This is a genomic window from Azospirillum sp. 11R-A (assembly GCF_049472615.1).
Classification (GTDB): Bacteria; Pseudomonadota; Alphaproteobacteria; order Azospirillales; family Azospirillaceae; genus Azospirillum; species Azospirillum palustre.
In genome coordinates this window covers 170,363-227,070 of sequence record NZ_JBCEBL010000008.1, presented here as the reverse complement: position 1 = coordinate 227,070, position 56,708 = coordinate 170,363, and the positions used below count along the sequence as shown (strand labels likewise).

At 67.3% G+C, this 56,708-nt stretch carries 49 protein-coding genes (1 of these 49 cut by a window edge); 25 read left to right on the top strand and 24 right to left on the bottom strand.

The window, feature by feature from the left end:
* Nucleotides 1–9 precede the first annotated feature (9 nt).
* Nucleotides 10–1,332, top strand: a complete 1,323-nt coding sequence (locus tag VH569_RS14400; protein ID WP_423315956.1) for an amidase — start codon at nt 10–12, stop codon at nt 1,330–1,332.
* A gap of 367 nt (nt 1,333–1,699) precedes the next feature.
* Nucleotides 1,700–2,602 (top strand): hypothetical protein, encoded by a 903-nt coding sequence (locus VH569_RS14395; RefSeq protein WP_423315955.1) that lies wholly within the window; start codon nt 1,700–1,702, stop codon nt 2,600–2,602.
* 42 nt (nt 2,603–2,644) lie between these two features.
* Here VH569_RS14395 and VH569_RS14390 read toward each other — a convergent pair whose 3' ends face one another.
* From VH569_RS14390 to VH569_RS14370, 5 genes are all read right to left on the bottom strand, one after another.
* Nucleotides 2,645–3,985, bottom strand: coding sequence for a sigma-54-dependent transcriptional regulator (locus VH569_RS14390; protein ID WP_423315954.1), 1,341 nt, complete (start codon nt 3,983–3,985; stop codon nt 2,645–2,647).
* Nucleotides 3,958–5,796, bottom strand: a complete 1,839-nt coding sequence (locus VH569_RS14385) for a sensor histidine kinase (protein WP_423315953.1) — start codon at nt 5,794–5,796, stop codon at nt 3,958–3,960. Before VH569_RS14385 ends, VH569_RS14390 begins: the two co-directional genes overlap by 28 nt.
* Nucleotides 5,797–5,922: 126 nt before the next feature.
* The gene (locus VH569_RS14380; protein ID WP_423315952.1) at nt 5,923–7,200 is read right to left on the bottom strand and encodes a dicarboxylate/amino acid:cation symporter; all 1,278 of its coding nucleotides are present in this window, start codon (nt 7,198–7,200) and stop codon (nt 5,923–5,925) included.
* A 131-nt stretch (nt 7,201–7,331) separates the two neighbouring features.
* A complete protein-coding gene (gene aspA / locus VH569_RS14375) occupies nt 7,332–8,747 on the bottom strand; it encodes an aspartate ammonia-lyase (RefSeq protein ID WP_423315951.1) in 1,416 nt (471 codons plus the stop codon).
* Between the two features lie 223 nt (nt 8,748–8,970).
* Nucleotides 8,971–9,660, bottom strand: a complete 690-nt coding sequence (locus VH569_RS14370; RefSeq protein ID WP_423315950.1) for an MOSC domain-containing protein — start codon at nt 9,658–9,660, stop codon at nt 8,971–8,973.
* Nucleotides 9,661–10,241: 581 nt separating this feature from the next.
* Here VH569_RS14370 and VH569_RS14365 point away from each other — a divergent pair.
* Together VH569_RS14365 and otnI are read left to right on the top strand one after the other, a co-directional pair.
* On the top strand, nt 10,242–12,284 hold the full coding sequence (locus tag VH569_RS14365) for a HAMP domain-containing methyl-accepting chemotaxis protein (protein ID WP_423315949.1): 2,043 nt from the start codon (nt 10,242–10,244) through the stop codon (nt 12,282–12,284).
* Nucleotides 12,285–12,380: 96 nt separating this feature from the next.
* A complete protein-coding gene (gene otnI, locus VH569_RS14360; RefSeq protein ID WP_423315948.1) occupies nt 12,381–13,163 on the top strand; it encodes a 2-oxo-tetronate isomerase in 783 nt (260 codons plus the stop codon).
* A gap of 115 nt (nt 13,164–13,278) precedes the next feature.
* Here otnI and VH569_RS14355 read toward each other — a convergent pair whose 3' ends face one another.
* Nucleotides 13,279–13,719: a GNAT family N-acetyltransferase gene (locus VH569_RS14355; RefSeq protein ID WP_423315947.1), complete on the bottom strand. Its 441-nt coding sequence runs from the start codon at nt 13,717–13,719 to the stop codon at nt 13,279–13,281.
* Nucleotides 13,720–13,869: 150 nt separating this feature from the next.
* Nucleotides 13,870–14,889, bottom strand: coding sequence for an NADP-dependent oxidoreductase (locus VH569_RS14350; protein ID WP_423315946.1), 1,020 nt, complete (start codon nt 14,887–14,889; stop codon nt 13,870–13,872).
* Nucleotides 14,890–14,979: 90 nt separating this feature from the next.
* Here VH569_RS14350 and VH569_RS14345 point away from each other — a divergent pair, with 90 nt between their 5' ends.
* Nucleotides 14,980–15,930 carry a LysR substrate-binding domain-containing protein gene (locus VH569_RS14345; protein ID WP_423315945.1) on the top strand — a complete coding sequence of 317 codons (951 nt, stop codon included), beginning with the start codon at nt 14,980–14,982 and terminating at the stop codon, nt 15,928–15,930.
* Here the strand turns inward: VH569_RS14345 and VH569_RS14340 are convergent.
* From VH569_RS14340 to VH569_RS14330, 3 genes are all read right to left on the bottom strand, one after another.
* Nucleotides 15,879–17,132 carry a YbfB/YjiJ family MFS transporter gene (locus VH569_RS14340; protein ID WP_423315944.1) on the bottom strand — a complete coding sequence of 418 codons (1,254 nt, stop codon included), beginning with the start codon at nt 17,130–17,132 and terminating at the stop codon, nt 15,879–15,881. The two genes, VH569_RS14345 and VH569_RS14340, sit on opposite strands and share 52 nt — an antisense overlap.
* An 85-nt stretch (nt 17,133–17,217) precedes the next feature.
* Nucleotides 17,218–17,820 carry a TetR/AcrR family transcriptional regulator gene (locus VH569_RS14335; protein WP_109048774.1) on the bottom strand — a complete coding sequence of 201 codons (603 nt, stop codon included), beginning with the start codon at nt 17,818–17,820 and terminating at the stop codon, nt 17,218–17,220.
* A 177-nt stretch (nt 17,821–17,997) separates the two neighbouring features.
* Nucleotides 17,998–19,368: an FAD-containing oxidoreductase gene (locus VH569_RS14330; RefSeq protein ID WP_423315943.1), complete on the bottom strand. Its 1,371-nt coding sequence runs from the start codon at nt 19,366–19,368 to the stop codon at nt 17,998–18,000.
* Between the two features lie 214 nt (nt 19,369–19,582).
* Between VH569_RS14330 and VH569_RS14325 the strand changes: the two genes are divergently transcribed.
* From VH569_RS14325 to VH569_RS14300, 6 genes are all read left to right on the top strand, one after another.
* Nucleotides 19,583–21,268: a sensor histidine kinase gene (locus VH569_RS14325; RefSeq protein WP_423315942.1), complete on the top strand. Its 1,686-nt coding sequence runs from the start codon at nt 19,583–19,585 to the stop codon at nt 21,266–21,268.
* A 5-nt stretch (nt 21,269–21,273) separates the two neighbouring features.
* Nucleotides 21,274–21,930, top strand: a complete 657-nt coding sequence (locus VH569_RS14320) for a response regulator transcription factor (RefSeq protein WP_423315941.1) — start codon at nt 21,274–21,276, stop codon at nt 21,928–21,930.
* 157 nt (nt 21,931–22,087) lie between these two features.
* Nucleotides 22,088–22,462: a response regulator transcription factor gene (locus tag VH569_RS14315; protein WP_423315940.1), complete on the top strand. Its 375-nt coding sequence runs from the start codon at nt 22,088–22,090 to the stop codon at nt 22,460–22,462.
* Between the two features lie 138 nt (nt 22,463–22,600).
* Nucleotides 22,601–25,234: an ATP-binding protein gene (locus VH569_RS14310; RefSeq protein WP_423315939.1), complete on the top strand. Its 2,634-nt coding sequence runs from the start codon at nt 22,601–22,603 to the stop codon at nt 25,232–25,234.
* A 71-nt stretch (nt 25,235–25,305) separates the two neighbouring features.
* Entirely contained in the window at nt 25,306–26,820 is a 1,515-nt protein-coding gene (locus VH569_RS14305; protein ID WP_423315938.1) for an ATPase domain-containing protein, read from the top strand.
* Between the two features lie 9 nt (nt 26,821–26,829).
* The gene (locus VH569_RS14300; RefSeq protein ID WP_423315937.1) at nt 26,830–28,461 is read left to right on the top strand and encodes a response regulator; all 1,632 of its coding nucleotides are present in this window, start codon (nt 26,830–26,832) and stop codon (nt 28,459–28,461) included.
* Between the two features lie 7 nt (nt 28,462–28,468).
* On the opposite strand, the gene VH569_RS14295 is transcribed toward VH569_RS14300, so the two are convergent.
* The gene (locus VH569_RS14295; RefSeq protein WP_423315936.1) at nt 28,469–29,374 is read right to left on the bottom strand and encodes a LysR substrate-binding domain-containing protein; all 906 of its coding nucleotides are present in this window, start codon (nt 29,372–29,374) and stop codon (nt 28,469–28,471) included.
* Between the two features lie 92 nt (nt 29,375–29,466).
* On the opposite strand from VH569_RS14295, the gene VH569_RS14290 reads away from it, so the two are divergent.
* Nucleotides 29,467–30,357 (top strand): aldo/keto reductase family oxidoreductase, encoded by an 891-nt coding sequence (locus VH569_RS14290; protein WP_423315935.1) that lies wholly within the window; start codon nt 29,467–29,469, stop codon nt 30,355–30,357.
* Between the two features lie 63 nt (nt 30,358–30,420).
* Here VH569_RS14290 and VH569_RS14285 read toward each other — a convergent pair whose 3' ends face one another.
* Nucleotides 30,421–31,617 carry an MFS transporter gene (locus VH569_RS14285; protein ID WP_423315934.1) on the bottom strand — a complete coding sequence of 399 codons (1,197 nt, stop codon included), beginning with the start codon at nt 31,615–31,617 and terminating at the stop codon, nt 30,421–30,423.
* A gap of 153 nt (nt 31,618–31,770) precedes the next feature.
* Here VH569_RS14285 and VH569_RS14280 point away from each other — a divergent pair, with 153 nt between their 5' ends.
* Complete coding sequence (locus VH569_RS14280) at nt 31,771–32,547, top strand: AraC family transcriptional regulator (RefSeq protein ID WP_423315933.1); 777 nt, start codon at nt 31,771–31,773, stop codon at nt 32,545–32,547.
* Nucleotides 32,548–32,559: 12 nt separating this feature from the next.
* Here VH569_RS14280 and VH569_RS14275 read toward each other — a convergent pair whose 3' ends face one another.
* Nucleotides 32,560–33,447, bottom strand: a complete 888-nt coding sequence (locus tag VH569_RS14275) for an SDR family oxidoreductase (RefSeq protein WP_423315932.1) — start codon at nt 33,445–33,447, stop codon at nt 32,560–32,562.
* 103 nt (nt 33,448–33,550) lie between these two features.
* Between VH569_RS14275 and VH569_RS14270 the strand changes: the two genes are divergently transcribed.
* Together VH569_RS14270 and VH569_RS14265 are read left to right on the top strand one after the other, a co-directional pair.
* Entirely contained in the window at nt 33,551–34,408 is an 858-nt protein-coding gene (locus VH569_RS14270; RefSeq protein WP_423315931.1) for a helix-turn-helix transcriptional regulator, read from the top strand.
* A gap of 25 nt (nt 34,409–34,433) precedes the next feature.
* On the top strand, nt 34,434–35,951 hold the full coding sequence (locus VH569_RS14265) for an AMP-binding protein (protein WP_423315930.1): 1,518 nt from the start codon (nt 34,434–34,436) through the stop codon (nt 35,949–35,951).
* A 22-nt stretch (nt 35,952–35,973) separates the two neighbouring features.
* Here the strand turns inward: VH569_RS14265 and VH569_RS14260 are convergent, their stop codons facing one another.
* Together VH569_RS14260 and VH569_RS14255 are read right to left on the bottom strand one after the other, a co-directional pair.
* Complete coding sequence (locus VH569_RS14260) at nt 35,974–36,399, bottom strand: PAS domain-containing protein (RefSeq protein ID WP_098738381.1); 426 nt, start codon at nt 36,397–36,399, stop codon at nt 35,974–35,976.
* Between the two features lie 34 nt (nt 36,400–36,433).
* Nucleotides 36,434–37,354: a PDR/VanB family oxidoreductase gene (locus VH569_RS14255; protein ID WP_423315929.1), complete on the bottom strand. Its 921-nt coding sequence runs from the start codon at nt 37,352–37,354 to the stop codon at nt 36,434–36,436.
* A gap of 242 nt (nt 37,355–37,596) precedes the next feature.
* Between VH569_RS14255 and VH569_RS14250 the strand changes: the two genes are divergently transcribed.
* Entirely contained in the window at nt 37,597–38,232 is a 636-nt protein-coding gene (locus VH569_RS14250; protein ID WP_423315928.1) for an SH3 domain-containing protein, read from the top strand.
* Between the two features lie 63 nt (nt 38,233–38,295).
* Here VH569_RS14250 and VH569_RS14245 read toward each other — a convergent pair whose 3' ends face one another.
* From VH569_RS14245 to VH569_RS14230, 4 genes are all read right to left on the bottom strand, one after another.
* Nucleotides 38,296–39,867 (bottom strand): GMC family oxidoreductase, encoded by a 1,572-nt coding sequence (locus tag VH569_RS14245; RefSeq protein WP_423315927.1) that lies wholly within the window; start codon nt 39,865–39,867, stop codon nt 38,296–38,298.
* Between the two features lie 77 nt (nt 39,868–39,944).
* Entirely contained in the window at nt 39,945–40,499 is a 555-nt protein-coding gene (locus tag VH569_RS14240) for a twin-arginine translocation signal domain-containing protein (protein ID WP_423315926.1), read from the bottom strand.
* Between the two features lie 51 nt (nt 40,500–40,550).
* Nucleotides 40,551–40,946 (bottom strand): VOC family protein, encoded by a 396-nt coding sequence (locus tag VH569_RS14235; protein WP_423315925.1) that lies wholly within the window; start codon nt 40,944–40,946, stop codon nt 40,551–40,553.
* A 33-nt stretch (nt 40,947–40,979) separates the two neighbouring features.
* Nucleotides 40,980–41,372 (bottom strand): c-type cytochrome, encoded by a 393-nt coding sequence (locus VH569_RS14230; RefSeq protein ID WP_423315924.1) that lies wholly within the window; start codon nt 41,370–41,372, stop codon nt 40,980–40,982.
* Between the two features lie 525 nt (nt 41,373–41,897).
* On the opposite strand from VH569_RS14230, the gene VH569_RS14225 reads away from it, so the two are divergent.
* The 7 genes from VH569_RS14225 to VH569_RS14195 all read left to right on the top strand — a co-directional run bounded on the left by VH569_RS14225 (nt 41,898) and on the right by VH569_RS14195 (nt 50,830).
* Nucleotides 41,898–43,562 carry an aromatic/alkene/methane monooxygenase hydroxylase/oxygenase subunit alpha gene (locus tag VH569_RS14225; protein WP_423315923.1) on the top strand — a complete coding sequence of 555 codons (1,665 nt, stop codon included), beginning with the start codon at nt 41,898–41,900 and terminating at the stop codon, nt 43,560–43,562.
* A 118-nt stretch (nt 43,563–43,680) separates the two neighbouring features.
* Entirely contained in the window at nt 43,681–44,739 is a 1,059-nt protein-coding gene (locus VH569_RS14220) for an NADH:ubiquinone reductase (Na(+)-transporting) subunit F (protein ID WP_423315922.1), read from the top strand.
* A 45-nt stretch (nt 44,740–44,784) separates the two neighbouring features.
* Nucleotides 44,785–45,918 carry an aromatic/alkene monooxygenase hydroxylase subunit beta gene (locus VH569_RS14215; protein ID WP_423315921.1) on the top strand — a complete coding sequence of 378 codons (1,134 nt, stop codon included), beginning with the start codon at nt 44,785–44,787 and terminating at the stop codon, nt 45,916–45,918.
* Nucleotides 45,919–45,952: 34 nt separating this feature from the next.
* Nucleotides 45,953–46,309 (top strand): MmoB/DmpM family protein, encoded by a 357-nt coding sequence (locus tag VH569_RS14210; RefSeq protein WP_085086548.1) that lies wholly within the window; start codon nt 45,953–45,955, stop codon nt 46,307–46,309.
* A gap of 116 nt (nt 46,310–46,425) precedes the next feature.
* Nucleotides 46,426–48,066: a molecular chaperone GroEL gene (locus VH569_RS14205; RefSeq protein ID WP_423315920.1), complete on the top strand. Its 1,641-nt coding sequence runs from the start codon at nt 46,426–46,428 to the stop codon at nt 48,064–48,066.
* A 226-nt stretch (nt 48,067–48,292) separates the two neighbouring features.
* The gene (locus tag VH569_RS14200; protein ID WP_423315919.1) at nt 48,293–50,386 is read left to right on the top strand and encodes a sigma-54-dependent Fis family transcriptional regulator; all 2,094 of its coding nucleotides are present in this window, start codon (nt 48,293–48,295) and stop codon (nt 50,384–50,386) included.
* A 63-nt stretch (nt 50,387–50,449) separates the two neighbouring features.
* Nucleotides 50,450–50,830: a ribbon-helix-helix domain-containing protein gene (locus tag VH569_RS14195; protein WP_423315918.1), complete on the top strand. Its 381-nt coding sequence runs from the start codon at nt 50,450–50,452 to the stop codon at nt 50,828–50,830.
* Between the two features lie 27 nt (nt 50,831–50,857).
* Here VH569_RS14195 and VH569_RS14190 read toward each other — a convergent pair whose 3' ends face one another.
* Nucleotides 50,858–51,748 (bottom strand): LysR family transcriptional regulator, encoded by an 891-nt coding sequence (locus VH569_RS14190; RefSeq protein ID WP_376964766.1) that lies wholly within the window; start codon nt 51,746–51,748, stop codon nt 50,858–50,860.
* A 162-nt stretch (nt 51,749–51,910) separates the two neighbouring features.
* On the opposite strand from VH569_RS14190, the gene VH569_RS14185 reads away from it, so the two are divergent.
* Together VH569_RS14185 and dctA are read left to right on the top strand one after the other, a co-directional pair.
* Nucleotides 51,911–53,011 (top strand): 4-oxalomesaconate tautomerase, encoded by a 1,101-nt coding sequence (locus VH569_RS14185; RefSeq protein WP_423315917.1) that lies wholly within the window; start codon nt 51,911–51,913, stop codon nt 53,009–53,011.
* Nucleotides 53,012–53,040: 29 nt separating this feature from the next.
* Entirely contained in the window at nt 53,041–54,420 is a 1,380-nt protein-coding gene (dctA, locus tag VH569_RS14180) for a C4-dicarboxylate transporter DctA (RefSeq protein ID WP_423315916.1), read from the top strand.
* 73 nt (nt 54,421–54,493) lie between these two features.
* On the opposite strand, the gene VH569_RS14175 is transcribed toward dctA, so the two are convergent.
* The 4 genes from VH569_RS14175 to VH569_RS14160 all read right to left on the bottom strand — a co-directional run.
* The gene (locus VH569_RS14175) at nt 54,494–55,156 is read right to left on the bottom strand and encodes an HAD family hydrolase (protein WP_423315915.1); all 663 of its coding nucleotides are present in this window, start codon (nt 55,154–55,156) and stop codon (nt 54,494–54,496) included.
* Nucleotides 55,157–55,199: 43 nt separating this feature from the next.
* Complete coding sequence (locus VH569_RS14170; RefSeq protein WP_423315914.1) at nt 55,200–55,559, bottom strand: type II toxin-antitoxin system RelE/ParE family toxin; 360 nt, start codon at nt 55,557–55,559, stop codon at nt 55,200–55,202.
* Nucleotides 55,556–55,810: a type II toxin-antitoxin system ParD family antitoxin gene (locus VH569_RS14165; protein WP_098738398.1), complete on the bottom strand. Its 255-nt coding sequence runs from the start codon at nt 55,808–55,810 to the stop codon at nt 55,556–55,558. The genes VH569_RS14170 and VH569_RS14165 overlap by 4 nt, the downstream gene beginning before the upstream one ends.
* Before the next feature lie 191 nt (nt 55,811–56,001).
* On the bottom strand, nt 56,002–56,708 hold the 3' portion of the coding sequence (locus tag VH569_RS14160) for an SDR family oxidoreductase (RefSeq protein ID WP_423315913.1). It continues 160 nt past the right edge of the window; 707 of the gene's 867 nt are visible here — the last part of the coding sequence; its start codon lies off the right edge, out of view; it ends in the stop codon at nt 56,002–56,004.

Genomic DNA, 56,708 nt, shown 5'->3' with positions numbered 1-56,708 from the left:
GCACGACCGATGTCCATGCCGTCCGTCCAGCCCGCCCCCCACGCTTCCGCTTGCGACCGGCTGGAAGCGGCGCTTTCCCGGATTGCCGATCCGGAACGGCAGGGTGCCATGGTGTTCACCGAGATCTATGCGGAGGAGGCGCGCTCCGCGGCGGCTGCCAGCGACCGCCGGGGGGCGGCGGGTCGCTCGCTGGGGCCGCTCGACGGGCGGATCGTCTCGGTGAAGGCGCTGTTCGACGTGGCGGGCGATGCCACGGCGGCCGGCTCCGCCATCCTGCGCGGCCGTCCGGCCGCTAGGCGCGATGCCAGGGCGGTGGCCCGGCTGCGCGCCGCGGGGGCGGTCATCGTCGGCCGGACCCACATGACCGAATTCGCCTTTTCCGCGGTCGGCATCAATCCCCATTACGGCAATCCCGGAAATCCGCATGACCGCTCGCGGGTGCCGGGCGGCTCCTCGTCCGGGGCGGCGATCTCGGTGATCGACGGCATGGCGGAGATCGCGCTGGGCAGCGACACCGGCGGGTCGTTGCGCATTCCGGCGGCGCTGTCGGGTGCGGTCGGCTTCAAGCCGTCCGCCGGGCGTCTGCCGTCGGACGGGGCCTTTCCGCTGTCGCCGACGCTGGATGCGATCGGGCCGATTGCCGCCACTGTCGCGGATGCCGCGCTGCTGGACAGCATCCTTTCCGATGGCGACCCGGCACGGCTGACTTCGCTCCCCGTCGCCGGGCAATCCTTCCTGGTGGCGCGCGGGCGGCTGTTCGACGGGATCGAGCCCGCCGTCGCCGCCGCCTTCGAGGCGACGCTCGATCGGTTGCGGGCGGCCGGGGCGCAGGTCGTAGACGGGTCCATCGAGGCGGAACTGGACGCGCTGACAGAACTGGACCGCATCGGCGTCTTCACCGCCATCGAGCTGGCGGCGACCCTCGCCGATCTCGGCATCGTGGCGCTCGACGGCATCGACCCAAAGACCCGCGCGCGGATCGAGGCCGGCGGAAAGGCGCCGGCCGCCGATTATGTCCGCATGCAGAACCGCCGGGCCGCGTTGATCCGCCTGATGGACGAGCGGCTGACCCGCCATCCCGTCCTGCTGCTGCCGACGGTGCCGATGACGGCGCCCACCATCGCCGATGTGCTGGACGATGCGGCCTTCCACCGCGTCAATCTGGCCCTGCTGCGAAACACCCGTGTCGCCAACCTGTTCGACCTGCCGGCCATTTCCCTGCCGGTTCCGGCTGATGGCTTGCCGGTCGGCCTGATGGCGATGGGCCGGCGCGGCAGCGACCGCAGCCTGCTGGGCATCGCCGCCGGGATCGAAGCGGCGCTGCTGGGGTAAGCCTGCGCCAGATGTGCTGTGACCATGATGGGGTCGTGAATTTTCCGCGCAGGAATCACGGCCCCTTGCGTATCACCCATGTGGACGTGCGCCCTGTTCAAAGAGTAGACGTGAATATTTATAAACAACCGATTCCTGACTCCCAAATGACCGCTCATCGTCACAAACGGTGTCAAAGAATGGCGACAGACAGAATCCGGTTCAATTTGCGGAAAACTCGCACTTATTGTCTGCCGGCGGTCGGATGACGACTGCAGACGAGAGCCGACGATCATCATGCGTGATGGTCGGATGCCATCCGCTGGCGCCGGGAATATTGGCGCGAGAATGCCGGGTGGCGATCGGCTGAAATGCTTGGAGACTTCCTATGGCTACCAACTTCGCCACTGATACGCTCAAGTCCGTGACGTCCAAGGCCACTGCGCCGACCTCATCCGTCACGACCACCGACAGCGCAGTCGCCGAGTTCCGGGACCACCAGCTTCAGCACCAGCACGTCCAGGGCGATGCCGCCACCAACGGCACGAATGGGAACACGACGGCCGACACCATTGTCGGGCACAGCGCTCCGACGCTGTCGGACAGCGCCGTCGCCGAATTGAAGACCGCCTACGTCGCGGTCGAAAAGGCCATCGCCGACGCCAAGAGCGGCAGCACGGCGACGGATACGGCGACGACCGACAGCACGGCAAACGATACCTCGACAAGCGATAGCTCGGCGACGGACAAGGCCACCAGCGGCAAGACCACCGACACCACCGACACGGCAACGCATCAGCCGCCGGCCGATCCGCTGGTGAAGGTGCTGGCCGACGCCACCGGCGAAAGCACCGCCACCGTCCAGGGCGTGTTGCAGCAGGTCCGCACCGTGCTGCACCAGGAACATCTGACCGACGCCACCAGCCACACCGGGACGGCCGATGCGACGACGGATACCGGGACCACCTCCACCACGGCGAACGACGACGACAAGCCCGGCACCGGCGACGCGCCGCATTGGCACGACCGCCTGATCGCACAGCATGACGGCTCGACCGATACCGGTACCGGTCAGGCCGCGGCTGATGGCGGCAGCGCCATCTGGCAGCATTTCCTGAACCACTATGCCTCCGGCGACAGCGCGGTCACCGGCAATGCCGAGGTGGTGGCGGCGGTCGACGAGTTCGTCGACACCGTCCAGTCGCTGCACCTCGCCCCCGGCCACGGGCAGATGCATGGCGAGACCCATGGCCATGGCACCGACGGCGTTCCTCTCGACACCGCCGCCTGACCGGCCCTGCGCCCTCCCGGCCGACGGGAGGGCGCAGCCCTTTCACGACAGTCCGTATTTCCTGATCTTGTCGTGCAGCGTGGTCTTGGCGACCTGCAATTCCTCCGCGGCGCGGGCGAGGCTGTGGTCGGTGCGGCGCAGGGTGTCGGCGATCAGGGCGCGCTCGAAGGCCTCCACCGCCTGGGCCAACGGGCGGTTGGCGGCGGGATGGGATGTTGCGAAGGGGGGAAAGCCCTGTTCGATGCCCAGAACGCACCGGTCGGCGACATTGTGCAACTCGCGCACGTTGCCCGGCCAGTCGTAGGCCATCAGGCGGCGCATGCGCTCGGCGTCCGGCGGCGGGACCGGGCGGCCGTGGCGGGCGGCGGCCTGGAGCGTGAACTGCTCGAACAGCAGCGGGATGTCCTCGCGCCGGTCGCGCAAGGGCGGCAGCGGCAGATTGGCGACATTCAGGCGGTAATAGAGGTCGGCGCGGAACTGCCCGCGGTCGGCAAGCTCGCGCAAATCCACCTTGGTCGCGGCGATCACCCGGCAATCGACATGGACGGGGGTGTTGGAGCCCAGACGCTCCAGCGTGCGTTCCTGAAGCACGCGCAGGAACTTGATCTGCACCGGCATCGGCATGCTCTCGATCTCGTCGAGGAACAGGGTGCCGCCGCTGGCATGCTCCACCTTGCCGACGCGCCGTTTGCCGGCTCCGGTGAAGGCCCCGGCCTCGTGGCCGAAGATCTCGCTGTCGATCAGGCTTTCCGGCAGGCCGCCGCAATTGATGGCGACGAAGTTGCCGCCGCGCCGCGGGCTGGCGTCGTGCAGGCAGCGGGCGGCCAGCTCCTTGCCGGAACCGGTTTCACCGTGGATCAGCACGTCGGCCGCCGAACTGGCGAGGTCGCCGATCAGCCGGCGCACCCGCGCCATCTGCGGCGATCCGCCGACCAGCCGCGCCTCGATGCTGTCGCGGTTCTGCAGGCGCGCGCGCAGGTCGCGCACCTCCAGCGTCAGGCGGCGCTTGTCCAGGGCGCGGCGCACCACCTCGACCAGATAGTCAGGGGAGAAAGGCTTCTCGATGAAGTCATGGGCGCCCAGCTTCATCGCCTGCACTGCCATCGACACGTCGCCATGGCCGGTCATCAGCACCACCGGCAGGTCCGGGTCGCTTGCCAGCAGTTCGGCCAGCAGCGCCATCCCATCCATCCCCGGCAGGCGGATGTCGGTGACGACGATGCCGGGAAAGCCCTCGGCCACCAGCCGCCGGGCCTTTTCCGCGCTGTCCACCGCCTCCGTCGGGATGTCTTCCAGCTCCAGCGCCTGCTGGCAGCCGAGGCTGACGTTGGGGTCGTCCTCGACGATGAGGACCTTCAAGGGCGGGACGGCAGTGTCGGACATGAAAAATCTCCGGCCTGGACGGCGGTCGGGTCGGTGGGCAGCGTAGCGGCGGGAAGATCGATGGTGAAGACCGCTCCGCCATCCGGACCGTTCGCCCCGGTCAGGGCGCCGCCGAAGTCACGCACGATCCCGGCCGAGATGGCAAGCCCCAAGCCGAGCCCGCCGCTTCCCTCCTTGGTTCCATCCTTCACCGCCTCCTTGGTGGTGAAGAAGGGCTCGAACAGGCGGGGCAGCACCTCGGCGGGCAGGCCGGGGCCGTTGTCGGCGACCTCGATACGCACCCGGTCGCCCTCCGTCCGGGCGGTCAGCGTCAGCCTGCTCCCCGTCCGACCGGCCAGCGCATCCAGGCCGTTGGCGAGCAGATTGACCAGCACCTGCTCCAGCCGGTTGGGATCGCAAAGTGCTGCGACATCGTCCGGCGCATCGACCTCTACGGCGACACCCGAGCGCCGCAGCCGCTGGTCCAGCAGGAACAAAGCATTGTCGATGGGCCGGCGCACCGCGACCGGGCGGGGCGCGCCGGAGGATTTGCGGGCGAAGGATTTCAGCTGGCTGGTCAAGGCACCCATGCTGTCCACCAGATGGGCGATGCGCTCCAGGTTGCCCTGCGCCGCCTCCAGATTGCCGCGCTGGAGAAACTTGACCGTGTTGCCGGACAGGGTGCGCAACGCCGCCAGCGGCTGGTTCAGCTCGTGCGCCAGCCCGGCGGAGAGCTGGCCGATCACCGCCAGCTTGCCGGCATGGACCAGCTCGTCCTGGGCGGCGCGCAGGTTGCGGGTACGCTCCTCCACCTTGCGTTCAAGCTCATGCAGGTGGCGGCGGCGCTGCACCCACATCAGCAGCAGGATGCCGGGGACGGCGCTGCCCATCGCGGCGAGGGCGGCGCGGGTCCAGGCCATGCCGGTCACCTGATCGACCGGCGACAGCACGGTCATCGTCCAGCCGGTGCCTTGCAGGGGAGCCGTCTGGGCCAGGAACCCGCCGGACACCGGGAAGACCGTCTCCTCCAGCTGTCCATCGGCCGGGCGGGAGAGGCGCACCAGTTCGGCATCGCTGGCGATGCGATCCTGCCGCATCAGACCCAGCGGCGAAAGCGGGCGGGCGTTGTATTGCAGGGTCCGGTCGAAATGGCGGCGGGTCGGCTCGTCCATCGGCCGCAGGGTGGTGAATTTCCAGGAGGGGACCGAGGCGAGAATCACCACGCCGTTCTCGTCGGCGACCAGCACCGGCGCCTCGACCGTCGACCAGGATTGTTCCAGCTGCTCCAGGCTGACCTTCACCACGGCGACGCCGACGATGGCGCCATCCTCGGTCAGCGGCGAGGAGAGGTAATAGCCGGCTTCCCCCCGCGTGGTGCCGACCCCGAAGAAACGCCCCTGGCGGCCGGCGGCGGCCTCGATGAAATAGGGGCGGTAGGACAGATCCTCGTTGATGAAGCTGTCCGGGCGGTTCCAGTTGCTGGCGGCCAGCACCCGGCCCTGGCGGTTCAGCACATAGATCGACAGGGTGCCGGCCCGCTCGTTCAGCCGCTCCAGATAGCGGTTCAGCCCCCAGGCCAGCGGCGCCCGTCCGGCGACGAGGTCGAGGACGTCGCGCTCCAGCCCCAGCGTCGCCGGGAAATAGGCGTATTTGTCGATCTCGCGCTCAAGGCTTTCGGCATAGAGGTCGAGCCGGTGGTGCCCGGTCTCCTGCAACGTGGCGAGGCCCATCCCCTCGCTGACGCGGAAGCCTGCGACGCCGGCAAGCAGGGCCAGACCGGCGAGCGCCGGCAGGAGAAGGCCGATGGTGCGGAGGCGTCTGGCGGCGGGCATGAAAAAGACGGCCATGAAAAAGGCGGGCAGGGACAGGGACCCCCGCATCATAGCAGAAGCCCCCGTTCCATTGCCCGCCTGTCTTCCGGCCCGGCCCGTCAGGATGTCGGCCAGGATGTCAGTCCGTTACTCGGCAGCGGCCGGGGAGGGAAGGGCGGCGCCGGCCTCCTCCTCGTCCTCTTGCCCGCCGATGGCGTTCTCCCACTTGGCGACCACCGTGGTGGCGATGCCGTTGCCCAGCACGTTGGTGGCGGTGCGGCCCATGTCGAGGAAGTGGTCGATGCCCATGATCAGCAGCACGCCGGCCTCCGGCAGGTGGAACATGGGCAGCACCGCGGCCACCACCACCAGCGAGGAGCGTGGAACGCCGGCGATGCCCTTGCTCGACACCATCAGCACCAGCAGCATGACGATCTGCTGTTCCAGCGTCAGCGGGATGCCATAGGCCTGGGCGATGAACAGCGACGCGAAGGCCGTGTAGATCATCGAGCCGTCGAGGTTGAAGGAATAGCCCAGCGGCAGGACGAAGCCGATCACCCGCTCGCGCACGCCGAGCGTCTTCAGCTCCTCCATCACGCGGGGATAGGCGGATTCGCTCGACGCGGTGGAGAAGCCCAGCAGCATCGGCTGGCGCATCGCCTTGACCACGCGGAACACGTCACCCTTCAGAACGACGAAGCCGGCGAAGACCAGCACCGCCCACAGCACCGCCAGCGCCACGTAGAAGCTGCCCATGAACTTGCCGTAGACCAGCAGCACGCCCAGACCCTGGGTGGTCACCACGTTGGCGACGGCGGCGAAGACGCCGATTGGGGCGAAGCGCATCACATAGTCGGTGACCTTCAGCATCACCGGCACGACCTCTTCGATCGAGCGGGCGAGCAGGCCGGCCTTGGTGTCGCGCAGCTGGCCGATGGCGAGACCGACGAAGACCGAGAAGATCAGGATCTGCAGGATCTCGTTGTTCGCCATCGCCTCGAAGAAGTTGCGCGGGAAGACGTGGGTCAGGAAATCCTTCAGGTTCAGGGCGGAGGTCTTCAGGCCAGCGCTGGCCGCCACGTCGGGCAGCGGCACGCCGACATTGGCGCCCGGATGCAGCAGGTTGGCGAAGATCAGCCCGATGAACAGCGACACGAAGGACGCCATCAGGAACCAGCCCACCGCCTTGCCGCCGATGCGGCCGACGGTGCGGGCGTCGCCCATGCCGGCCATGCCCGCGACCAGGGTGGCGAAGATCAGGGGCGCGATGATCATCTTGATCAGCCGCAGGAAGATGTCCGTCACCATCGCGAAATAGCCCGCGATCTCCTTGGCGGTGGCCGCGTCGAACAGGCTGTTGCAGACATAGCCGGTGACGATGCCCAGCAGCATGGCGACGATGATCAGCGTCGTCTGTTTGTTCATGGTCCTGTTACCTCACCTTGGTCCCGCCCGCCTGTCAGCGCCGGCCGGGTTGCGGTCGATGGGAACCGGCCCCCTGGCTCTTCCCCGATATCTGGAAAGGAGCCGGAAACGGGGCCGGGTGGCGGAAAGGGTCAGCCGGCGGTCGCCAGCAGCCGCGGCTGGGTCAGCACCTCCGGCCGCAGAACCTCGGCCAGGGCGGCGGCGGTCATCAGGCCGCGCGCCTCCACCAGTTCGGCGACACCCTTGCCGGTGCGGTGGGCCTCGGCGGCCACCTCGCTGGCGTTGGCGTAGCCGATGTAGGGGTTCAGCGCGGTGACGATGCCGATGGAGTTGCGCACGCCCGCTTCCAGATGGTCGCGGTTGGCGGTGATGCCGTCGACGCAGCGGTCGGCCAGCACCAGGCAGCCCTGGCGCAGGTGGGTGATGCTCTTGAACAGGCTGTGGGCGATGATCGGCTCGAAGGCGTTCAGCTGGAGCTGACCGGCTTCGGCGGCGAAAGTGACGGTCATGTCGTTGCCGATCACCTCGAAGGCGATCTGGTTGACCACCTCCGGGATCACCGGGTTGACCTTGCCCGGCATGATCGACGAGCCGGCCTGACGCGCCGGCAGGTTGATCTCGCCGAAGCCGGCGCGCGGGCCGCTGGACAGCAGGCGCAGGTCGTTGCAGGTCTTGGACAGCTTCACCGCCACCCGCTTCAGCACGCCCGACAGCTGGACGAAGCTGCCGCAATCCTGCGTCGCTTCCACCAGATTGGGGGCGGTGACCACGGGCACGCCGCTGATCTCGGCCAGACGGCGGCAGACCAGGGCGGCGTATTGGGGATGGGCGTTGATGCCGGTGCCGATGGCGGTGGCGCCCAGGTTGATCTCGCGGATCAGCAGGGCGGCCTCCTTCAGCCGCTCCTCATCCTCGGCCAGCATGACGGCGTAGGTCGAGAATTCCTGGCCCAGCGTCATCGGAACGGCATCCTGCAATTGGGTGCGGCCCATCTTCAGGATGTCGCGGAACTCGTCGGCCTTGCGCTGGAAGGCGGCGCGCAGATGGCCCATCGCCTCCACCAGCCGGAAGATGCCGGTGTAGGTCGCCAGCTTCAGCGCCGTCGGATAGACGTCGTTGGTCGACTGGCTCATGTTGACATGCTCGTTGGGGTGCAGGTGGGCGTAGTCGCCCCGGCCATGCCCCAGGATCTCCAGCGCCAGATTGGCGATCACCTCGTTGGCGTTCATGTTGGTCGAGGTCCCGGCGCCGCCCTGGATCACGTCGACGACGAACTGGTCGTGCAGCTTGCCGGCGCGGATTTCGCGGCAGGCGGCGGCGATGGCGTCGGCCCGCTCGGCATTCAGCAGGCCCAGTTCATGGTTGGCGCGGGATGCTGCCATCTTGATCTCGGCGAGCGCGCGGACCAGATCGGGGTAGTGGGAGATCGGCGTGCCGGTGATCGGGAAATTCTCGACAGCGCGCAGGGTGTGGACGCCGTAATAGGCATCGGCCGGGACTTCGCGGTCGCCCAGCAGGTCGTGTTCGGTGCGCGTTGTGGCAGGCATCGTACGTTTCGCTCCCTTGATTGAGACCGTCCCGTCTGCGCGGGACGCAACCAATCAGGAGCAACCGCCATGCCAGCGCGGGCTGACAGGACGTCGCGGCCTAAGCCATTGATCTTTCTGGATAGGATTGCTGGTCAGAACCGCTGATGTTCGGATTTCCGAACGCGGCCCGTGGCTGGGCGTTCGGAAATCCGAACGGGCCGGGCGGGCTGCCCGCGCCGGACTACTCGCCGAGGCGGTTGGACCAGTCCTCCACCCTGCCGCTTTCCACCCGGCGCCGGGCCAGCGTGCGCCAGCCGGTGGCGAGCGGCTCCAGCTCCGCAATGCCGGCGAGCGTGGGGAGGTCGCCGGTGTCGTGGTAGAAGGCGCGCAGGATGCGGGCCAGCGGCCAGTCCGGCAGCGGGCGCTCGATCAGAGCGATCCCGTCGCCGGCGGCGACGATGCCCGGCTCCAGCACGCGATAATACCAGCCGGTCCGGCCGGTGGATTGCACCCGCCGCGCCATGTCCGTCACGCCGAAGCGGTGGTTCAGCTTCCAGCAGGGCTGGCGCCCCTGGCTGACCTGCACCGTCGCCGTGCCGATGCGGAAGATGTCGCCGACGCAGACCGTCTCCTCCGTCAGGCCGAGCGTGGAGAGGTTCTCGCCAAAGGCACCGACGGACTCCAGCAGCGGGCAGGGGGCTGGCAGGCCGCCGCGCCATGCCGCGTAATGGTCGAAGGGGTAATGGTGGATCGCCTTGTCCGGACCGCCATGGTTGCGGCGGTCGGCCTGCTCGTCGCCATCGAGGCCGTCCGGGCCGATGGCGATGGCGGCATCGACCGGATGCTTGCCGATGGCGCTGAGCGTGTCCGGCCGGCCGAACGGAACCGCCTTGCCGGTCAGGACTGCGTTCAGCATGGTGGCCTCGGTCATCGACCCTTCTCCGCTTTCGTGGCTGTCGCCCGGCTGGGGCTTTTTGCAAGACCCCCTTATCGCCGTTCGCCCGGTGCCCGCCAAGCCATCGCAGCGGCAGGCCAGCAATGCGGGAGCTTGCCAAGGCTTTTCATCCTGCGAATTGAACCTCAACCCGAAGAATATTTCTTGCAATCTGCGAGGCAGGAATCCAGTGGGAAGACGCCGTTATGAGACTAAACAGTTTCTTCTGATATATTAGAAGATAGAAAATTCGAATAATTTCCGAGAAATAATAAAGTATGTTCTTCGTTGTTCGACTAATGTAGAAAAAGACGGGCTATCAATAGAGTGCCGAGGCGATGATCCTGAAAAATTTCCGCTTTATATGACTTGGAAAATCGTATTTCTTCTGAATCGCTTCTGACCGCAGCGAACTTCGGCACAGGAGCAACGCCGAACCGTATCGTTCGGTCAGGCCCATGACTGAGAGCCGCACAGCCTTAGAGGATAGTGCTTTAGTACCGGTTATGCGGTGCCAAAGTGGCATATTTGGTGCAGGCACGTCCCGTGTGCGGAATATCAGTGCGTGGGGGAATGAAATGACCGGGTTCACAGGTGCGGCCCCTGCGGGCGGACTGCTGGCGAACATGAAGATCGGACGGAAGATTTCAATCGGCTTCGGGGCCGTGCTGCTGATCATGGTCGGACTTGCGGGGCGAAGCTATTTGTCTTTCAGCAACATCTCCCATCAGTTCGAAACTTACGATCACGGCGTTTCGGTCATGGATGTCGCTTCCAACATCGAAATGGAAGTGCTGGCCATGCGTGGCGCCGTGCGTGAATTCGCATTGAGCGGCAATGCCAGCCGCGAAGCGATGGCCCGTCAGGCCATGGAGAAGCTGCGCGCGAGTTTCGAGACGGCCTATGGGCTCGTCCGCGATCCCGACCTGAAATCCAGGCTGAATCTCGCCAGGAGCCACCTCGGTCAATATATGGACGGCTTCCAGCGGGTCGCGCCGATGCAGCACGAACTGATGGGGTTGGTGACCGAAACCCTGGATCCGCTGGGATTGGATGCCCGCGTCGAACTGGGACATATCCGCGATGAAGCTGCAAAGGCCGGCGACGGTGTTGCCGTCGCCCATGCCTGGGAAAGCATCGAATCCTTGATGATAGGACGGCTGTCCGCCAACAAGATGCTGGCCCGGCACGACGACGAGTCCGCCAGGAAGGCCGATGAGGCTTTCACCGCACTCGCCCAACTCCTCCAACAGCTGTCTGTCGCAGTCGCCGACCGCCCCTATGCAGCGGAGGTGAAGAACCTCCAGGCCACGGTGTCGCGCTACCAGGCCGGCTTTGTCCGGGCGAAGGAACTGAGCGATACCGTCAATGCACTGATCAACGGTGAGATGACGCAGGCTGGCACAGCCGTCACCGAAGAGGCGGAGGCCATCAGCCGAAATGCCCTGGCGGAGACGGACCGCATCCGCCGGGCCACCCTGGCCGACATCGCCGGCACGGAAATGCTGGTCGTTCTGCTCTCGGCCAGCGGACTCCTGGCCGGCCTGCTCTGCGCCGGCCTGATCAGCCGTGCGATCACCCGGCCGGTGATCGCCATGACCGGGACGATGCGGGAACTGGCCACCGGCAATCTGGACATCGCCGTCCCCGGCGCCGGACAGAAGGACGAGATCGGCGCCATGGCCGCCGCGGTGACGGTGTTCAAGGAGAATGCGGTCACGGCCCGGCGGCTGGAGGCGGAACAGAAGGCCGAGCAGCAGCGCAAGGAGGTCCGGACGGCGACGGTGGACCGTCTGGTCGCCGAGTTCGAGGGGACCGTCGCCGGCATCCTGCGCACGGTGTCCTCCGCCTCCACCGAACTGGACAGCACCGCGCACCAGATGAATGAGACGGCCGAGCAGACCAACCGTCAGTCGACCGCATCGGCCGGTGCGGCGGAGCAAACCTCCGCCAACGTGCAGACGGTCGCCACCGCGGCCGAGGAAATGGTGGCGTCGCTACAGGAGATCGCGCGGCAGGTCACCCGGTCTTCGTCCATTGCCAACGACGCCGTCACCCAGTCCGCGCACACCGACGCGACCGTGCAGGGGCTGGCCGATTCCGCCCGGAAAATCAGCGACGTGGTCGCCCTGATCTCCACCATCGCTGGGCAGACCAACCTGCTGGCCCTGAACGCCACCATCGAGGCGGCCCGCGCCGGCGAGCATGGCAAGGGCTTTGCCGTCGTCGCTGCCGAGGTGAAGAGCCTTGCTGAGCAGACCGCCCGCGCCACCGACGAGATCACCGGGCAGATCGGCGCCATTCAGGCCGCCACCGGTGGGGTGGTCGAGGCGATCCGGGTGAATTCCGGCATGATCCGCCAGATGAACGAGATCACCGCCGCCATCGCCTCCGCGGTGGAGGAGCAGAATGCGGCGACCGGGGAGATCACCCGCAGCGTCACCGAGGCCGCGGCCGGGACGGAGGAGGTTGCCCGCAACATCCAGCAGGTGATGGAAGCAACGGGGCATACCGGGGCCGCCGCCGCCCAGGTGCTGAGCGCGGCGGAGGATCTGTCGTACCAGTCGGAAATGCTGCGGGCGAACCTTGAGAGCTTCCTGGCGGACATCCGGGCAGCCTGATCGGGCCTTCCGCAGAAAGCCGGCGGTTGCCCGGAGGTTGCCGTATGATGCAGGCTCCGGACACCGCCAAGCAGCCTGTGGGAGTTCACCGCCGCCATGCCCGCCTTCGCCGCGAACCTGACGATGATGTTCACGGAGTGGCCGTTCCTGGACCGCTTCGCCGCCGCCGCCGATGCCGGGTTCCGGGCGGTCGAATATCTCTTTCCCTACGAGCATGCGCCGGACGCGGTGGCGCAGCGGCTGGAGCGCAACGGCCTGACCCAGGCGCTGTTCAACATGCCGCCCGGTGACTGGGCGGCCGGGGAGCGCGGGCTTGCCGCCCTGCCGGACCGGTTCGACGAGTTCCGTGCTGCGGTTGCCAGGGCGCTGGACTATGCCGGGGCGACCGGCTGCCGGCGTCTCCACATGATGGCCGGGCTGGCCGACTCCGCCGATCCGGCGGCGCTCGACGCCTATCGGCGGGCCGTCCGCCATGCCGGAGAGGCGCTGGCGGACTGCGGGATCGAGCTGCTGCTGGAGCCGATCAACGGTCGCGACATGCCCGGTTATTTCCTGAACGATTTCGGCCTCGCCGAACGGCTGATCGCCGAGGCCGGGCTGCCCAACGTCCGGCTCCAGTTCGACCTCTACCACCGGCAGATCCTGCATGGCGACGTGACCATGGCGCTGCGCCGGCTGATGCCGCTGGTCGGACATGTGCAGGTCGCCTCCGTCCCGTCGCGCAACGAACCGGACGGGGAGGAGCTGAACTGGCCCTTCCTGTTCGGCGAGTTGGACCGGCTCGGCTACGGCGGCTTCGTCGGCTGCGAATACCGGCCGCGCGCCGCCACGCTCGACGGGCTCGGCTGGTTCGCCCCGTATCGCGCAGCGGCCCGCTGACGGTCCCGCGGGCTTATAGTCTGTCTGATGCCTATTGAAGCATCAGACAGACTATAAACTTTTGATTTTCCGTGTGATTCACGCTTCAAGCGATTCCGCTTGAACCGATCACACTCTAGCCCAGCTTGTGCACGAAGTGGTGGCAGGCGATCTGGTAGCGCTTGCCCATATAGACGCGATGGGCGCTGCTGCGCTCCGGACCGACGGCGGAGTCGAGATGCAACGCCTTGCAGTCCAGCCGTTCGGCCTCCGCCTTCACCCAGTCGAGGATGAGGGCGGCATATCCCCGGCCGCGATAGTCCGGCAGCGTCGCCATGTCGACGATGTAGAGAGACTTCCCCAACCACAGCGACTGTTGCAGGCGGAAGCCCACGACACAGGCCGCCGGGCCGCCCGCTTCGGGAATGATGCCGACGAGGCGGTAGCCGTTCGGCCGCAGCTCCGTGTCGATGATGCGGATCATCTCCGCCGCATCGTATTTCGGCCACAGCACCTGCAGGGCCGGCACGGCCGCTTCGGTGTGTCCTTCGGAAATCTCAACAATCTCTGACTGCACGTCTGGTCCTCTCGGTGTCCGCATTCTCATAGCTGCTGCGGTCACAGAATGGTGCGTGTGTGAAGCAGGTTGCAAGCCTGGGCTTGAGCTTGGAGATTGATTGGTTTGGCTATGCGCATCCGGCGGACAATGCGCGGCGTGAACGCCCGGTCAGACGGCGGTGAGCACGATCTTGCCCTGAACATGGCCCTTTGCGGCACGCTCGTGGGCCAGACGGGCGTCCGCGAGGGGGAAGACGCTGTCGATGACGACGCGGAGGGTGCCGTCGTCAAGGAGCCTGGCGATCTCCGTCAGTTGCGCGCCGTTGGAGCGGACCTGCGTCGCTGAAACCGTCACGCCCCGCTCCGCCGCCTCGGCCGCGGCGTCGAGGCCCAGCGGGAAGATCGGAAACAGGGCGCCGCCGCGCGTCAGCGTCTTCAGGAACCGGGCGGAGGACGGACCGCCGACCGCATCGACGACGAGGTCGACCCCGCGTACCATCTCCTCGGCCTTGACCTTGGTGTAATCGATGACCTCGTCGGCGCCGAGGTCGCGCAGAAGTGCCTCGTGCCGGGTGGAGGCGACGGCGATGACGCGTGCGCCCCGCCATTTCGCAAGCTGAAGCGCCAGATGCCCGACACCGCCGGCGGCCCCGTTCACCAGCACGGTCCGGCCGTCGAGCGGGACCGGCCGGTGCTGGTGCGGCTGGAGCGGGTTCGGTTCGTCGTGGCCCAGATCGATCAGGAACTGCCATGCGGTCAACAGCGACATCGGGGCGGCGGCGGCCTGCACATGGTCGATGCCGGCCGGCTTGCGGCCGACATCCGTCGTCGGCGCAGTAACATACTCCGCATAGGCCCGGCTGTCCCCGGCGAGGCCGGCGGGAAAACGGATCATCGCATAGACCTCGTCGCCGGGCGCCAGCGTCCGCACATCGTCGGCGACGGCCTCCACAACGCCGGAAACGTCCGTCCCGACGATGACGGGGAAGGAGACCTGCGGCTGCCATTCGGGCGGAAGCATCCGATAGCCGTCACGCAGATACCAGTCGGGAGGATTGACGCCGACCGCATGGACGCGGATCAGGACCTCACCCGGTTTCGGCACCGGCTTCGGCGCATCTTCGTAAACCAGCACTTCCGGACCGCCGAAGGCATGCAGCCGGACCGCTTTCATCGTCTCGCTCATCATGGTCTCCTTTCCAGGGTTTCAGGACCGGACGACCATATGGCAGACGGTTTTTGCATTGATAATCGGCCTCGATATCGCTTCACTCATGCCATGAAGGAACAAATTGCCCTTGAGCGGCTGACCGGCCTGATCGCTTTCGCCCGTGCCGGGACGCTGGGCAGCTTCACCGCTGCGGCCCGTTCTTTGTCGGTGTCGCCCTCGGCCGTCAGCAAAAGCGTGCAGCGGCTGGAGCAGCGGCTCGGGGTGTCGCTGTTCACCCGGACGACGCGTTCGCTGACGCTGACGGCCGAGGGCAGGGACCTGCACGAGCGGGCGATGAGGCTGCTGCGCGATGCGGAGGAGATCGAACAGGCGGCGATGGCGGCCCGCTCGGAGCCTTCGGGCACGCTGCGGGTCGCGGCATCGCTGCCGATCGGCGTCCATGTCATCGCACCGGCGCTGCCGGCGTTCCGGCGGCTCCACCCCAAGGTATCGGTCGATCTGCGCCTGAACGACCGGATGATCGACCTCATCGAGGAGGGGATCGACGTTGCGGTGCGGATCGGCGAGCTTGCGGACTCACGGCTGCTGTCGCGCCGGCTGGCGCCGCACCGGCTCTGCTGCTTCGCCTCGCCCGCCTATCTGGCGGCCCGCGGCACGCCGGTGCACCCGAACGGGCTGGACGGGCACGACACCGTCAGCCTGCGCTTCCAGAGCACGGGGCAGACGCTGCGCTGGCCCTTCCGGATCGGCGAGCGTCTGGTCGAGGTCGTGCCGCCCTCCGGCATCGTCGTCGATGTCAGCGACGCGCTGGTCGCCGCGCTGGCGGCCGGCGGCGGCATCGGCATCGCCGCCACCTTCATCGCCGCCCCCTATGTGGCGCGCGGCGAGTTGGTCCCGGTGCTGTCCGACTTCGCCGTCGAGCGGCACAACATCACCGCGCTCTGGCCGGAAAGCCGCCGCACCAACCCGGCGGTGCGCGCCTTCCTGGCCCTGTTGCAGGAGGCGTTTCAGGAGCGGATGACGGCGGCAGCCCGCTTTTCGGCCCGCGTTCCGGAGTGACGGCGGCGGCGGGCGTTGACCAGGATGTCGGCGCCCAGCGCAACCGTCAGGGCGACGGCGCCGCACAGGAAGACGGCGGCATAGCTCTGCCCGCTGTGGGTGAAGAGATAGGAGTATCCGTAGCCGCCCAGCGCCTGGAACAGGGCGAAGGCGGTGGTGGCCCGGCTCCAGGCCGCGCGCTGTTCGGTCTGGCTGTGCGGCAGCAGTTCGTGGATGCGGCCCAGCACCAGGGGGACCACGCCCGGCGTCAGGGCGCCGAGGACCAGTGTCGCGGCCCCGACCGCCACCGGATGGCCGCTGGCCGCCAGGGTGACCACGGATACCCCCTGGAGCAGCAGGGCGATGCGGTAGGCCGCGGCATAGCCGACCCGGTCGGCCAGCGATCCGGCGGCGACCGGCCCGGCCACCGATGCCACGCCATAGAGGACCCAATAGAAAGCGCCGGTGTCCGCGCCATGGCCCAGCCCGCGGGCGACATAATCGACCAGCAGCAGCATCACCGGCACCAGCCCGAGGGCGTTCAGCGCATATTCGCCGTAGAGGGTGCGCAGGATGCCTCCCTCATGCTTCGGGGCATGCTCGACCGCCGGGGCGGCGATTCCCTGCGGCGGCGCCGAGGCCGGCCAGCCGAACCAGGACAGGGCGGTCAGCAGCAGCGACAGCCCGCCCAACCCGAGCCACGTCTCGTGCAGGCCGAGCCGCATCAGCGCCGGCACGGCGGTGCCGGACGCGGCGATGCCAAGCCCGATGCCGAGGAAGATCATGCCGCTGACGAAGCCGCGCCGCGAGGCGGGGATGTGGGGCAGGATGCTGGTCGCGACCAGCACCATGATGGCGCCGCCGGCAAGGCCGGAAACGAAGCGCCAGCCGAAGAACCAGGCCAGCGACAGCGGATAGGCGCAGGCGATGAAGGCGAGGGAGGTCGCCAGCATCAGCAGCCGCAGCAGCGCCCGGTTCGGCAGCAGCCCGGCCAGCGGCCGGCCGAGCAGGGCGCCCGCCAGATAGCCGGCGAAATTCGCCGCCCCCAGTGTCACGGCATCGCCGGCGGAGAACCAGTGCGCCTCGATCAGCGACGGGACCAGTGGGGAGTAGGCGAAGCGTGCCAGGCCGATGGCGACGAGACTGCCCGCCATGCCGGCGAACGTCGCCATCCAGGCGGAACTATCGAGGTGATCCTTCGCACCAACGGAGGTCGTGCTCATGGGCGTGCGTCCCTGTTGACGGCGCCGCGGCTGCGGCCCGCCCGGTTGATCGGGAAATCTCGGGAATGTAGGTCGGAGGGTGGGATCAGATGTCCGGCATCGGCGGCAGGCCGAGGGTGGCGAGGGCGGCGCGGGCCGCCCCCTCCAGCAGGCTGCGTTCGGGGCGGACGCGGGCCAGCACCCGGATGCCCAGCAGGCAGGAGAAGAGCAGGCGCGCCGCGTCGTCGGCATCGATGCCGGCGGGGATCTCGCCGCCCTGCCGTCCCTTGACGATGCAGCGGCGGAAGAAGTCCTCGATGGTCGCCAGTTCGGCGTTCAGGTAATCGCGCATCTCCGGATCGGCCGGCGTGACCTCCAGCGCCGAGTTGACCAGCAGGCAGCCGCGCCGGCAGCCGTCGCCGAGCGAGCGCTCGATGCTTTCCCGCAGGAAGCCGGCGATGGCCGCGGCCGGGGAGGGTGCCGCCTCGTGCCGGGCGATGCGGGCGCGCAGGGAACCGTCCAGGTAATGCTCCAGCGAGCGGCGGAACAGCGCCCGCTTGTCACCGAAGGCGTTGTGCATGCTGGCGAGAGTCATCTGCATGCTCTCCGCCAGTTCACGGGTGGAGGTCGCCTCGAAGCCCTGGGTCCAGAAGCGGTCCACCGCCGCGTCCAGAACCGCCGTCTCGTCGAACTTCCGCGGCCGAGCCATCGCTCCCCCCTCCCGAACCCGTTTTAGATCGTGTGATCTAAAATCAGGGTGGGACGGTCCGGGGTCAAGGAGTTTCGGTGTTGCGCAAACGCTGCCCTGCTCTGCGCCCAGCCGTGCCGCCACCGTCTCCGGCATCTGCCACATGCCTGCTTTGAACAAAACCGCTTCCGGCTCTTCCTATTCCAGCGGCTTCAGTTCGCCCAGCAGGGTCGGCAGCAGTTCGGCGACGGTGGGGTGGATGTGGACGGCGCGTTGCAGGGTGGGATAGGGCGCCTTGGCGTACATCATGTCGAGCACGCCGTGGATCGCCTCGTCGCCGCCGGGGCCGAGGATGGCGGCGCCGAGGATCTCCTGGCTGTCGGCATCGACGACGATGCGCATGAAGCCCTGGGCCTCGCCCTTTTCCACCGCACGGCCGACGCGGGTCATCGCCCGCTGGCCGACCAGCGCCCGCCGGCCGGAGCGGCGGACCGCCTCGTCGGTCATGCCGACGCGCGCCAGCGGCGGATCGGTGTAGAGCGCATAGGCCTGGATGCGGTCGTCCACGCTGCGCGGGTCGCCGTCCAGCAGGTTGGCCGCGACGATCTCGAAATCATTGTAGGCGGTGTGGGTGAAGGCGCCCCGCCCGTTGCAGTCGCCCATCGCCCAGATGCCCGGCACATTGGTGCGCAGCGTGTCGTCCACCGTGATGAAACCGCGGGAATCCGTCACCACGCCGGCACGGTCGAGGCAGAGGTCGTCGGTGTTGGGCGTGCGGCCGACAGCCAGCAGCACATGGCTTCCCACCACCGACGGGGTGCCGGACGTGCAGTTCACCCCCACCTCCACCCCGTCGGCATGGCAGGCGAAGCGGATGCAGTTGGCCGACAGCCGGACGGTCACCCCTTCCTTCTCCAGCAACTCCCTGATCGCGTCGGACACGTCGGGGTCCTCGCGGCCGATCAGCCGTTCCCCCTTTTCCACCACCGTCACCTCGGCGCCGAAGCGGCGGTACATCTGGGCGAATTCGAGGCCGATGTAGCTGCCGCCGACCACCACCAGATGACGGGGAACATGGTCGAGGTCCAGGATCGTGCCGCTTGTCAGCAGGTCGACGTCGCGCACCCCCGGCATGTCCGGGATCGCGGCGCGGGCGCCGACATTGAGGAAGATGCGCTCCGCCGTCAGCAGCTCGTCGCCGACGCGCACGCTGCCCGGCGATTCGAAGCGGGCATGGCCCTGCAACACCCGGCAGTTGGGCATGCCGCGCAGCCAGCGTTCAACATTCTGGCGCGAGCGGCCGGAAACCTCGTCCTTGCGCGCCTTGACCCGGGCCATGTCGATGCGCACCGGCCCGTCGAGCACCACGCCGTATTCGGCGGCGCGCCGGGCCATCTGGGCGACGCGGGCGCTGGCGATCAGCGTCTTGGTCGGGGTGCAGCCGGTGTTGACGCAGGTGCCGCCGAACAGCTTACGCTCGACCACCGCCACGCTCATGCCGGCGGCGGTAAGGCGTTCGGCGAGCGGCGGCCCGGCTTGGCCGGCTCCGATGATGATGGCGTCGACCATGGCAGACTCCTGCGGCCGGTTGCGTTCTTCGGGGAAATGGCGTGGGGCAGGATGGTAGCGCCGGTGCCGGGCGTCTTCCAAGCAAACCAAGGTATGACTGGCGGCAAGCCGTGCCGATCCCTCACGTGATCGTCAGATCGTTCAAGAACCGGACGGCGCCCGCAGGCAAGCTGCCGGGATCGGAACGGTACGGCGCGGGGTTGGAGACTGGCGGATGGGCGGCGTGGAAGGGGGGGCGAAGGGCGACGTGGCATGGGGCGGTTCACCGGCCGGCGGGCGGCCGATGGAGCGCCGTCTCGGTCTTCTGTCGATTCCGCTCGCCCTGGCGGTGTTCTTCGTCGACACCTTCACCGACATCGAAAGCGCCATCGCCGTCCTCTATGTGCTGGTACTGCTTCTGGCCGCCACCGCCCTGTCGCGGGGGGGCATCCTGCGGGTGGCCGCCGGCTGCGCGCTGCTGGCGGTGCTGTCCTTCTTCCTGTCGCACTGGCAGGACATGGACCTGTCTTCGGTCCTGCGCTGCGGCGTGTCGCTGGCGGCCATCCTGATCACCGGCGCGCTGCTGGTGCGGGACCATGAGTCCCGCGCGCTGCTTCTGCGGGCCAACGGTGCGCTGGCGCGCAGCGAAAAACGCCACCGCGGCATGTTCGAGCAGGCGCGGATTTCCCTGTGGGAGCAGGACTTCACCGCGGTGACGGCGGCGCTCGACTCCCTGCGCGCGCGGGGGGTGACGGACCTTGCCGCCCATGCGCAGGCCGATCCCGGCTGGGCGCGCGGGATGGGCGCGCTGATCCGCACCACCAACATCAACGACGCCACCGTGGAACTGCTGGGTGCGGCCGGCCGGCCGGCGGTGCTGGGGCCGCTCGACCGCTATCTGCCGGCCGAGGACCCGGCGATGCTTCAGGTCCTGCTGGCGCTTTGGGAAAAGCGCGACCGCTTCGAAGGGCGGGCGCAGCTGATCGCGGCGGACGGGCGCACCCTGACGGTGCTGCTGGGCATCAGCTTTCCCGACGATTGCGTCGGCTTCGATCAGGTGGTGGTCGGCGTCGTCGACATCACCCAGCGCGAACGCACGCAGGAGGCGCTGCTGGCGGCCCAGGCAGAGCTTGCGCGCGCTGCACGCGCCGCCACGCTCGGCGCGCTGTCCGCCTCCATCGCCCACGAGCTGAACCAGCCGCTGGGCGCCATCGTGCTGAACGCGCAGGCCTGCCTGCGCTGGCTACGCCGCGACCGGCCCGACATCGAAACCGCCGCGAAGGCGGCCGACCGCATCGTCCGCGACGGGCGTCGCGCCGCCGACATCGTGCAGCGGACACGCGGCATGCTGGTCAAGGACACCCGCTGCGACGAAACCATCGACTTGGCCCAACTGGTGGATGAGGTGGCGCTGCTGCTGGAGCGCGAGCTTTCGGGTGCCGGGGCCGTTCTGGTCACCGACTTCGCCCCCGTCCCGCCGGTGCTGGGCAGCCGGGTCGGCTTGCAGCAGGTGCTGGTCAACCTCGTGACCAACGGTCTGCACGCCATGGCGGAGGCGGACAGCCCCCGGCGCGAACTGACCGTCGCCATCGGCAGCCTGGACGGCGGGGCACAGGTCAGGGTTGCCGTGCGCGACCGCGGCAAGGGCATCGACGAGGCCAGCCATGCCCGCCTGTTCGACCCCTTCTTCACCACCCGGCCCGACGGGATGGGGATGGGGCTCGCCATCTGCCGCTCCACCATCGAGTCCTGCGGCGGCACGCTGACCGCCCACAACCATGCGGGCGGCGGGGCGGTGTTCGAGTTCACCATACCGGCGGCACCCCCGCCGTCCACCAGATCATTGGCCGAAAAATTGCCAGCCGAAAAATCATTGGCCGAACCGCCAGCCGTCCCGCTGGCTGCGGCACGAGAGGACTGACCGCCATGGCCCAGAAAGCCGCCCCGTCGCCCGAGCCTGCCGCTGCCGCCAAGGACGATCCGCTGGTTCTGATCGTCGATGACGATGCCGGCATGCGGGAGGCGGTGGTCGACCTTCTGCAATCGGTCGGCATCGAAGGCCGTGCCTTCGGCAGCACGGCGGAGCTGCTGGCGGCGGCTGTTCCCGACCGGCTGGGCTGCCTGATCCTCGACGTGCGGCTTCCCGGCCTGGGCGGGCTGGAGTTCCAGACGAGGCTGGACAGCCTGGGCATCGCGCTGCCCATCGTCTTCATGACCGGCTTCGCCGACGTGCCGATGTCGGTCCGGGCGATGAAGGCCGGGGCGACCGATTTCCTCATCAAGCCCTTCCGCGACCAGGACATGCTGGACGCGGTCGATGCCGCGATTGCCCGCGACCGGTCGCGGCGGAGCCAGCGGGCCGCCACGATGACGGTTGAATCGCTGGCGGCGACGCTGACCCCGCGCGAGCGCGAGGTGATGGCGGAGGTGGTCAAGGGCCGGCTCAACAAGCAGATTGCCGGCGATCTCGGCATCAGCGAGGTGACGGTCAAGCTCCACCGCGGCAAGGTGATGCGGAAGATGCAGGTGCGCTCCGTCGCCGACCTCGTCCGCAAGGTGGAGGTGCTCGACCACGAGGAGTGACGGCTACGCTTCGGGCGCGCCGGTCCTGCGTCCGGCCCGGCTGTCCGCCTCTAGACCTAGGTGTGGTATCTGCCGCCTGCCCCATCCGGATAGGATGCGTGTAACGCCAGTGACTGGCGCTCTCATTCAGTCCCCGATCCGGTCAAGGCATCACGACGTGTCCAACGCACCCCTGATAGCGGTGGTCGATGACGACGAGGCGATCCGCGAGGCGCTGGACGACCTGTTGCGGTCGGTCGGTTTCCGCTGCCGGCCGTTCGTCTCCGCCGAGGATTTCCTGGCGCTGGCCGACCGGACTGGGATCGCCTGTATCATCCTGGACGTGCGCATGCCCGGCCTGTCCGGGCTGGAGTTGCAGGACCGGCTGAATGCCGAGGGCGGCGGGCATCCGCCGATTCTGTTCATGACCTCCTACGCCGACGAGACCACCCGGCTGCGCGCGCTGGGCGGCGGTGCCCGCGACGTGCTGGGCAAGCCGGTCGACGCCCATGTCCTGATCGCCTCCCTGAACCGCGCCATCGCCGCAGGGTAACGCCAGAGAGCGGCAGCATTCGGCCTCCCGAACGGTTATGTATGCAGCAGGGCCGGTCGGGAGACGGGGTACGATGGTCGCATCCGACAGAGAAATCGCCGGGATCAGAGCGGGAATCGAGATCGGGATAGGAGCGCCATGAGCTTCCTGACCCGGCTGTTGCTGCTCGTGACGCTGGCCCTGGTGCCGGTCTGCGCGCTGGAGGTCTGGAACCAGATCGACCTGCGCCGCCAGCGCTCCGGTGAGATCCACGAGCATGCGCAGCAACTGCTCAGCTTGCTGGGCGGCGAGCAGCAGCGGCTGGTCGAAGGCGTGCGGCAGATGCTGGAACTGCTGGCGGAAACCACGTCGGCGCAGACCCTCGACGCGACGGGATGTCAGGCGCTGCTGACGCGCACGGCCATGCGGATCCCGGATTACCTGACGGTCAACCTCACCGGCGCGGACGGGGTCATTCTCTGTTCCACCAACCCGCTTCTGCGCGGGCGGACCATCGCCGACCGGATGCATGTGCGCTCCGCGCTGGAAGGCGGCGGCTTCACCGTTGGCGAGTTCATCCGGCAGCGGTACGACGACAAGCCGGCGATGCCGTTCGGCTTGCCGATCCGCCGCACCGGTGAGGACGGCCGGACCATCGGCGTGGTTACGGCGCTGATCGATCTCGGCTGGCTCGAACGCTATCTCTCCGAACACCCGCTTCCCGACAATGCCGCGCTGATGATCGCCGACGGCAACGGCATCGTGCTGGCCCATGCCCCAGCGAGGCCGGGGACCGTCGGCACCGCTCTGCCGCCGCGCTTCCGTCCTCTGCTCGACGCCGATGCGGTCGGGACCGCCCAACTGATGGGGATCGACGGGGTCGAGCGGGTGTTCGCCTATGTTCCGCTGTCGGCCGGGATCCGGCACATCTTTGTTGCGGTCGGCATCGACCATGACGCGGCGATGAACGGTATCGACGATGCGCTGACGCGGTCGCTGGTGTGGATCGCCGCCACCCTGCTGCTCGGCCTGCTGGCGGCGTTCCTGATCGCCAGGCGGCACATCTATCGGCCGGTCGAGGCACTGATCACGGCAACCGAGCGCTGGCGTGCCGGCGACCGCTCCGCCCACGTGGGTGCGGTGGATGGCCCGGAGATGAGCCGGCTGGGGCTGGCCTTCGATGGGCTGGTCGAGGATCTCGACCGGCAGATGCGGGCCAATGAGGAAGCGTCCACCGCGCTGCGGGCCAGCGAGGAGCGGTCGCGCGCGCTGGTGGAGAACGCCCCGCACATGATGTGGGTGAACCGGCCCGACGGCACGCTGGAATACGTCAATGCCGCGTTCCGGGCCTACACCGGCCGCATGACGAACGAAGAGAACCGGATGGGTGATCTGCACCCGGAGGATGTCGAGCGCATCCAGGCGGTCCGGAAAGCCGCCATTGCCGCCGGCGCGGCGCATTCGTACGAGCTGCGCCTGCGCCGGGCCGACGGAGCCTACAGATGGCACCTCAGCCGGACCCACCCGATCCACCATGGCGGACGGATCGTCGCGTGGTTCGGCGGGGCCGTCGACATCCACGACATCCATCGCGCCCGCGATACGGCGGAAGAGGCCGGACGGTCCAAAAGCCGCTTCCTGGCCGCCGCCAGCCACGATCTGCGCCAGCCGATGCAGTCGATCCTGCTGTTCGCCGAGGTGCTCCGCCCGCATCTGGGCGAGGGCCCCGGTCTGGATGCACTCGGGCGGCTCCAGCACGGGCTGGAGATCCTCAAAGGTCTGCTGGACGGTCTGCTCGACATCTCCCGCCTCGACGCCGGCATCGTGGCGCCGCAGTTCGAGGAGTTCCGCGTCTCGGACCTGCTGAGGAGCCTGGACGACGCCTATGCCCCGGTCGCGCATGAAAAGGGCCTGGACTGGCGGGTTCAGCCCTGCCATGCCGCCATCCGCAGCGACCGGGTCCTGCTCGGCCGCATGCTGCGCAATCTGGTGGAGAACGCCATCCGCTACACCGACAGCGGCGCGATTTCGGTGGACTGCAGCGTGGCGGCCGACCGTCTGCTGATCGGTGTCCGCGACACCGGCCGCGGCATCCCGGCCGACCAGATCGACCGGGTGTTCGAGGAACTCTATCAGGTCGACAACCCCGAGCGCGACCGCAACCAGGGCCTCGGCCTTGGGCTCGCCATCGTCCGCCGCCTGTCCGACCTGCTGGACCATCCCGTCACCGTACGTTCGCATCCGGGCCAGGGCTCGCTGTTCAGCATCGCGGTGCCGCTGGCGGCGGAGGCCTGCGCCACCGCCCCGTCATCCGGGGACGCGGCGCCTGTGGAAATGGCGCCGGCACCGCCGGAGCGAGAGGGGCGGCGGCTGGCGGTGGTGGTGGACGACGATCCCATCGTGCTGGCCGGGATGGAAAGCCTGCTGCGTGTCTGGAAGTTCGACGTGATCACCGCGGATTCGACCGACCTCGCGGTGGAGCGCCTGATGCTGGACGGCCGCCGGCCCGACATCCTCGTCGTCGATTACCGCCTGCGGGACAATCGCATCGGAACGGAAGCGATCCTCCGCGTCTGGGACATGTACGATGCGGACATCCCCGGCCTGATTGTCACCGGGGAGATCGGCACGGAGCCGCAGAACGACGCGCTCACCCATGGCTTCGACCTGCTGCACAAGCCGGTAACCCCCCGCAGCCTCGCCGCGGCGCTCGGCCGCCGCCTGGCGACGGCGGAAGGGGAGGCCCGCATCCCGGTTACCGATACCGCCGAGCCACCTTCGGTTACCCTGTGATCCACACCAAATTTTAAGCCGCGCCCAGGCTCCGGCGGAACATTTCCGCTGCACCGTGTTTGTCAGAAGACATGGACCTTAAGGAGCCTTTGGTGCCCACGCCCATCCCGATTGAGAAACTGCAGACTGGAATCCCCGAATTTGATTTGGTTTTGCACGGCGGGCTGCCGCGCGGTCGAATACATCTTCTGGAGGGCGCACCCGGCACAGGCAAGACAACCATTGCCTTGCAGCTTCTGATCCAGACGCGCGACGACGGCAAGAAGGGGCTGTACATCACCCTGTCGGAGAGCGGCAAGGAGCTGGAATCGACCGCCGCCAGCCATGGCTGGTCGCTCGACGGCTTCGCGGTCTTCGACATCGTGCCCATTGAGGCGCAGCTGGATCGCCAGCAGAGCGTGCTCTACCCGTCGGAGGTGGAGCTTGGCGAGACCGTGCGTCTGATCATCGAGCGGATCGAGCGGGAAAATCCGGAAGTGCTGGTGATCGACACGGTGTCGGAACTGCGGCTGCTCGCCCAGGACCAGCTCGGCTACCGCCGTCAGATCCTGGCCTTGAAACAGTTCCTGCAAGGGCGCCTCTGCACCACCCTGATCCTCGACGACCTGACCCACCAGGACGGTGCGAGCGATCTGCACAGCCTCGCTCACAGCGTGATCGTGCTGGAACAGACCGAGCGCACCTTTGGCTCGTCGCGGCGGCGCCTGCGCATCGCCAAGATGCGGGGGGCGGAATACCAGAGCGGCTGGCACGATTTCGCCATCACGAAGACCAATGTGCTGGTCTTCCCCGGCCTGATCGCCGAAGAGCACAACAGTGATTTCGACCAGATCACCATGGAAAGCGGTCTGCCGGCCCTGGACGAGTTGATGGGCGGGGGCCTGATGCTCGGCACCACCACGATGCTGGTGGGGCCATCAGGGGTCGGCAAATCGTCAATCGCGTTGCAATATGTCACTGCCGCGGTCGAGCGCGGCGAGCATGCCGCCTATTTCTCATTCGACGAGAATTTCAAGACCCTTGAACTGCGCAGTGTTGCGCTGGGCATCGACATCAGGGAAGCGGTGCAGCAGGACCGTGTCGGCTGGCAGCGCGCCAACCCCTCCCGCCTGTCGCCCGGCCAGTTCGCTTGGCAGGTCCGGCGCGAGGTCGAGGAGCGCAAGGCGCGCATCGTGGTGATCGACAGCCTGAACTCCTACCTCAGCACCATGCCGGAGGAAAAGGCGCTGACGCTCCAGATGCACGAGCTGCTGACCTATCTGAACAACAAGGGCGTGGTGACCATCCTGATCCTGGCGCAGCAGGGCATCATCGGCGACGTGCATAATCCGGTCGATCTGTCCTTCATGAGCGACACGGTGGTCCTTCTGCGTTTCTTCGAGGCCGAGGGTGAGGTGCGCAAGGCAATTTCGGTGGTGAAGAAGCGCACCGGTGTCCATGAACTGTCGATCCGGGAATTCCGGCTGTTCCCGGCCGGGATTCAGGTCGGGCCGCAGTTGATGGACTTCCGCGGCGTGCTGACCGGCGTGCCGGAATATGACGGTTCGACGGAGACGCTGCTCAGCGGTTCGGCCGAGGCCGGGTGATCGATGCCGATGCGCGGGTCCATCCTTGTCCTGGCCCCTGACGGGCGGGATGCCGAGGTGATCGGAGCGGTCCTGGCCGACATCGGTCTGGCGATGCAGCCCTGCGCCGATTTGCCGGAGCTTTGCCGCCGCCTTGGCGACGATGTCGGGGCGCTGATGCTCTCCGAAGGGGTGCTGACCGACATCGACCCGCTGACCGCGTGGCTGGAGGCGCAGCCGCGCTGGTCGGACCTGCCCATCGTGATCCTGACGTCGCGGCGCAGCCGGCAGGCCGGACGGGGCAGGCAGGCGTTCTTCCAGTCGCTCGGCAACGTCACGCTGCTGGACCGGCCGCTGCATCGCGAGGCGCTGCAAAGCGCGGCACAGGCGGCGCTGCGCAGCCGGGAACGCCAGTACCGGACCCGCAGCCATCTTCATGAGATCACCCAGGCGTCCAGCCGGTTGGAAGAGCGTATCGCCGAGCGGACGCAGGCCCTGCAAGCGGAAATGGCCGACCGCCGGCGGGCCGAGGAGCAACTGCATCAGGCGCAGAAGATGGAGGCGCTGGGGCAGCTGACCGGCGGCGTGGCGCATGACTTCAACAATCTGCTCCAGGGCATCGTCAGCTGCCTTGCCGTCCTGGCCCCAACGGTGCCCGACGGCACCCCGCGCGAGCTGTTCGAAGCGGCCAACCGTTCCATCGAGCGTGGCGCCCGGCTGACCCAGTCGCTGCTGTCCTTCGCACGGCGCCAGACGCTGATGCCGGAGCCGACCGACCTGGGAGAGCTGCTCACCGGGATGAGTTCCCTTCTGGAACGCTCCCTTGGCGGCCAGATCAGCGTCACGATCCAGGTGCCGTCCGGACTTCCGGCGGCGCTGATCGACCGGGCGCAGCTCGAATCCGCCATCCTGAATCTTGCGATCAATGCCCGCGATGCCATGCCAAGCGGCGGGCGGTTGTCCCTGACCGCCTCCGTTGCCCAAATCGGCGACGGAGAAACGGGCAGACCCGCAGCCGGGCCGGCGGAGTTGCGGGCCGGGACCTATGTGGCGATCCGGGTGGCGGATACCGGAACCGGCATCGACCCGGCGGTTTTGCCGCATGTCTTCGAACCCTTTTTTACCACCAAGCCGCTCGACAAGGGGTCGGGGCTGGGGCTGTCGATGGTCCAGGGCATGGCGACCCAGTCCGGCGGCGGCGTCCACATCGACAGTAGCCTCGGCGGCGGAACCGCGATCACTCTCTACCTGCCGAGCGTGGCGGCCGTCACCGGCCCGCCGGCACGGTTGGCTGCGGACGTCGAGCGCGGCGAAGGCCGCACCGTCCTGCTGGTGGAGGATGATGCCATTGTGCGGATGGGGACGATGGCGTTGCTGGAAAGCCAGGGCCATCACGTCATCGAGGCGGACAGTGGGGAAACTGCCCTGGCCCTGCTGCAGGACGGTGCGGAGATCGATGCCCTGGTCACCGACTTTGCCATGCCCGGCATGAACGGGGCCGAGGTGGTGCGCACTGTGCGAACCCTGCGTCCCGGATTGCCCGCGCTGATCGTCACCGGCTATGCCGATACGCCTGACCTGGGCGAGGCCGTGCGCCTGCTGCGCAAGCCCTTCTCGCCGAACCAGATCGCCGAGCAGCTGGCGGCCATGCTGGCGGAGTGACGGTTTGTCAGGCGATGGGAGCGGTCCTGATGAAATCCAGGAAGGCCCGGAGCGGGGCCGGCACCAGACGCCGGCCGGGGTAATAGAGGAATGGGCCGGAAAAGGATGGCCACCAGGATTCGAGAACGGGTTCAAGTGCGCCGCTGTCCAGATGCGGGCGTAGCCACTGCTCGAACAGTTGAAAGACCCCGACGCCCGCGACGGCCGCATCGATGGCGAGGTCCATGATGCCGCCGGGTCCGATCACCAGCGGTCCGGTCGGGTCGAGGCGGATCGTTTCGCCGTCGCGCTCGAATTCCCAGAGCGGCATCGCACCGCTGGCAAAGCGTCCCCGCACACAGCTGTGGGCCATCAGGTCGCGTGGATGCTCCGGCCGCCCCCGGGCGTCGAGGTAGGCGGGGGAGGCCGCAGTCGCGAAGCGCTGCCGGCGGGGGCCGATGGGAACGGCGATCATGTCCTGCTCCAGCCGGTCGTCGTAGCGGATGCCGGCGTCGCATCCGGCGGCAAGGACATCGACGAAGCTGTCCTCTCCCATCACCTCCACCCGGATCTCGGGATAGGCGGCATGGAAGGCCGGCAGGATCGACGGCAGGACCAGCCGTGCCGCGCTGACCGGCACATTGAGCCTGAGGGTGCCCGCCACCCGGTCGCGGAAGCCGTTCACCACGTCGAGGGCTGCATCGACCTCGCGCAGGGCGGGCTCCAACCGTGCCAGCAGACGCTCGCCCGCCTCCGTCGGGATCACGCTGCGGGTGGTCCGGTTGAACAGCCTGATGCCGAGCTGTCCTTCCAGCCGCCGCACGGCTTCGCTGAGGGACGAGGCGCTGACGTTGCCAGCCTTCGCCGCTTCGCGGAAACCACGGGCGCGGGCCACCGCGACGAAGGCGTTCAGGTCCCCCAGCTCATGCTGCATTGTTCGGAAATCCGCACGGGTTGTCCTGATTGTGCAGACTAATCGGACAGGCGGGTGATGGCTAGATTGGTGAAGCCATTATGGAGTTCATCATGTCCGACACTGATCAGACCAAAATCGACAAATCCGGCAGCTTCACCCTCGGGGGCAAAGCCGTCCGCCGGTTCGGCTACGGCGCCATGCAGTTGGCCGGTCCCGGTGTCTTCGGTCCGCCGAAGGACCGAGACGCGGCCATCGCCGTGCTGCGCCATGCCATCGAGGCCGGCGTCAATCACATCGACACCAGCGACTTCTATGGCCCGCACGTCACCAACCAGCTGATCCGCGAGGCGCTGGCGCCCTATCCGGACGATCTGCTGATCGTGACCAAGGTCGGCGCCCGGCGCGGCGCGGATGCCTCCTGGCTTCAGGCATCCTCGCCGGACGAGCTGCGGCAGGCGGTGCACGACAATCTGCGCAATCTCGGCCTCGACGTGCTCGACGTCGTCAATATGCGGCTGTGGGGCGACCATGGGCATGCCCCGGCGGAAGGGGCGGTCGAGCGGGAATTGAGCGTCCTTGCAGACCTCCAGCAGCGGGGGCTGATCCGCCACATCGGGCTCAGCAACGCCACGGCGCGGCAGGTCGAGGAAGGTCGCCGCGTCTGCGAGATCGTCTGCGTGCAGAACCACTACAATCTGGTGCATCGGGCGGACGATGCGCTGATCGACGATCTCGCCGCCAAGGGGATCGCCTATGTGCCTTTCTTCCCGCTCGGCGGCTTCTCGCCGATCCAGTCCGGCCTGTTGTCCGATGTCGCCAACCGGCTCGGGGCGACGCCGATGCAGGTGGCGCTCGCCTGGCTGCTGAACCGGGCGCCCAACATCCTGCCGATCCCGGGAACCTCGTCGGTCAGGCATCTGCAGGAGAATCTGGCGGCGGCAGATCTGGTTCTGCCAGCCGATGCGCTGGAGGCGCTGGACAAGCTGGGGAAGGACGCCTGAGGGCCGAGATGGAGAAAGGGGATGGACAAAGGGGAGCCTGCGCTCCCCTCATCCCGGTGCCGTCTACCGGCGTTCCACATTCGGCAGGAAGATTGTCAGCAGGCCCAGCAGCGGCAGGAAGGAGCAGGCGGTGTAGACGAAGCCGATGCCCTTCCAGTCCGCCACGACGCCCAGGCCAGCCGCGCCGATGCCGGCGACGCCGAAGGCCAGCCCGAAGAACAGGCCCGACACCATGCCGACCCGGCCGGGCAGCAGTTCCTGCGCATAGACCACGATGGCCGGGAAGGCCGAAGCCAGGGCCAGCCCGATCACGGCGCTGAGAATCACCGTCGTCGTCAGGCCGACATAGGGCAGGGCCAGGGTGAAGGGCAGGATGCCGAGGATCGAAACCCAGATCACCGTCTTGCGGCCAATGCGGTCGCCCACCGGGCCGCCGATCACCGTACCCGCCGCGACCGCAGCCAGGAAGACGAACAGGCAGAGCTGCGCGTCGCCGGTGGACAGGCCGAAGCGGTCGATCAGGTAGAAGATGTAATAGCTGGTGATGCTGGCGAGATAGACGTATTTCGACACGATCAGCGCGATCAGGATGGCGACGGCACGGGCGACCTGCCCCGCCGGCAGATCGGCATGGCGCGCCGTGGCGGGGCCACCGGCCTTGCGCGGCTTGGCATTTTGGCGCTGCCAGCTTCCCAGCCGCACCATCACCACCATGCCGGCCAGCGCGGCGAAGGCGAACCAGCTGAGGCTGCCCTGACCGCGGGGCAGGATGATGAAGGCGGCCAGCAACGGGCCGAGTGCTGAACCGAGGTTGCCGCCGACCTGGAACAGCGACTGGGCCAGCCCATGGGCGCCGCCTGACGCCTGACGGGCGATGCGCGACGCCTCCGGATGGAAGACGGACGAACCGAAGCCCAGCAGCATTCCCCCGGCCAGCAGGGCCGGAAAGCTTGGCGCCCAAGCCAGGGTGAGAAGGCCGAGCAGGGTGGAGCCCATGCCGAAGACCAGCGAATAGGGCATCGGCTTGCGGTCGGTGAAAAGTCCGACCAGCGGCTGAAGAAGCGATGCCGTCAGCTGATAGACGAAGGTCAGCAGGCCGAGCTGGGCGAAGCTGAGGCCGAACTCGTCCTTCAGGATCGGATAGACCGCCGGCAGCAGCGACTGGATCATGTCGTTGAGCAGGTGGCAGGCGCTGATCGCGGCCAGGATTGAAAAGGCCGTCGAGCCGGCGCTGGGCCGGCTCATGGTGGTATCGGTCACGGGGGCATGCCCTCTTCTCTCCGCCTCAGGCGTCCGGACCGCATATCGGCGGCCCGGTTGGCCCGGCACTGTTGCGTTGACTGCACCGTAAGCCTACGGTCGACTGAGAAGGCCCGCCACCGCGGTCAGGCCAGTTTTCTACGAGTCTGGGCCATGGTCAGGAATGTCCGTGTCGATGAGATCGATGCCGTTCAGCGGCCGTTGCTCGCCACCACCCACGACTATCCGGACGGTGGGACGCTGCCGCTCCACTGGCACCGGCGGGGGCAGCTGATCTCCGGCATCACCGGCGTGCTGATCATGTCGACGCCGCAAGGCCGCTGGGTGGTGCCGCCCGATTTCGGCCTGTGGATTCCGCCCGGCATCATGCATGAGGTGCGCATGCTCGGGGCGGTGACCACCCACAGCCTGTTTCTGGACCCGGATCTGACCGGCGGAATGCCGGACCGTTGTCAGGTCGTCGGGCTGTCCCCCTTCATCCGCAGCCTGATCGCCCGCGCCGTGGATGTGCCGGCGGACTATGATCCGGACAGCCACGACGGCGCGGTGATGGCGCTGATCCGCTACGAGATGCTGCATCTGCCGGCCCAGCCGCTGACCGTCCCGTTCCCGACCAGTCAGGCGTTGGCCGAGCGTTGCCGGCGCTTTCTCCGGCAGCCGGTGGTCCACGAAACCATTGAGCAATGGTGCGACGAGTTGGGCGTCAGCCGGCGCGCCTTCACACGGTTGTTCCGGCGCGAGACCGGGCTCAGCTTTCTGGAATGGCGCCAGCAGGCCTGCCTTGCCGCCGCCCTACCGCGGCTGGTGGCGGGCGAAGCCGTCACCGCCGTCGCCATCGACCTCGGCTATGACAATCCCGCCGCCTTCACCGCGATGTTCAAGCGCGTGCTCGGCTCCTCGCCGCGCGCCTATCTGAAAGGCGCTGAATGACCTTCTGCCCGGTCAGGCGTAGCGCATCGCCTCCAGGTCGGCGATGAGGCCGGGGCCTTCGGGATGCCAGCCGAGTGTCTGCTGGGTCAGGGCGCTGGAGGCGGCCATGTCGATGCCCGCGAACATCGCCATCCAGCCGAAATGCCCGGCCACCTTGTCCTGAGGAATGGAAACCGCCGGAATCTTCAGGCCGCGGGCCAGCGTTTCGATGATCTTGCGGGTCTCCACCCCTTCCTCCCCGACCGCATGGTAGCGGGCGCCGGCCTCCGCCTTCTCGATGGCCAGACGATAGAGGCGGGCGACATCCCCCAGATGGCCGGCGGACCAGCGGTTCTGTCCCTCGCCAATATAGGCGGCGACGCCCTTTTCACGGAAGATTTCGATCAGCGGGGTGATCAGCCCCTGTTTCTCCGTGTTGTGGACCTGCGGCAGCCGCATCACCGCGACGTTGACACCGGCGTCCAACAGCTCGTTGCCGGCCCGTTCCGATGCGATGCGCGGGTTGGGGTGACCGTCGTCGAAGACATCTTCGCGGGCAAGCCGGCCATGGCCGGCACCCCCCATGCCGATCCCGGACGTGATCAGCAGCGGCCGGTTCGAGCCCTTCAGCGCCGCGCCCAAGGCACCGATCACCCGGCCGTCCTTTGCGCAGTTCTCGGCGAAGCGCGAGAAGTCATGGTCGAAGGCGGTGTGGATCACGGCGTCGGCCTTCTCGGCACCGCCGCGGATGCTCGCAAGATCCTCCAGCGTGCCGAGATGCGGCTCGGCACCGGCGGACTCCAGCGCGCGGGCGCCGTCCCCGGAGCGGGTCATGCCGATGACCTGATGGCCGGCCTGGAGCAGTTCGGACAGCACGGCCCGACCGATGAAACCGGTGGCGCCGGTGAGGAAAATACGCATGGGACAATCACCTTTCCAATTCCGTCGCCCCCACTCTGTCCCGCCGTGGTATCCTGTTAAAGTAGTGACGTTTTCCTAGTATAGCGGCTACCAGGATCAGCCAATGCAGACCGACACCAGACAGACCAGTCCGGCCGGCACGCTCGCCGCCTTCCTGCGCGACCGCCGGACGCGGCTGGACCCGGCAGCCTTCGGATTTTCAGGACGCCGCCGCACGCCGGGCCTGCGCCGGGAGGAGGTGGCGCAACGCGCCAACATCAGCCCGACTTGGTACACATGGCTGGAGCAGGGACGGGGCGGAGCGCCGTCGGCCGACGTGCTGGACCGGATCGCCGGCAGCCTGATGCTGACCGATCTGGAACGGGAGCATCTGTTCATCCTGGCGCTCGGCCGGCCGCCGGAGATGCGATACAGGCCGGCGCAAGGTGTCAGCCCGCGGCTGCAACGGCTGCTGGAGTCCTTCGACGCCTGTCCGGCCTTCATCAAGACCGCGACCTGGGACGTGCTGGCCTGGAATCGTGCCGCCGCCGTGGTGCTGACCGATTACGGCACGCTTCCGCCCGATCAGCGGAACATCCTGCGGCTGGTGTTCGGCAGTCCGGCGATCCGGGCCAAGCAGAAGGATTGGGAGGGCATGGCGCGGCACCTCGTCGGCGCCTTCCGCGTCGATGCGGCGCGGGCCGGAGCGGTGAAGGAGATCGCCGATTTCGTCGACGAACTGTGCCGGATGAGCACCGAGTTCGCCCGGTTCTGGAACGAGAATGACGTGTACGCGCCGAGCGAAGGGTTCAAACGGCTCCAGCACCCGGACCTCGGCAGCATCGAGATGGAATATTCGGCCTTCGCCGTCGATGGACGCCCCGATCTCGGTCTTCTGGTCTACAATCCGCTGGACGAACAGGTTAAAAAACGCATCCGTGCCCTGGCCGGTCGAAGGACCGCGGTGGCGCCTGGCGGATAAGCGGTGGCAGGAAGGAACAGCGCTGGTGAATCTCTTCTCCCTTCTCGATCAGGCGGCGGCCCGTTTCCCCGGCCGCGGTGCGGTGTTCCGCGGCACCGGGCAGCTTCACAGCTTTGCCGAGCTTCGCTCTCGCGCGCTGCGGATCGCCGCCGGCCTGCGCGCTGCCGGACGGCCGGGCGACCGCATCGCCATCGCGACGGAGAATGTGCCCGAATATGTCGAGCTGTTCTTCGCCATCTGGGCCGCCGGCATGGCGGCAACGCCGGTGAATGCCAAGCTGCATCCGCGCGAGCTGGTGCAGATCCTGGAGGACTCCGGAGCGTCCACCGTCTTCGTCTCGCCCAAACTGGCCGCCGGGCTGGAACAGGCGTTGGACGGGTCGCCTGCGGCGTCCTGCCGCCGGATCGTCATCGGCGGGGCCGGCTATGCGGCGCTGACGGCGGGGGACGAATGGGCCGGGCCGATCAATCCCGATCCGCAGGCGCTGGGCTGGCTGTTCTACACCAGCGGCACCACCGGTCGTTCGAAGGGGGCGATGCTGTCACACCGCAATCTGCTGGCCATGACCGTCGCCCATCTGGCCGATGTCGAGGCGGTGGACGAGGATTGCAGCCTGTTGCACGCGGCGCCGATGTCGCACGGCTCCGGCCTCTATATGGCGGCCTATGTCGCCCGCGGCGCCCGGCAGGTGGTCCCGGCCTCCTCCGCCTTCGAGCCGGCGGAGTTCCTCGATCTCTGCGACCGTCACCCCGGCTGCGGCGCCTTCCTGGCCCCGACGATGGTGCAGAGGCTGCGGCTGGAGGCGGAACGCGGCGGCCGGCGGCCGGCCAATCTGCGTTCCATCGTCTATGGCGGCGGCCCGATGTATGTGGAGGAACTGCGCCGCTCGCTGGCGATCTTCGGGCCGGTCTTCGCCCAGATCTACGGCCAGGGCGAGGCGCCGATGACCATCGCGTCGCTGCGGCGCCGCGACCATGCAAGCGACGACGACGCGGTGCTGGGGTCGGTCGGTTTCGCCCGCAGCGGCGTCGAGGTGGCGGTGGTGGATGCCGACGGCCGGCCGCTGCCCGTTGGCGAGGTGGGAGAGATCGTCTGCCGCGGCGACGTGGTGATGGCCGGATACTGGAACAATGCCAAGGCGACGGCCGAAGCCCTGCGCGGCGGCTGGCTGTTCACCGGCGACATGGGGTCCTTCAATGGGCAAGGCTACCTGACGCTGCGCGACCGCTCGAAGGACGTCATCATCAGCGGCGGCAGCAACATCTATCCGCGCGAGGTGGAGGAGGTGCTGCTGCGCCACCCCGACGTCGCCGAGGTCTGTGTCACCGGGCAGCCCGATCCGGAATGGGGCGAGATCGTCGTCGCCTTCATCGTCGCCGAACCGGGGCGCGAAATCTCGCCCGGCGGCCTCGACGAGCATTGCAACGCCAGCATCGCCCGATTCAAGCGGCCCAAGCGTTACCTGTTCGTCGAGGACCTGCCGAAGAACAACTATGGCAAGGTGGTGAAGCGCGAACTGCGCGCCCGTCTGGCCGGTGGGTAGGGCCAAACGGGGAAGGGAGGTATCAGCGCCCGGCCGCCTGCCGGCGCAGGGTCTTCAACTCCTCGAAGCGGGCTGACACGTCGCGCATGACGGAGGCCATCCCGAGCATGGCGCCGTCCGCGTCCTTCAAGGGCACGATGGTGAACTCCACCGAGATGCGGCTGCCGTCCTTGCGCAATGCCGGAACCGACAGCAGGTCGCCGCTGCCATAGCGGCTCACGCCCGTCTTCATCACCTCATCATAGCCTTCCCAATGACGCTGGCGCTGCCGTTCGGGGATGATGATGTCGAGCGATTGGCCCAGCGCCTCTTCGGCGGTGAAGCCGAACACGCGTTCTGCCCCCCCATTCCAGAACCGGATGAGACCCTCCCGGTCGGAATAGACGATGGCCTCCGCCGGGCTGTTCAAAAGCGCCACCCCAAGTTGGCGCAGGTCTTCCTCGGTCATCGAATCCTCCCAATGGTCGTTTCGTGATGAAGTGTCAGACATCCAAGACCAATCTTGCGCTCCGCGCCCGTGAGACGCACAGCATCATCGTCTTGCCGGCAGCGCGCTCCGTGTCGGACAGGACGCTGTCGCGGTGGTCGGGCTCGCCCTCCAGCACCGTCGTTTCGCAGGTGCCGCAGATGCCCTGTTCGCAGGACGAGTCGACTTCGACGCCCGCGGCGTAGAGCGCGTCCAGAATGCTGGTTCCCGCCGGAACTGTGACTGTGACGCCCGACCGCGCGCAGACCACCTCAAAGCTGTCGTCTGCGGCGTCCCGACGGACCGCCTCCGGACGCGGGGTGAACCATTCGAAGCGGACATCCTGGTCCGGCCGGGCTGCGGCTGCCACCGCTTCCATCAGCCGCTGCGGACCGCAGCAATAGACCGGGACATCGACGGGGGTGGACGCCAGCAACTCGTCGACCGCCAGCCGTCGGCCGTCGTCGGCGGCATGCAGGTCGACGCGGCCGTGGGGCAGGGCGCGGAGATCGTCGAGGAAAGGGGCCGCCGCGGCGTTGCGCACGCAATAATGCAGGATCCAGTCGGCGCCCTGCTCCGCCGCCCTGCGGATCATCGGCAACAGCGGCGTGATGCCGATGCCGCCGGCGATGAACAGGTAGTGCGCGGCGTCGTCGAAGCGGAAATTGTTGCGGGGCGGGGAGATGGTCAGATCGGCGCCAAGCGCCAGTTCGCCATGCACGAAGCCCGATCCCCGCCCGCCCGGCACGTTCAGGACGGCGATGCGGTAGGCGTGGCGGTCCGCCGGATCGCCGCACAGCGAATAGGAGCGCACTGCCCCGTCCGGCAGATGGAGGTCGATGTGGGCGCCGGGCTCGGCCGGCGGCAGCCCCCGCCCGTCCGGATCGCGCAGTTCGACCAGCCGGACCTGCGGTGTGATCCGGTCCAGACGGTGCACGCGCAACGTCCATGGTGCCTTGGCTGCGGGCTGCGGCGTTTCAGGCTGCGTACTGCTCATCGTCCTGCCTGCGAGTGTCGTCGGCGGGTCTGGTATGCCAGATCCAATGCAGGCAGCCTAAAACCTCAAGCTAACTTCAGGTCAAGTGGAAATGTGGAATTCCGGTTTGGCGGATCATCCGACGGTCGCCATGCGTTGTTCGCGAAACGGTGCGCGGGGCACCCCCAACGGGAGGAACTGTCATGTCACGGTCGACGATCATGGTCCTGGTTGCAGTGCTTGGGTTGGCGGGAACGGCGTCGGTGCCGGCGCTGGCGGCGTCGGGCGACATCCATGCGGTGACGGGCGAGAAGGTCAATCTGCGTGCCGGTCCGTCCGACGATGCGGCAGTCCGCTCCACGATCATGCGCGGCGAGGACGTGGTCGAATTGCGGCGGGAGGGCAACTGGATGGGCGTCCGCGTCCTGCGCACCGGGGAGGAGGGCTGGCTGTTCTCCGATCTCGTCAAGCGGCAGAGCGCCAGCACGCTGGGCAGCGGCGAAAGTGCTCCGGCGCAGGCCGGGTTCGGCAAGCTTTCGCCCGGCTTCGACGGTCTGGTCGCCGGCATCGGCGAGCAGCTCGGCTACCGCTTCGCCGACAAGGTGGAGCAGGGCGCCAATGGCATGCTGAGGGTCATTCCGACCCAGGAATGGCTGTACAACACCAGCCGCGACGCCAAGATGTTCGCGGCGCTGGCGCTCTACCAGATGTGGAAGAACTACAACAACGGCAAGCCGGTGACGGTCACGCTGGGGGCGCAGGGACCGGCCGCCATTACCATCGCCGACGCTGCGAAGGGGCCGGAGCTTACCGGACCGGCCTTCAGCCCGGCACGCTGACGGGGGAAGGGCCGCAAGTCCCCGGCGCGTTCACGCCGGGAGGCTTGCGGTCCTCGCGGATCGTCAGATTTCCCGCTTGCTCATCTGGTCGGCGATGTAGTCGGCTTGCCGGATCGCCAGCGCGACGATGGTCAGGGTCGGGTTTTCCGACGCGCCGCTGGTGAATTGGCTGCCGTCCGACACGAACAGGTTCTTCACGTCGTGCGCCTGTCCCCACTTGTTGACGACGCCGTCGCGGGCATTGGCGCTCATCCGGTTGGTGCCGAGATTGTGGGTGGACGGGTAGGGCGGGGTGTGGATGGTCCTGACCGCGCCCACCGCGTCATAGACGGCCGAGCCGCGGCCATAAGCGTGGGTGCGCATGGCGATGTCGTTGGGATGGTCGTCGAAATTGACGTTGGGAATCGGCAGGCCGAACTTGTCCTTTTCCGTCGCGTGCAGGGTGACGCGGTTGGTCTCGCGCGCCATGTCCTCGCCGACCAGCCACATGCCGGCGATGTGGTCGTAAGCGTCCAGCGCCGAGCTGAAGTCGCGGCCCCAGGCTCCGGGATCGAGGAAAGCCGCCATGAAGGGCACGCCGAGCGACAGGGTCTCCATCTCGTAACCGCCGACGAAGCCGCGCCGCGGGTCGAAGCGGGATTCGTCGCGGATGATCCCGGCCATGGTGGTGCCGCGGTACATGTGCACCGGCCGGTCGAACACCCCATAAACCGAGCCGGTCATGTGCCGCATGTAGTTGCGCCCGACCTGACCGGACGAGTTCGTCAGCCCGTCCGGAAACATCGTCGATGCCGAGTTCAGCAGCAGGCGCGGGCTTTCGATCGAGTTGCCGGCGACCGCGACGATGCGGGCCTTCTGGCGGTGCATGGCGCCGGTGGCGTCGGCATAGAGCACGGCGTTGACCTTGCCCTTCGCGTCATGCTCGATCTTCAGGACCTGGGAGTTCGGCCGGACCTCCAGATTGCCGGTGGCCTCGCCCTTGGGGATCTCAGTGTAGAGGGTCGACCATTTCGCCCCCGACTTGCAGCCCTGGAAACAGAAGCCGATCTGCTGGCAGGCGCCGCGGCCGTCGCGCGGCTTGCTGTTGATCGACATGTTGCCGGTGTGGAACTCGCTGTAGCCCAGCTTCTTGGCACCGGCCGCCAGCACCTTGTAATTGTTGTTGCCGGGCAGGCGCGGGATGCCGTTGGTGCCGGTCGTCCCCATCTTGAACTCGGCCTTGTCGTAATAGGGCTCCATCTCCGCCAGCGTCACCGGCCAGTCGAGCAGGTTGGCGCCCTCCACCGCGCCGTAAGTGGTGCGCGTCTTGAACTCATGCTCCTGGAAGCGGAGCGAGGCGCCGGCCCAATGGACGGTGGAACCGCCGACCGCCTTGACGATCCAGGCCGGCAGGTTGGGGAAGTCCTTCGCCACCCGCCAGCTTCCCGAGGTGGTGCGCTTGTCCAGCCAGGAGATCTGCGAGAAGCTCTTCCACTCGTCGTTCACGAAATCCTGGATCTCGTGACGCCCGCCGGCCTCCAGGCAGACCACCTTGACGCCCTTCTGGGCCAGCTCGTTCGCCAGGGTGCCGCCGCCGGCCCCCGATCCGATCACCACCACGACGTTGTCGTCATCCATCGCGAATTTCGCAACCATGTCTCGGTCCTCCCCATTTTTTCGGGCATTCGGTGCGCGTTCGGTGCGGCAAGCATTGATGCAAGCCGGTGAGGCCGTCAGGCGTCCTTGATCCAGTCCAGATCGTCGAAGCCGCGGTGGATGTAGCCGCCATATTCGGCCGACGCCCCTTCGTAGCCGAGCTTCGCCCACACCTCCGGCTGGTTGTAGAGGGCGACCACCATGTCGCCGCGGACCTTGCGGAAGAAGGGCGTGGTCTCGATGGATTTCAGCACCGCGACACGGTCCGCCTCTGCCTTGATCGCGGCATAGGGAGCGTTGCGCAGCTTGCGCGCGGCGGCATCCAACGCCACCGCCCCTTCGTTGAGCTGGCCCGCCAGGGTCGCGTCCTTCGCCGCTTCCTGGTCCATCGAGGCCAGCGCCTTCTCGTAATAGGCGTCGCCCAGCCGGTCGTGCGGATAGAGGTCGCGCACCATCGCCAGCAGGGTCTTGGCCGCGTCGGGCTTGATGGCGGTCAGACCTTCGGCCCAGGCCGGCATCGCCGTGATCGACACCATCCCGCCGGAAACCGCACCGGCCGCCGCAACCGACGCGGCGGAGGTCTTCAGAAAATTCCGCCGGTTGAACCGTGTCCGTTTGTCGAGAACGCGCATGATCGACGTCTCCTTCCCATGGTTCGGTTATTGTTGGGTTGAGGTTTGGACTTACCGGTAGCGGCCGTGGCGTTGCAGGACCTCGGTCTTGTAGCCATCCGGATCGGTGACGAAGAAGAAGCGGGCCAGCAGCGTGCCGCCGGGGGCGAATTCCCTCACCGGGGTCACCGGGAAGCCCAGGGCCGCCAGCCGGGCGTGCTCGCCGTCCAGATCGTCCACCGCCACCGCCATGTGGCCGTAGCCGTCGCCATGGGTGTAGGGCGCAGTCCGGTCATGGTTGACGGTCAGCTCCAGCTCCATGTCGTTTTCGGCGTTGCGCAGGTAGATCAGCGTGAAGCCGTCGAAGCCCAGCCGCTCGGCCGGTTCCAACCCGAAGGCCTTGGCGTAGAAGTCCAGCGACCGCTGTTCGTCGAGGACGCGCACCATCATGTGGATGATCTTGGCCATGATGATTCCCATGAGGTCGTTTGAGGGAGGGCGTTACCGTTTGGCGCTGGTTTCCAAGAACTGGACGATGCTCTTGCGGACGCTGTCGTCGTCCTGCCGGTAGTTCATGTAGCTGCCGGGAACGAACTGGTTGGAGTTGGCCAGCCAGTTCTCCAGATGGCCGGTGTCCCAGGCGAAGCCGGCGCCGCGCAGCGCATCGGAATACTCGAAGCCGTCGGCCGTGCCGGCCTTGCGGCCGATGACGCCGTACAGCGGCGGCCCGGCGCGCGGCCCGTCGTCCTTCTTCACCGAATGGCAGGTCCCGCATTGCTGGCGGAACAGCGTCTCGCCGTCCGCCGCCGCGGATTTTTTCGTGAAGGGCGAGAAGGGTATGGACAGAAGGAGCAGCAACATCACCCAGCGGTGCGGCGACATCCTCGCGTGCATCGCATGCCTCATCGTTTGAAGTTCCTCCCGAAATTTTGGCCGAAATCATGGCCGAAGCCTTTGGGCGCCGCGACTTCGGACCAGCCGGTGCGGCACCGTCGATGAGACTGGAGCAAGGGGCGTGCCACGCCAGGCAAAGCCGCATTCGATAAGGGGAAGGGCGGGTTTTGTGCGGTGTCGCGGGAAATGGCTGTCCCAACTGTTTCATTATGGGACACCCATGGCGCGACAGATCGTCCCATGATGAGACAGTGCGCTAGACGAACATTCTTTAAAATCACTTGTCCGGCTGCCTTCGGCGTTCTGGCACGTCGATTGCTTTGTGGGGTGGGCGTTGCAACCGCCCCGCTTCGGCGGTCGCAAAAAGCCTGAAGCTGCGGACCATCTTCGCCGCGCTGCTGTGCGGCCCCGGTCCGGCCGATGATCCCGCCCTTGAACCTGTCGGTGTCCCGTCATCCGGCATAAGCGGCCGACGCGATCCTTCAGGCCCGGATCAACATCATCAAAATCATGGGGAGAGACGACATGCCGGATGGATTGACGCTGAACAAGATCACCAGCCAGAAAGGCATCGGCATCACCGAGGCGGCCCGCCGCGTCGCCGATCTCGGCTGGACGCCGTCCTACGTCAAGGAGGCGATGAGCTTCCCGACCGACTACAAGATCTCCAAGGCGCCGCGCGACCCGATGAAACAGGTCCTGCGCTCCTACTTCCCGATGCAGGAGGAGAAGGACAACCGCGTCTATGGCGCGCTGGACGCCGCCCTGCGCGGCGACATGTTCCGCAATGTCGAGCCGCGCTGGATCGAATGGATGAAGCTGTTCCTGGCGATCATCCCCTTCCCGGAGATCTCGGCGGCGCGCTCGATGGCGACGCTGGGCCAGCTGGCGCCGGGCGACGATCTGCGCACCGGCTTCACCATGCAGATGATCGACGAGTTCCGGCACTCGACGATCCAGATGAACCTCAAGAAATGGTACATGGAGAACTACATCGACCCGGCCGGGTTCGACATCACCGAGAAGGCGTTCGGCAAATGCTACGCCACCACCATCGGCCGGCAGTTCGGTGAGGCCTTCCTGACCGGCGACGCCATCACCGCGTCCAACATCTATTTGCAGGTCGTGGCGGAGACCGCCTTCACCAACACCCTGTTCGTCGCCATGCCGTCGGAGGCGGCGCGCAACGGCGACTATGCCCTGCCCACCGTCTTCCTGTCGGTGCAGAGCGACGAGTCCCGCCACATCGGCAACGGCCATTCCATGCTGATGTCGGTGCTGAAGGAGCCGGACAACCATCTGCTGCTGGAACGCGACATCCGCTATTCCTTCTGGCAGAACCACATGATCGTCGATGCCGCCATCGGCACGATCATCGAATACGGCACCAAGCACCGCGACAAGAACAAGGAATCCTACGCCGAGCTGTGGCACCGCTGGATCTTCGAGGATTACTACCGCACCTACCTGCTGCCGCTGGAGAAGTACGGCATCAAGATCCACCACGACGACGTCCACGAAGCCTTCGACAGCATCGTCAAGAAGAACTACGTCCACAAGATTGCCCAGTTCTTCTCCGCCGGCTGGTGGGCCAATTTCTGGCGCATCGAGGCGATGACCGAACGCGACTTCGAATGGTTCGAGAGCAAGTATCCGGGCTGGTACGACGAGTTCGGCGTCTGGTGGGAGAATTACGCCAAGCTCAGCAAGCCCGGCAGCGTGCCGATCACCTTCGCCGACACCGGCTACGTCTATCCGCACCGCTGCTGGTCGAGCCTGGTGCCCTGCGTCATCCGCGAGGATTTCACGACCGACGAAGTGGACGGCGAGCTGTTCACCTACGCCTCCGAGGTCGACCGCTGGACCCACAAGGAGGCCTTCGCCGCCGAGTACCAGGGCCGCCCGACCCCGGCGATGGGCCGCTTCTCCGGCCGGCGCCAGTGGGAGGAGGTCTATGACGGCTGGGACCTCGCCGACGCCATCCAAGACATGGGCTTCGTCCGTCCCGACGGGAAGACGCTGGTCGCCCAGCCGCATCTGTCCTTCGAGGAGAAGGACATGTGGACGCTCGACCATGTGCGTGGCCACACCATCCGCAGCCCGCTGCTGGCGCTCCGCGAAATGACGCCGCAACAGCGTCAAACGCATGTGGACGAGTACCGCAAGGGCTTCAAGATCCGCCGGGTCTGATCTCCCGCTCCTTCACTCGGGCCTGCCCCCCTTTTCCGGCCCCCTTTCCGGCTGGAGAGGGGGAACGGGATGCCCTGCGGACTTTACAGGCGGACATCGCCGCGGAGATCGACAGACCATGACCGCACAAGCGCTACAGAACAGCCCGGCCGTCCACACCGTCCGGCTGGAGCCGGTCGGCATCGAAATGGAGGTGGCGGAAGGGGAAACCATCCTCGACGCCGCCTTCCGCCAGGGCGTCTCGCTGATGCATGGCTGCAAGGAGGGGCAATGCTCCGCCTGCAAATGCCTGCTGATCGACGGTGACGTGGAGATGCTGAAATACTCCACCTTCGCGCTCTCCGATCCGGAGCGCGACAGCAACCACATCCTGCTGTGCCGCTCGCTGGCCTACAGCGACGTGGCGGTGGAGCTGCTGAACTATGACGAGGATCTGCTGTCCCGCTCCATCCCGGTGAAGGACTTCAACGCGCGGCTGGCGGCGGTGGAGCCGCTGACCCACGACATCGTCGCCATCGCGCTGGACCTCGACCAGCCGATGAAGTTCTGGGCCGGGCAATATGTCGACATCACGCTGCCCGGCATCGGCCTGACCCGCTCCTTCTCGATGGGCAACCCGCCGGCGGACGGCAGCAGGCTGGAGTTCATCATCAAGAAATACCCGGACGGCGCCTTCTCCCGCCAGCTGGACGGTGGGCTGTCGGTCGGCGACCGGGTGAGCGTCCGCGGCCCCTACGGCAGCTGCTTCCGCCGCGAGGGGCGGGAAGGGCCGATGATCCTGGTCGGCGGCGGGTCGGGCATGGCGCCGCTGTTGTCGATCCTGCGCGATCAGGCCGCCAGCGGCGAGACGCGGCCGGTGCGCCTCTTCTACGGCGCCCGCAGCCGAAAGGACCTGTTCCACCTCGACCAGTTCGAGGAGTTCGCCCGCAGCCTGCCGGACTTCGCCTTCATCCCAGCCCTGTCGCATGCCGAGGAGGGCGACGGCTGGACGGGCGAGACCGGCTTCATCCACGAGGTGCTGCGCCGGCACCTGTCCGGGATGGATGAGGTGGAGGAGGCCGACGTCTTCTCCTGCGGGCCGCCGCCGATGATCGACGCGGTGCTGCCGGTCCTGCAAATGGCCGGCGTCGATTCCGCGCGCGTCTATTTCGACAAATTCACCCCCGCGACCCGCTGAGACGGGCCACTGAGGCGGGCTTATGCAAACACGGGAGGAACGACAATGACCATGCAGGAAACCGAAACCGTATCCGCAGCCGCCGGGGCCAAGGTATTTCCGGGCTCCGACAGCCGCCGCTACAATTACTTCGAGCCGAAGGGCCGCAAGGCGACCCATTACGAGGACGTGACGGTCGACGTCCAGCCCGATCCGGAGCGCTATCTGCTCCAGAACTGGATCATCTCCTTCGGCGACGGCACGCCCACATATTCCAAGGACTGGACCGCGCTGAAATGCACGGACTGGCATGGGTTCCGCGCGCCCGATCAGGAATGGGAACGCACCCATTACCAGCGCCAGTCCACCATCGTCGGCATGATCCAGAACGTGGTGGAGAACGCGCGCCGCGCCGGGGCGCCCCAGCGCTTTGACAAGGCCTGGGTCGCCGTGCTCCAGAACCATGTCGGCGCCTTCAAGCATGCCGAGTATGGCTTGGGCACCGCGCTGATGCGGGCGCAGCGCTACGGCTACACCCAGATGGTCAACAACGCCATCCTGACCAACGCCTCCTACAAGCTGCGCTTCGCCCAGGATCTGACGCTCTATCTGGCGGAGGTCGGCAGCGATATCGGCGGGTTCGACCTGGATGCCGGCAAGGCGCACTGGCTGGACGATCCGATCTGGCAGCCCTGCCGCGAGGCGGTGGAGCATATCCGCGCCGCCACCGACTTCCTTGAGCAGTATTTCGCCGTCAACCTTGTCTTCGAACCGCTGGTCGGCGAGCTGTTCCGCAGCGGCTTCGTCATGCAGGTGGCCGCGGCGCAGAACGACTTCTCCACCCCGTCGGTCATCTCGGCGGCCGAAGCGGATTATGAGCGGAACCTCGCCAACGCGGTGGAGCTGTTCGCCCTGCTGCTGCGCGATCCGGCCCATGGCGAGGACAACCGGACCATGCTGCAAAGCTGGTTCACCCATCATGGCGGGCTGGCGGTGAAGGCGGCCTTGCAGCTTCAGCCGCTGTGGTCGCTGCCCCGGGTCAAGGCTGCCAACTTCGTCGAAGCGTTCGAGCGGGCGCGCGGGCGCGTCGCCGCCATCGGGCGGGAGATCGGCATCGACGCCGACCTGCCGGCCCTGCCGCCGGTCGAGGTCGGGCAGGCCGCAACTCCTGCGGCGGTTACCGACGCTGCTGCCGAGTGATCCTTCCCGCATTTCCGCCAAAAGGACGAAAACCATGAGCGTCACCACCGTGCAGCAGCTTTTCAAGCCGCTGAAGGACATCACCCAGGACGGCACCATCTCGCACCAGTGCGGCGTGACGATGAACGACAGCGTCGAGGCGCGTTGCATCGCCGAGGTGATGGAGAGCAAGCCCGGCATCACCGTCACCTATCTGCCGGCGATGATCCGCATCGACGGCGAAGGCAAGATCGAGTTCAAAATGAGCGAGATCGGTGAAGCGCTGGGCCGCGAGATGACCCCGCACATCTTCGAGATCTCCACCTCCACCCACTATGGCCGCATGGTCATGATCGACGAGGACACCGTCGTCCTCTTCGGCAACATGGACGATGCGCTGGCCTATGAATGACCTGAGACGAGTGATCTCGGGCCAATGACCTCGGGAAGGCGGGGCCTGCTTCAGGTCCGGTGGGTTCCGCCTCTTTTTTCAAATCCGCAAAATCAAAAATGGGAGGGAAAGTCGCCATGCCGAAGATGATGCTGCACCGTGCCGAAGCGCGGGCCGCGCTTGCCCGTGGGGTGGGCAAGCTGGCGCTGGCGGTGCGCGGCACGCTGGGGCCGAAGGGAACCAACGCGATCATCGACCGCCCCATCGGCACGCCGATGATCTCCCGCGACGGCGTCAGCATCGCCGCCGAGATCGAGCTGCCCTGCCGCTTCGAGAATATGGGCGCCCAGGTGGTGCGCGAGGTGTCGAAGCAGACCAACGACGTGGCCGGCGACGGCACCACCACAGCCACCGTTCTGGCCGACGCGCTGATCCAGGACGGTGTCGCCGTTCTGGCCGACGGTCACGGCTCGGTCGAACTGGTGGAGGGGATGGAGCGCGCCTGCGGCGTCGTCGTCGACCGGCTCCGCCACATCGCCCGGCCGTTGGAAAGCCATGCCCAGCTGGAGCAGGTGGCGACCGTCGCGGCGACCGATCCGGCGCTTGGCCGGCTGGTGGCGGACGCGCTGCGCCGGGTCGGGGTGGAGGGGGTGATCGACATCGAATACGGCCAGCCGGGCGCGCCGACGGCGCTGCATGTGCTGGAGGGCATGGTGCTGGACCGCGGGTTCCTGTCCCACCACATGGCGACCGAACCGACCGGCCAGAGCGCGGTGCTGGAACGGCCCTACATCCTGATGACCGACCACAAGATCACCGATCCGGAACCGGTCCTGCGTCTGGTCGACCGCATCGCCGCCGGGCACCGCCCGCTGCTGATCATCGCCGACAGCGTGGCGCCGGAGGTGGTGGCGGCACTGATGGCACTGCGCCGCGACGGGCGCGCCACGGTGGTGGCGATCAATCCGCCGGAATTCGGCCACTGGCGTCAGGCGACGATGGAGGACATCGCGATCCTGACCGGCGGGCGGGTGATCGCCCGTGACCTGGGCGGACGCCTCGACAGCGTGGCGGCGGAGGATCTGGGGGGCGCCGACCGCATCGAGGTGTCCGCCGGCCGGACCACCATCCTGCGCGGCCATGGCAATCCGGACGCGCTGGCGGCCCGCCGCGCCCTGGTGCAGCGCCAGTGGGAGGAGGCGCCGCCCAACATCGAGCGGGACAAGCTGTCCCAGCGGCTGGCGAAGCTGACGCACGGCACCGCCCTGATTGAGGTCGGCGGCGCCACCCCGGTGGAGCAGAAGCGCACCGCCCAGCTTCTGGAGGATTCGCTCGCCGCCGCCCGCGCCGCGCTGGCGGATGGGGTGGTCCCCGGCGGCGGTACTGCGCTCGCCCGCGTCGCCCCGCTGCTCGACCGGCTGGCCGAGGATGTGGGGGAGGGCGAGAGGGCCGGGGTGCGGCTGGTGCAGCGGGCGATGCTGCAACCTTTGATCTGCATCGCGGAGAATGGCGGGCTGGACGGGGCCGGCGTCGCTGCGCGCGTCGCCACGCTTCCCGACGGGTCCGGTTTCGACGCCCGCAGCGGCCGGTTCGGCGACCTGTTCGCCGCGGGCATCATCGACCCGGTCAAGGTCACCACGCTGGCGTTGCTGAACGCGGTCTCGGTCGCCAAGCTGGTGCTGACCACCCACACCCTGATCGCCGACATCCCCGACGACGTCGATCCCACCGCCGGCCCGGCCCGCGGCGGCGGAATGGAACGGTACGGGCGGACCTGACCCTTTCCCGGCCGTAACACCCCACCTCCCCCTTCGGAGAGAAAGGCAGGAAAAAAGCCATAGAGTAATCCGCTACTACCGCTCCCGCTTCGGTTCGGCTTATGATTTCTTGTACAAACAATCCTTGATGCGGAGCATGTCCGGATTAGCCTCCGCATCCCTTGTCCAAAGACAATCGGCGCATCGGAAACACTCCACAGAAGACGCCGGGAAGCAGGGAGGGACAATGTTGGCCAACGAACAGGCTGGCGCCGGCCGTCTGGCTGTCGCTTCGCCGGCACCGGCGCTCCACGCTCTGGTGGATGGCGAAACGGCGACGATGAAGGCATGGGAGGATTTCGTTTCCGGCTCGCGTCGGGACAATCTGCCCGTGCGCGACGTGGTCATCCGATCCTGGGCGCGATGTCAAAGCTTCCTGGTCGATGCGCGGGCTGACGCCGCCCCGGTGATTGGCCGCGATCATATCGAGGCGTTGCGCCGCGACAACCGTGACCTGCTCCAGGCGGCGGCCACGACCCTGGCGGAGGCGGCGGACCTGCTGTCCGGCACCCGCACGGTGATGCTGATCACCGATGCCAACGGCGTGGTGCTGGAGGCGGCCGGCGACCGTGCCACCTTGAGCGTGGCGCGCGACATCAGTCTGGCCTGCGGTGGACAGTGGGGCGAGACCTTCGCCGGGACCAACGGCATCGGCACGGCGCTGGCGTCCAAGCAGCCGGTGCTTGTCCAGGCGGCGGAGCATTACTGCGCCGGCATCAAGGGATGGAGCTGCGCCGGGGCGCCGATTCACGACCCTGTCGACGGATCGGTGGTCGGCCTGCTCGACATCTCCGGCCTGAAGCAGAGTTTCACCGGGCAGGCGCTTGCCCTGGCCGTGGTCGCCGCCCGGCAGGTGGAATGGAACCTTGCCCGCCAGACCGAGGCCGAACATGTGCGGCTGCTGGAGGCCTGCCTGGAGGACAGCCAGAAATATGCCGGCGAAGGACTGATCGCACTCGATGCCCGCGGGCGCCTGCTTTATGCCAGCCGCAAGGCAGCGCATCTGCTGAAGGCCAGTTTCGGATCGGATCTGCCGCAGCTGAACCGGGGGACGAGGCTGCCGATAGCTGGGATCGCGGGCGGGCTCGGAGGTGGGGCAGCAGACCGGTTGCCGGTTCCGGCCGACTGGGTCCGGCCGCTGATCCTGGATGGCGAGCGGCGGGGAACGCTGCTGGTCATCCCCGCTGCGGCATCTGGCCGCCCATCCGCCGGCCGTCGCGCCGTGCCGGACGAGTCCGACCACAGCCGCTCGCGCTTCGCCGACATCGTCGGGGACAGCGACAGCCTGCGCATGGTGATCGGGCAGGGGGAACGTCTGGCGCCTCTGCCGGTCCCCATTCTGATCGAGGGCGAGACCGGCGTCGGCAAGGAACTGTTCGCCCGCGCCGTCCACGGCCACAGTGCTGCGGCCGGCGGCCCCTTCGTGCCGTTCAACTGCGGTGCCGTCTCGCGCGAGATGCTGGGCAGCGAGCTGTTCGGCTATGTGCGCGGCGCCTTCACCGGCGCGGCGGCGGAAGGGCGCATCGGCCGCTTCGAACTGGCGGACGGCGGCACACTGTGCCTCGACGAGATCGGCGAGTTGCCGCTCGACCTTCAGCCCTATCTGCTGCGGGTTCTGGAGGAAGGCGTGCTGTACCGCATCGGCGACAGCGTGCCGCGCCGGGTGTCGGTGCGGCTGCTCGCCATGACCAACCGGAACCTCCGGCAGGAGGTCGCTGCCGGCCGCTTCCGCCGCGACCTGTACCACCGCCTCGCCGTGACCGCCCTGCGCGTGCCGCCCCTGCGCGACCGCCATGGCGATGTTCCCCGCCTGATCTCCCACTTCAACGGCCTGCTGGCGCAGCGGCACGGCCGAGCGCCCGTCCGTTTCACCGCGGCGGCGCTGGATCTCCTGCAACGCTACGACTGGCCGGGCAATGTCCGGGAGCTGCGCAACGCTGTCGAACGGGCGGTCCTGCTGTCCACCAGTGGCAGCATCGACATCGACGACCTGCCGGACGAGCTGCGCGATGCCTGCGGTTGCGTGGCGGCCGATGGGTGGCCGTTGCTGGGATCCCCGGCCCCGCCCATCGTGGCGCCCGGCGCCATCGCATCGACTCCAGTGTCGCCTCCAACGGCAATGGCGCTGACAGAGACCGAACAGAGGACCATCAAGGACGTGATTGCGGCAACCGGTGGGAACCTGTCGGACGCGGCGGCCGTCCTCGGCATCTCGCGCAGCACGCTGTATCGGAAAATGAGCCAGCACGGCATTCAGCGCATATCCGCCGGCAAGGCGTGAAAGCCGCTCCGTCCAAAGCAACGGCAGCCGGGTTTAAAACCGCGTTCAAGGAAGGATGGGCGCATGTGCCAGATCTTCGTCAACGCCGATCCGATCCTGTACGAGGCGCGGTCACGGTCGGTGCGCATCCACGGCATGGTCACCAGCATCCGTTTGGAGAACCTGTTCTGGAACGTCCTTGCCGACATCGCCGCGGAACAGGGGACGACGACGAACAGGCTGATCCTGTCGCTGTACGACGAGGTTCTGGAGGCCCATGGGGCCGTGCAGAATCTCGCCTCCTTCCTGCGGGTCAGCTGCGTGCGTTACCTGACCATGAAGCCGCAGATGCTTCTGTCCGGACAGTCCGGCGGCCTTCCGGAGGTTGCGGACACGTCGTCCGCCGCTGACGGCGCGTCGGTCGTTTCGCTGCGGCGGGACGGACGGCAGCAGGACAGGGCGTAACGGCGGACTGCCAGTCACAGCAGCCGGTTACAGCCGCCAGGAGCCGAGCAGGACTTCGAGAAAGCGCGCCGCCATCGGTGAGAGGATGGCGCCATGCCGCCGGACGACGCCGATGGTCCGGGAGATCTTCGGATGGCCCAGGGGAAGGGTCAGGATGATGGGATGGCCGGAGGACGGCGTGGCGAGCTTGGGAAGCACGGCGACGCCGAGCCCGGCCTCCACCAGACCGAGCGAACTTGCGAGATGCGTGATCTCGTAGGACCAGTTGAGCTTCAGGCCGTGCTGCGCCAGGGCGTTGTCGATCAGCGCCCGGTTGCCGCTGGTCCGGCCCACGGTGATGACCCGGTGCGCGGCCAGCTCGTCCCAGTTCACCACCGTGTGGGCCGCCAGCGGGTGATCGTGCCGGCAGGCGACGACGAAGGGATCCTCGGCCAGCGGCGTGAATTCGATGTCCGGATGCGAGGTGCCGATGAAGTTGATGCCGAAATCGGCCTCGCCGCGCGCCACCGCCTCCAACCCCTCGTTGGCGCCGAGATCGAGGATGCGGATGCGGATCCGCGGGAACGCGATGCTGAAGCGGCTGATCGCGTTGGGGAGGAAATAGAACACCGCCGTCGGGACGGAGGCGATGGTGATCTGGCCGCCGCTCCGTGCGCCGAGATCGCTGATCCCCAGCAGAGACGTTTCGAACTCGTCCAGGAAGCGGCGGACCTTGGGCATGAAATCGCGCCCCACCATCGTCAGCGCGACATGGCGGGTGGAACGCTCGAACAGCGCCACGCCCAGCGTGTCCTCCAGCTTCTGGATGCGGCGGCTGAGCGCCGGCTGCGACAGGTTCAGAAGCTCGGCGGCGCGGTTGAAGCTGCCCAGCTCCGCCACGGCGATGAATGCCTTCAGATCGACCAGCTCGAAATTCATGCCCGGCTCCACAGGAATTTTGCCCAGCTTTGCTGGCCGCACATTGATGCGTGAAATGGAATAATAGTGCGAATCAATGCATTTCACAAATATCGTTCGCGGACAGAATATCGGCGCATCGGCTTTCTTCGCCACCGGCGAACCCAAGAGAAACCCAGCGCCATGACAAATTCGATGAACCGCCAGATCGGCATTCCCTGCGTGATGATGCGCGGCGGGACCTCTCGCGGCCCCTTCTTTCTGGCGTCCGACCTTCCTGCCCTTCCGGCGGAGCGCGACGCCCTCCTGCTCTCGGTGATGGGGGCGGGGAACGATCTGGGGATCGATGGCATCGGCGGCGGCAACCCGCTGACCAGCAAGGTCGCCATCGTCGGTCCCGCCACCAGGGCGGGCGCGGATGTGGATTACCTGTTCGCCCAGGTGCGGGTGCAGGAAGGGGTGGTCGACACGTCGCCCAACTGCGGCAACATGCTGGCCGCGGTCGGCCCCTTCGCCATCGAGTCCGGACTTGTCCCGGCGGCGAACGGCGTCACGGTGGTGCGCATCCACAACGTCAACACCGGCAAGCTGATCGAGGCCCGCATCCAGACCCCCGGCGGTCAGGTGGCCTATGAGGGAGAGGCCGTCATCGACGGCGTGCCCGGCACCGCCGCCCCCATCCATCTTGCCTTTCTCGACGCCGCTGGCGCCAACACCGGCCGGCTGCTGCCCACCGGATCGCCGGTCGACCTGATCGACGGGATCCGGGTGTCCTGCGTCGACGCCGCCATCCCGGTGATGCTGGTCCGCGCCGCCGACCTCGGCAAGACGGGGTACGAGCCGGTGGACAGCTTCCGGTCCGACCGGGAGTTCATGGCCCGGCTGGAGGCGCTGCGCGTCGAAGCCGGCCGCCGCATGGGCTTTCCCAACGCGGCCGGCATGGTGATCCCCAAGCCGGTCCTGCTGGCCCCGCCGACGCGCGGCGGCACGCTGTCCGTCCGCTATTTCATGCCGCACGATTGCCATCGGGCGATGGCCATCACCGGCGCCGTCGCCACCGCCACCGCCTGCACCATTCCGGAAACCGTGGCCGCCACTTTGGTGGGACGGTTCACCATGCCCGGCGACATCACCTTCGAACATCCGGCCGGCCGGCTGACTGTCCGCCTCGAGGCGGGCCAATCCGCGCCGACCGCCAGCATCCTGCGCACCGCGCGGCGCCTGTTCGAGGGAACCGTGTTCGCCCGCCCGTCGACCCGGTCGCGGACCGCCATGGCGGCCTGACGCCACAGAATCAGAGAGGAGGAAACGTTATGCGTCCACAAACGGGGACCGATACCCTGACGCCGGGCAAGCCCAAGGCCATCTACAAGGCGCTCTATTTCCAGGTCGTCGTCGGCCTGACCCTGGGCATCCTGGCCGGCCATTTCTGGCCCGATTTCGGCGCGGGCCTGAAGCCGCTGGGCGATGGGTTCGTCAAGCTGGTCAAGATGATGATCGCGCCGGTGGTCTTCTGCACCATCGTCAGCGGCATCACCAGCCTGAACGACACCCGCGAGATCGGCAAGACACTGGTCAAGTCGATGGCGCTGTTCTACGCGCTGACGGCGGCGGCGCTGCTCATCGGGCTGGCCGCGGTCATGATCATCGAGCCGGGCGTCGGCATGCATGTGTCGCCGTCGTCGCTCGACCCGGCGGTGGCCGCGCGCTACGCCAAGCAGGCCGCCCCGGTCGGCTTCACCGACTTCCTGATGCACATCATCCCGCATTCCTTCTTCGGCGCCTTCGCCGAGGGCGAGGTGCTGCCGGTGCTGCTCATCTCCGTGCTGGTCGGCTTCGGCCTGACGCGGGTCGGCAAGGCCGGCGAACCGGTGGTGCAGGGCATCGAGTCCTTCTCCCACGTGCTGTTCGCCGCCTTCGGCTTCATCATGAAGCTGGCTCCCATCGGTGCCTTCGGCGCGATGGCCTTCACCGTCGGCAAATACGGCATCGACAGCATCGGCTCGCTCGGCCTGCTGATCCTGACCTTCTATGTCGCCTGCGGCGTCTTCCTGGTGGCGATCATCGGCACGCTGGCCCGTCTGCACGGTTTCAGCCTGTGGAAGGTCCTGCGCTACTTCCGCGAGGAGTTGCTGATCGTTCTCGGCACCTCGTCCTCCGAGCCGGTCCTGCCGCGCGTCTTGCAGAAGTTGGAAGCGCTGGGCTGCAAGAAGGGCATCTCCGGCCTGGTTCTGCCGATGGGCTATTCCTTCAACCTCGACGGCACCGCGATCTACCTGACCCTCGCCTCGCTGTTCATCGCCCAGGCCTGCGACATCCACCTGTCGGCCGGTCAGATCGTCGCCATGCTCGGCGTCATGCTGCTGACCTCCAAGGGTGCCGCCGGCGTCACCGGCAGCGGCTTCGTCGCCCTGGTCGCCACGCTGACGGTGATGCCGGACCTGCCGGTCGCCGGCGTCGCGCTGCTGGTCGGCATCGACCGCTTCATGTCCGAAGCCCGCGCCCTGACCAGCATCATCAGCAACTGCGTCGTCAGCATCGTGGTGTCGATCTGGGAAGACGCCTGTGACCGCGAGGTTCTGCACCGGGAGCTGAACCAGAGCAGCGCCGGCACCGAGCGCGTCCTGGAGGGGATGGGTGACATCCCGGTCATGCCGCTGACCGCCCGCGCCCCCGCCCATCCGTCCCACTGAACGCTCGACAGCGGCCCGACGATTGGTGCGGAGGACCGGTCCGGAACCGGCCTTCCGCACCCATCGGGCGGCTTCAAAGCGTGGCAAGGGCTGCGGAAAGGTCACGCAGATCGGCGATGGTCAGTGTTCCGTCGGGGAAGGGGTGGCGGCCGTCGGCATCGCGCACCCCGACGAAATGCAGGTCGAGAGCCGTCGCCGCCGCATAGTCCTGAACGGCATCGCCGACGAAGGCAACGCGGCCGGGACGCAGGCCGTGGCGGGCGATCAGCATGGCAGCCGTTTCCGCCTTACTTGGCGGGCTGCCGTGGACGGACACGAATCGGTCGGTCATGCCCCGTCGCTCGGCGATGCGCAGCATTTCCTCATGCGGCGTCGCGGAAATGATGAACAGGGCGGGTCGGCCGGCATGGGTGGCCAGGAAGTCCGTCGCGCCGGGAATTTCGGCGCAGGCGATCACCGCCTCCTCCACCGCGGCGGCGAAACCGGCGACCATCCGGTCCAGCCGGTCCTCGTCCAGGGCGCGGCCGAGAATATCGCGTTCGAAGCGCGCCAGCTTTTCCCGCCGCGGCATGCCGCCATTGTCCCGGTGATAGGCGCGGATGGCGTCCTGAACCTCCGGCCCCTCATGGGCATACAGCGTGGCGAAGGTTTCACCCTTCAGGTCGTTGGAATCGCACAGCACGCCGTCGAAATCGAAGATGACCGCGTCCCACCGTTCCTGAAGCCTGCCGTCCATCCCCTATTGTCTCCTGATCTCGATTGTTGAAAAGCGATGCCGGTCATGAGAGGCCGGTCAAGGATCGGGCCACCTTGCGCCGTGGTTCCATGCCTTCATGAAGCACACGCAGGATGATCGTGCCGATTGTCCCATCGGGCAGGAGCCCGGTCGTGTAATAGAGGCAGTGCGCGGCAGCACCGCGTCGGCCTGCTGCCAGTTCCAGATGGAACAGACGAACGTCTGGACCAAGTTCCGGACGCGGCAGCATTCCCGGCCGGTCAGGGACCTCGGCAACCATCTGGATCGCCTTTTCGATCAGCGTTGCATAGGTGCGCAGTTGGGCGGTTCCAAACCGTGTCCGCGTCGTGCGCAGGATATCCAGGATGTCGCGCTCGGCTGGAGCGGTGAGCCGGTGGCTCATTCCCGAGCAACCTGCTCGGCAATATCCAGGGCTGATCGGGAGGAGAAATCGCCTTGCGCCGCCGCCGCAAGTCCGGCAGCGACCTCGCGCCGCAGGATGGCTATCTTCTCCTGCTCCTGCGCGCGATCCCGTTGCAGCAGGCGCAATGCCTCGCGAACCACTTCACTCGACGACGCATAACCACCCGTCGCCACTTCATGCTCGACGAAATCGACCATCTCGGACGGAAGACTGACATTCATCGTCGCCATGGGTGGCTCCTCGTCATGACCGGCCGTCATTATGGAGAGTATGGCAAAATTTGTCAAAGTATCACCCTCTTTGAGGGCGGGGCACCATACGCGAGGTTCTGTTACAAAGTCCGACAGCAAGCCGGGGGCTGGTCTCCGTTACCCTCAAAGCTGTCGTCGAACTTTGCAACCGACCCAAGGATCGTGAGGTTTCAGGCCGCAGCGAGCGCGGCGGCGAAGCTGCGGTAGCTGTGCAGCGGGCGGCCCAGCAGCTTGGTCAACCGCTCGACATCGCCGGCTTCGGGGATCATGCCGTCGCTGACGTAGCGCTCGGCCATCAGGCGCATCTCATAGGCGGTCCATTTCGGCATGAAGGAGGCCATGGTCCGCTCGAACCCGCTGGGATCGTCGCCGCCATAGACCACGGTGCGGCCCAGCAGATCGGACCAGATCGCTGCCACTTGCGGACCCGTCAGCGTATCGGGGCCGACGAGGTTGATGATGTCCACCGGCAGTTTCCCCGGCGCCCGGTCACGACGGATCAGCTCGATGGCCGCGACCTCGGCGATGTCCCGCGCATCGACCATCGCCACGCCCTTGCTGCCGATCGGCATCGGGTAGACGCCGTGGCCGGTGATCACGTCCTTGATCATCAGTTCGTTGTCGATGAAGTAGGACGGACGCAGGATGGTGGCGCTGAAGCCCATGCGGTCGAGCATGCGCTCGGCGCCGAACTTCACGGCGAAATGCGGCACGTTCACCGCACGGTCGGCTTCGAACACCGACTGATAGACGACCCGTTCGACGCCGGCCTCGCGCGCAATGTTCAGGGTGACGAGCGCCTGGGTGAATTCGTCGCCGGTGACGGCATTCAGCAGGAACAGGGTGCGGATGCCGCGGAAGGCAGTACGCAGCGCAT

Excerpts from the sequence above, each read along its gene's own strand:
- VH569_RS14400 (WP_423315956.1), top strand. The coding sequence starts at position 10 with ATGTCCATGCCGTCCGTCCAGCCCGCCCCCCACGCTTCCGCTTGCGAC.
- VH569_RS14395 (WP_423315955.1), top strand. The coding sequence starts at position 1,700 with ATGGCTACCAACTTCGCCACTGATACGCTCAAGTCCGTGACGTCCAAG.
- VH569_RS14390 (WP_423315954.1), bottom strand. The coding sequence starts at position 3,985 with ATGTCCGACACTGCCGTCCCGCCCTTGAAGGTCCTCATCGTCGAGGAC.
- VH569_RS14385 (WP_423315953.1), bottom strand. The coding sequence starts at position 5,796 with ATGCCCGCCGCCAGACGCCTCCGCACCATCGGCCTTCTCCTGCCGGCG.
- VH569_RS14380 (WP_423315952.1), bottom strand. The coding sequence starts at position 7,200 with ATGAACAAACAGACGACGCTGATCATCGTCGCCATGCTGCTGGGCATC.
- aspA (WP_423315951.1), bottom strand. The coding sequence starts at position 8,747 with ATGCCTGCCACAACGCGCACCGAACACGACCTGCTGGGCGACCGCGAA.
- VH569_RS14370 (WP_423315950.1), bottom strand. The coding sequence starts at position 9,660 with ATGACCGAGGCCACCATGCTGAACGCAGTCCTGACCGGCAAGGCGGTT.
- VH569_RS14365 (WP_423315949.1), top strand. The coding sequence starts at position 10,242 with ATGACCGGGTTCACAGGTGCGGCCCCTGCGGGCGGACTGCTGGCGAAC.
- otnI (WP_423315948.1), top strand. The coding sequence starts at position 12,381 with ATGCCCGCCTTCGCCGCGAACCTGACGATGATGTTCACGGAGTGGCCG.
- VH569_RS14350 (WP_423315946.1), bottom strand. The coding sequence starts at position 14,889 with ATGATGAGCGAGACGATGAAAGCGGTCCGGCTGCATGCCTTCGGCGGT.
- VH569_RS14345 (WP_423315945.1), top strand. The coding sequence starts at position 14,980 with ATGAAGGAACAAATTGCCCTTGAGCGGCTGACCGGCCTGATCGCTTTC.
- VH569_RS14340 (WP_423315944.1), bottom strand. The coding sequence starts at position 17,132 with ATGAGCACGACCTCCGTTGGTGCGAAGGATCACCTCGATAGTTCCGCC.
- VH569_RS14335 (WP_109048774.1), bottom strand. The coding sequence starts at position 17,820 with ATGGCTCGGCCGCGGAAGTTCGACGAGACGGCGGTTCTGGACGCGGCG.
- VH569_RS14330 (WP_423315943.1), bottom strand. The coding sequence starts at position 19,368 with ATGGTCGACGCCATCATCATCGGAGCCGGCCAAGCCGGGCCGCCGCTC.
- VH569_RS14325 (WP_423315942.1), top strand. The coding sequence starts at position 19,583 with ATGGGCGGCGTGGAAGGGGGGGCGAAGGGCGACGTGGCATGGGGCGGT.
- VH569_RS14320 (WP_423315941.1), top strand. The coding sequence starts at position 21,274 with ATGGCCCAGAAAGCCGCCCCGTCGCCCGAGCCTGCCGCTGCCGCCAAG.
- VH569_RS14310 (WP_423315939.1), top strand. The coding sequence starts at position 22,601 with ATGAGCTTCCTGACCCGGCTGTTGCTGCTCGTGACGCTGGCCCTGGTG.
- VH569_RS14305 (WP_423315938.1), top strand. The coding sequence starts at position 25,306 with ATGGACCTTAAGGAGCCTTTGGTGCCCACGCCCATCCCGATTGAGAAA.
- VH569_RS14300 (WP_423315937.1), top strand. The coding sequence starts at position 26,830 with ATGCGCGGGTCCATCCTTGTCCTGGCCCCTGACGGGCGGGATGCCGAG.
- VH569_RS14295 (WP_423315936.1), bottom strand. The coding sequence starts at position 29,374 with ATGCAGCATGAGCTGGGGGACCTGAACGCCTTCGTCGCGGTGGCCCGC.
- VH569_RS14290 (WP_423315935.1), top strand. The coding sequence starts at position 29,467 with ATGTCCGACACTGATCAGACCAAAATCGACAAATCCGGCAGCTTCACC.
- VH569_RS14280 (WP_423315933.1), top strand. The coding sequence starts at position 31,771 with ATGGTCAGGAATGTCCGTGTCGATGAGATCGATGCCGTTCAGCGGCCG.
- VH569_RS14275 (WP_423315932.1), bottom strand. The coding sequence starts at position 33,447 with ATGCGTATTTTCCTCACCGGCGCCACCGGTTTCATCGGTCGGGCCGTG.
- VH569_RS14270 (WP_423315931.1), top strand. The coding sequence starts at position 33,551 with ATGCAGACCGACACCAGACAGACCAGTCCGGCCGGCACGCTCGCCGCC.
- VH569_RS14260 (WP_098738381.1), bottom strand. The coding sequence starts at position 36,399 with ATGACCGAGGAAGACCTGCGCCAACTTGGGGTGGCGCTTTTGAACAGC.
- VH569_RS14250 (WP_423315928.1), top strand. The coding sequence starts at position 37,597 with ATGTCACGGTCGACGATCATGGTCCTGGTTGCAGTGCTTGGGTTGGCG.
- VH569_RS14245 (WP_423315927.1), bottom strand. The coding sequence starts at position 39,867 with ATGGTTGCGAAATTCGCGATGGATGACGACAACGTCGTGGTGGTGATC.
- VH569_RS14240 (WP_423315926.1), bottom strand. The coding sequence starts at position 40,499 with ATGCGCGTTCTCGACAAACGGACACGGTTCAACCGGCGGAATTTTCTG.
- VH569_RS14235 (WP_423315925.1), bottom strand. The coding sequence starts at position 40,946 with ATGGCCAAGATCATCCACATGATGGTGCGCGTCCTCGACGAACAGCGG.
- VH569_RS14230 (WP_423315924.1), bottom strand. The coding sequence starts at position 41,372 with ATGCACGCGAGGATGTCGCCGCACCGCTGGGTGATGTTGCTGCTCCTT.
- VH569_RS14225 (WP_423315923.1), top strand. The coding sequence starts at position 41,898 with ATGCCGGATGGATTGACGCTGAACAAGATCACCAGCCAGAAAGGCATC.
- VH569_RS14220 (WP_423315922.1), top strand. The coding sequence starts at position 43,681 with ATGACCGCACAAGCGCTACAGAACAGCCCGGCCGTCCACACCGTCCGG.
- VH569_RS14215 (WP_423315921.1), top strand. The coding sequence starts at position 44,785 with ATGACCATGCAGGAAACCGAAACCGTATCCGCAGCCGCCGGGGCCAAG.
- VH569_RS14210 (WP_085086548.1), top strand. The coding sequence starts at position 45,953 with ATGAGCGTCACCACCGTGCAGCAGCTTTTCAAGCCGCTGAAGGACATC.
- VH569_RS14205 (WP_423315920.1), top strand. The coding sequence starts at position 46,426 with ATGCCGAAGATGATGCTGCACCGTGCCGAAGCGCGGGCCGCGCTTGCC.
- VH569_RS14200 (WP_423315919.1), top strand. The coding sequence starts at position 48,293 with ATGTTGGCCAACGAACAGGCTGGCGCCGGCCGTCTGGCTGTCGCTTCG.
- VH569_RS14195 (WP_423315918.1), top strand. The coding sequence starts at position 50,450 with ATGTGCCAGATCTTCGTCAACGCCGATCCGATCCTGTACGAGGCGCGG.
- VH569_RS14190 (WP_376964766.1), bottom strand. The coding sequence starts at position 51,748 with ATGAATTTCGAGCTGGTCGATCTGAAGGCATTCATCGCCGTGGCGGAG.
- VH569_RS14185 (WP_423315917.1), top strand. The coding sequence starts at position 51,911 with ATGACAAATTCGATGAACCGCCAGATCGGCATTCCCTGCGTGATGATG.
- dctA (WP_423315916.1), top strand. The coding sequence starts at position 53,041 with ATGCGTCCACAAACGGGGACCGATACCCTGACGCCGGGCAAGCCCAAG.
- VH569_RS14175 (WP_423315915.1), bottom strand. The coding sequence starts at position 55,156 with ATGGACGGCAGGCTTCAGGAACGGTGGGACGCGGTCATCTTCGATTTC.
- VH569_RS14170 (WP_423315914.1), bottom strand. The coding sequence starts at position 55,559 with ATGAGCCACCGGCTCACCGCTCCAGCCGAGCGCGACATCCTGGATATC.
- VH569_RS14165 (WP_098738398.1), bottom strand. The coding sequence starts at position 55,810 with ATGGCGACGATGAATGTCAGTCTTCCGTCCGAGATGGTCGATTTCGTC.